This window comes from Rhizobium sp. NFR07 (assembly GCF_900111905.1).
GTDB lineage: Bacteria > Pseudomonadota > Alphaproteobacteria > Rhizobiales > Rhizobiaceae > Neorhizobium.
Map to the genome: position 1 here is coordinate 1 of NZ_FOKM01000011.1, position 56,321 is coordinate 56,321.

52 protein-coding genes, 1 pseudogene and 1 other annotated feature (1 of these 54 running past the window's edge) are annotated in these 56,321 nt (G+C 61.3%); of the genes and pseudogenes, 22 read left to right on the forward strand and 31 right to left on the reverse strand.

All coding sequences use genetic code 11. The features are described from left to right. The 7 genes and pseudogenes from BM216_RS21410 to BM216_RS21440 all read right to left on the reverse strand — a co-directional run. Positions 1 to 240, reverse strand: a pseudogene (locus BM216_RS21410) (transposase); the annotation flags it as partial. An 80-nt stretch (positions 241 to 320) separates the two neighbouring features. Then, complete coding sequence (gene rsmA, locus BM216_RS21415) at positions 321 to 1,166, reverse strand: 16S rRNA (adenine(1518)-N(6)/adenine(1519)-N(6))-dimethyltransferase RsmA (RefSeq protein WP_093001258.1); 846 nt, start codon at positions 1,164 to 1,166, stop codon at positions 321 to 323. Continuing rightward, positions 1,166 to 2,194, reverse strand: coding sequence for a 4-hydroxythreonine-4-phosphate dehydrogenase PdxA (pdxA, locus tag BM216_RS21420; RefSeq protein WP_093001259.1), 1,029 nt, complete (start codon positions 2,192 to 2,194; stop codon positions 1,166 to 1,168). Before pdxA ends, rsmA begins: the two co-directional genes overlap by 1 nt. Before the next feature lie 23 nt (positions 2,195 to 2,217). After that, a complete protein-coding gene (locus BM216_RS21425; RefSeq protein WP_093001260.1) occupies positions 2,218 to 3,159 on the reverse strand; it encodes a SurA N-terminal domain-containing protein in 942 nt (313 codons plus the stop codon). A gap of 165 nt (positions 3,160 to 3,324) precedes the next feature. Then, complete coding sequence (locus BM216_RS21430) at positions 3,325 to 5,661, reverse strand: LPS-assembly protein LptD (RefSeq protein WP_093001261.1); 2,337 nt, start codon at positions 5,659 to 5,661, stop codon at positions 3,325 to 3,327. After that, positions 5,661 to 6,749: an LPS export ABC transporter permease LptG gene (gene lptG / locus BM216_RS21435; RefSeq protein ID WP_093001262.1), complete on the reverse strand. Its 1,089-nt coding sequence runs from the start codon at positions 6,747 to 6,749 to the stop codon at positions 5,661 to 5,663. The genes BM216_RS21430 and lptG overlap by 1 nt, the downstream gene beginning before the upstream one ends. Then, a complete protein-coding gene (locus BM216_RS21440) occupies positions 6,746 to 7,921 on the reverse strand; it encodes an LptF/LptG family permease (protein ID WP_093001263.1) in 1,176 nt (391 codons plus the stop codon). Before BM216_RS21440 ends, lptG begins: the two co-directional genes overlap by 4 nt. Before the next feature lie 259 nt (positions 7,922 to 8,180). Between BM216_RS21440 and BM216_RS21445 the strand changes: the two genes are divergently transcribed. Continuing rightward, positions 8,181 to 9,674, forward strand: coding sequence for a leucyl aminopeptidase (locus BM216_RS21445; protein ID WP_093001264.1), 1,494 nt, complete (start codon positions 8,181 to 8,183; stop codon positions 9,672 to 9,674). Continuing rightward, positions 9,674 to 10,123, forward strand: a complete 450-nt coding sequence (locus BM216_RS21450) for a DNA polymerase III subunit chi (RefSeq protein WP_093001265.1) — start codon at positions 9,674 to 9,676, stop codon at positions 10,121 to 10,123. Before BM216_RS21445 ends, BM216_RS21450 begins: the two co-directional genes overlap by 1 nt. Positions 10,124 to 10,142: 19 nt before the next feature. Here the strand turns inward: BM216_RS21450 and BM216_RS21455 are convergent, their stop codons facing one another. The 4 genes from BM216_RS21455 to BM216_RS21470 all read right to left on the reverse strand — a co-directional run bounded on the left by BM216_RS21455 (position 10,143) and on the right by BM216_RS21470 (position 15,988). Then, positions 10,143 to 12,185, reverse strand: a complete 2,043-nt coding sequence (locus tag BM216_RS21455; RefSeq protein ID WP_093001266.1) for a prolyl oligopeptidase family serine peptidase — start codon at positions 12,183 to 12,185, stop codon at positions 10,143 to 10,145. A 181-nt stretch (positions 12,186 to 12,366) separates the two neighbouring features. Then, positions 12,367 to 14,250: an ABC-F family ATP-binding cassette domain-containing protein gene (locus tag BM216_RS21460; protein ID WP_093001447.1), complete on the reverse strand. Its 1,884-nt coding sequence runs from the start codon at positions 14,248 to 14,250 to the stop codon at positions 12,367 to 12,369. Positions 14,251 to 14,329: 79 nt separating this feature from the next. After that, the gene (locus BM216_RS21465; protein ID WP_177230863.1) at positions 14,330 to 15,352 is read right to left on the reverse strand and encodes a GGDEF domain-containing protein; all 1,023 of its coding nucleotides are present in this window, start codon (positions 15,350 to 15,352) and stop codon (positions 14,330 to 14,332) included. 144 nt (positions 15,353 to 15,496) lie between these two features. Then, the gene (locus BM216_RS21470; protein WP_093001268.1) at positions 15,497 to 15,988 is read right to left on the reverse strand and encodes a DinB family protein; all 492 of its coding nucleotides are present in this window, start codon (positions 15,986 to 15,988) and stop codon (positions 15,497 to 15,499) included. A 148-nt stretch (positions 15,989 to 16,136) separates the two neighbouring features. Between BM216_RS21470 and BM216_RS21475 the strand changes: the two genes are divergently transcribed. The 3 genes from BM216_RS21475 (at position 16,137) to BM216_RS21485 (ending at position 17,770) form a co-directional block, all read left to right on the forward strand. Then, on the forward strand, positions 16,137 to 16,829 hold the full coding sequence (locus tag BM216_RS21475) for a glutathione S-transferase family protein (protein ID WP_093001269.1): 693 nt from the start codon (positions 16,137 to 16,139) through the stop codon (positions 16,827 to 16,829). 81 nt (positions 16,830 to 16,910) lie between these two features. Further along, on the forward strand, positions 16,911 to 17,333 hold the full coding sequence (ndk, locus tag BM216_RS21480) for a nucleoside-diphosphate kinase (RefSeq protein ID WP_018898730.1): 423 nt from the start codon (positions 16,911 to 16,913) through the stop codon (positions 17,331 to 17,333). 185 nt (positions 17,334 to 17,518) lie between these two features. Next, positions 17,519 to 17,770 carry a hypothetical protein gene (locus BM216_RS21485; RefSeq protein ID WP_143102818.1) on the forward strand — a complete coding sequence of 84 codons (252 nt, stop codon included), beginning with the start codon at positions 17,519 to 17,521 and terminating at the stop codon, positions 17,768 to 17,770. A 16-nt stretch (positions 17,771 to 17,786) separates the two neighbouring features. Here BM216_RS21485 and BM216_RS21490 read toward each other — a convergent pair whose 3' ends face one another. Continuing rightward, the gene (locus BM216_RS21490) at positions 17,787 to 18,290 is read right to left on the reverse strand and encodes a hypothetical protein (RefSeq protein ID WP_093001448.1); all 504 of its coding nucleotides are present in this window, start codon (positions 18,288 to 18,290) and stop codon (positions 17,787 to 17,789) included. Next, positions 18,290 to 18,835, reverse strand: coding sequence for a CGNR zinc finger domain-containing protein (locus BM216_RS21495; RefSeq protein ID WP_093001271.1), 546 nt, complete (start codon positions 18,833 to 18,835; stop codon positions 18,290 to 18,292). The genes BM216_RS21490 and BM216_RS21495 overlap by 1 nt, the downstream gene beginning before the upstream one ends. A 61-nt stretch (positions 18,836 to 18,896) precedes the next feature. Here BM216_RS21495 and BM216_RS21500 point away from each other — a divergent pair, with 61 nt between their 5' ends. Beyond that, a complete protein-coding gene (locus BM216_RS21500; RefSeq protein WP_093001272.1) occupies positions 18,897 to 19,793 on the forward strand; it encodes a branched-chain amino acid ABC transporter permease in 897 nt (298 codons plus the stop codon). Positions 19,794 to 19,799: 6 nt separating this feature from the next. Here the strand turns inward: BM216_RS21500 and BM216_RS21505 are convergent, their stop codons facing one another. The 4 genes from BM216_RS21505 to uvrC form a co-directional block, all read right to left on the reverse strand. Continuing rightward, positions 19,800 to 20,264: a molybdenum cofactor biosynthesis protein MoaE gene (locus BM216_RS21505; protein ID WP_093001273.1), complete on the reverse strand. Its 465-nt coding sequence runs from the start codon at positions 20,262 to 20,264 to the stop codon at positions 19,800 to 19,802. 122 nt (positions 20,265 to 20,386) lie between these two features. Next, positions 20,387 to 20,644 carry a molybdopterin converting factor subunit 1 gene (moaD, locus tag BM216_RS21510; protein ID WP_093001274.1) on the reverse strand — a complete coding sequence of 86 codons (258 nt, stop codon included), beginning with the start codon at positions 20,642 to 20,644 and terminating at the stop codon, positions 20,387 to 20,389. After that, positions 20,641 to 21,228 (reverse strand): CDP-diacylglycerol--glycerol-3-phosphate 3-phosphatidyltransferase, encoded by a 588-nt coding sequence (gene pgsA / locus BM216_RS21515; protein ID WP_093001275.1) that lies wholly within the window; start codon positions 21,226 to 21,228, stop codon positions 20,641 to 20,643. Before pgsA ends, moaD begins: the two co-directional genes overlap by 4 nt. Positions 21,229 to 21,339: 111 nt before the next feature. Continuing rightward, entirely contained in the window at positions 21,340 to 23,403 is a 2,064-nt protein-coding gene (gene uvrC / locus BM216_RS21520) for an excinuclease ABC subunit UvrC (RefSeq protein ID WP_093001276.1), read from the reverse strand. 618 nt (positions 23,404 to 24,021) lie between these two features. Between uvrC and BM216_RS21525 the strand changes: the two genes are divergently transcribed. Then, a complete protein-coding gene (locus BM216_RS21525) occupies positions 24,022 to 24,663 on the forward strand; it encodes an outer membrane protein (RefSeq protein ID WP_093001277.1) in 642 nt (213 codons plus the stop codon). Positions 24,664 to 24,737: 74 nt separating this feature from the next. Here BM216_RS21525 and BM216_RS21530 read toward each other — a convergent pair whose 3' ends face one another. From BM216_RS21530 to BM216_RS21540, 3 genes are all read right to left on the reverse strand, one after another. Further along, positions 24,738 to 25,727, reverse strand: coding sequence for a Bug family tripartite tricarboxylate transporter substrate binding protein (locus BM216_RS21530; RefSeq protein WP_093001278.1), 990 nt, complete (start codon positions 25,725 to 25,727; stop codon positions 24,738 to 24,740). Between the two features lie 161 nt (positions 25,728 to 25,888). Further along, entirely contained in the window at positions 25,889 to 26,485 is a 597-nt protein-coding gene (locus tag BM216_RS21535; protein WP_093001279.1) for a glutathione S-transferase, read from the reverse strand. 19 nt (positions 26,486 to 26,504) lie between these two features. After that, complete coding sequence (locus BM216_RS21540; RefSeq protein ID WP_093001280.1) at positions 26,505 to 27,188, reverse strand: ribonuclease T2 family protein; 684 nt, start codon at positions 27,186 to 27,188, stop codon at positions 26,505 to 26,507. A gap of 134 nt (positions 27,189 to 27,322) precedes the next feature. Between BM216_RS21540 and BM216_RS21545 the strand changes: the two genes are divergently transcribed. After that, the gene (locus BM216_RS21545) at positions 27,323 to 28,288 is read left to right on the forward strand and encodes a lysylphosphatidylglycerol synthase domain-containing protein (RefSeq protein WP_093001281.1); all 966 of its coding nucleotides are present in this window, start codon (positions 27,323 to 27,325) and stop codon (positions 28,286 to 28,288) included. 6 nt (positions 28,289 to 28,294) lie between these two features. On the opposite strand, the gene BM216_RS21550 is transcribed toward BM216_RS21545, so the two are convergent. Further along, positions 28,295 to 29,143, reverse strand: coding sequence for a 23S rRNA (adenine(2030)-N(6))-methyltransferase RlmJ (locus BM216_RS21550; RefSeq protein WP_093001282.1), 849 nt, complete (start codon positions 29,141 to 29,143; stop codon positions 28,295 to 28,297). A gap of 83 nt (positions 29,144 to 29,226) precedes the next feature. Here BM216_RS21550 and BM216_RS21555 point away from each other — a divergent pair, with 83 nt between their 5' ends. The 3 genes from BM216_RS21555 (at position 29,227) to BM216_RS21565 (ending at position 33,274) form a co-directional block, all read left to right on the forward strand. After that, positions 29,227 to 31,401: a molybdopterin-containing oxidoreductase family protein gene (locus tag BM216_RS21555; protein ID WP_093001283.1), complete on the forward strand. Its 2,175-nt coding sequence runs from the start codon at positions 29,227 to 29,229 to the stop codon at positions 31,399 to 31,401. Then, the gene (locus BM216_RS21560) at positions 31,398 to 31,991 is read left to right on the forward strand and encodes an NUDIX domain-containing protein (protein ID WP_093001284.1); all 594 of its coding nucleotides are present in this window, start codon (positions 31,398 to 31,400) and stop codon (positions 31,989 to 31,991) included. The genes BM216_RS21555 and BM216_RS21560 overlap by 4 nt, the downstream gene beginning before the upstream one ends. A 113-nt stretch (positions 31,992 to 32,104) precedes the next feature. Further along, positions 32,105 to 33,274, forward strand: coding sequence for an alpha-D-ribose 1-methylphosphonate 5-triphosphate diphosphatase (locus BM216_RS21565; RefSeq protein WP_093001449.1), 1,170 nt, complete (start codon positions 32,105 to 32,107; stop codon positions 33,272 to 33,274). Positions 33,275 to 33,285: 11 nt separating this feature from the next. Here the strand turns inward: BM216_RS21565 and BM216_RS21570 are convergent, their stop codons facing one another. The 4 genes from BM216_RS21570 to purM form a co-directional block, all read right to left on the reverse strand. Further along, positions 33,286 to 33,804: an RES family NAD+ phosphorylase gene (locus BM216_RS21570; RefSeq protein ID WP_093001285.1), complete on the reverse strand. Its 519-nt coding sequence runs from the start codon at positions 33,802 to 33,804 to the stop codon at positions 33,286 to 33,288. Continuing rightward, positions 33,801 to 34,163, reverse strand: coding sequence for an antitoxin Xre/MbcA/ParS toxin-binding domain-containing protein (locus tag BM216_RS21575; RefSeq protein ID WP_093001286.1), 363 nt, complete (start codon positions 34,161 to 34,163; stop codon positions 33,801 to 33,803). Before BM216_RS21575 ends, BM216_RS21570 begins: the two co-directional genes overlap by 4 nt. Positions 34,164 to 34,241: 78 nt before the next feature. Next, a complete protein-coding gene (gene purN / locus BM216_RS21580) occupies positions 34,242 to 34,901 on the reverse strand; it encodes a phosphoribosylglycinamide formyltransferase (RefSeq protein ID WP_093001287.1) in 660 nt (219 codons plus the stop codon). Between the two features lie 29 nt (positions 34,902 to 34,930). Beyond that, on the reverse strand, positions 34,931 to 36,004 hold the full coding sequence (gene purM, locus BM216_RS21585; RefSeq protein ID WP_093001288.1) for a phosphoribosylformylglycinamidine cyclo-ligase: 1,074 nt from the start codon (positions 36,002 to 36,004) through the stop codon (positions 34,931 to 34,933). Positions 36,005 to 36,227: 223 nt separating this feature from the next. On the opposite strand from purM, the gene BM216_RS21590 reads away from it, so the two are divergent. The 5 genes from BM216_RS21590 (at position 36,228) to BM216_RS21610 (ending at position 42,605) form a co-directional block, all read left to right on the forward strand. After that, entirely contained in the window at positions 36,228 to 37,415 is a 1,188-nt protein-coding gene (locus BM216_RS21590; protein WP_093001289.1) for an AI-2E family transporter, read from the forward strand. Positions 37,416 to 37,421: 6 nt separating this feature from the next. Then, entirely contained in the window at positions 37,422 to 38,141 is a 720-nt protein-coding gene (gene hdaA, locus BM216_RS21595) for a DnaA regulatory inactivator HdaA (RefSeq protein ID WP_093001290.1), read from the forward strand. Between the two features lie 65 nt (positions 38,142 to 38,206). After that, positions 38,207 to 40,411 carry an RNA degradosome polyphosphate kinase gene (locus BM216_RS21600; protein WP_093001291.1) on the forward strand — a complete coding sequence of 735 codons (2,205 nt, stop codon included), beginning with the start codon at positions 38,207 to 38,209 and terminating at the stop codon, positions 40,409 to 40,411. Positions 40,412 to 40,430: 19 nt separating this feature from the next. Further along, positions 40,431 to 41,951, forward strand: a complete 1,521-nt coding sequence (gene ppx / locus BM216_RS21605; RefSeq protein ID WP_093001292.1) for an exopolyphosphatase — start codon at positions 40,431 to 40,433, stop codon at positions 41,949 to 41,951. A 63-nt stretch (positions 41,952 to 42,014) separates the two neighbouring features. Next, positions 42,015 to 42,605 (forward strand): SMI1/KNR4 family protein, encoded by a 591-nt coding sequence (locus tag BM216_RS21610; protein WP_093001293.1) that lies wholly within the window; start codon positions 42,015 to 42,017, stop codon positions 42,603 to 42,605. Between the two features lie 30 nt (positions 42,606 to 42,635). On the opposite strand, the gene BM216_RS21615 is transcribed toward BM216_RS21610, so the two are convergent. The 3 genes from BM216_RS21615 to BM216_RS21625 form a co-directional block, all read right to left on the reverse strand. Continuing rightward, positions 42,636 to 43,079 (reverse strand): SRPBCC family protein, encoded by a 444-nt coding sequence (locus BM216_RS21615; RefSeq protein ID WP_093001294.1) that lies wholly within the window; start codon positions 43,077 to 43,079, stop codon positions 42,636 to 42,638. A 168-nt stretch (positions 43,080 to 43,247) separates the two neighbouring features. Next, positions 43,248 to 44,618, reverse strand: coding sequence for an esterase-like activity of phytase family protein (locus BM216_RS21620; RefSeq protein ID WP_093001295.1), 1,371 nt, complete (start codon positions 44,616 to 44,618; stop codon positions 43,248 to 43,250). A 145-nt stretch (positions 44,619 to 44,763) separates the two neighbouring features. Next, entirely contained in the window at positions 44,764 to 45,678 is a 915-nt protein-coding gene (locus BM216_RS21625; protein ID WP_244530258.1) for an AraC family transcriptional regulator, read from the reverse strand. Here BM216_RS21625 and BM216_RS21630 point away from each other — a divergent pair. Beyond that, positions 45,665 to 46,072 carry a DUF2000 family protein gene (locus BM216_RS21630; RefSeq protein ID WP_093001297.1) on the forward strand — a complete coding sequence of 136 codons (408 nt, stop codon included), beginning with the start codon at positions 45,665 to 45,667 and terminating at the stop codon, positions 46,070 to 46,072. The two genes, BM216_RS21625 and BM216_RS21630, sit on opposite strands and share 14 nt — an antisense overlap. Positions 46,073 to 46,080: 8 nt before the next feature. Here BM216_RS21630 and BM216_RS21635 read toward each other — a convergent pair whose 3' ends face one another. The 3 genes from BM216_RS21635 to BM216_RS21645 all read right to left on the reverse strand — a co-directional run bounded on the left by BM216_RS21635 (position 46,081) and on the right by BM216_RS21645 (position 49,553). Next, a complete protein-coding gene (locus tag BM216_RS21635; RefSeq protein ID WP_093001298.1) occupies positions 46,081 to 47,085 on the reverse strand; it encodes a DUF2891 domain-containing protein in 1,005 nt (334 codons plus the stop codon). Between the two features lie 2 nt (positions 47,086 to 47,087). Next, entirely contained in the window at positions 47,088 to 48,233 is a 1,146-nt protein-coding gene (gene rnd / locus BM216_RS21640; RefSeq protein WP_093001299.1) for a ribonuclease D, read from the reverse strand. A gap of 81 nt (positions 48,234 to 48,314) precedes the next feature. Beyond that, a complete protein-coding gene (locus BM216_RS21645) occupies positions 48,315 to 49,553 on the reverse strand; it encodes an MFS transporter (RefSeq protein WP_093001300.1) in 1,239 nt (412 codons plus the stop codon). 201 nt (positions 49,554 to 49,754) lie between these two features. Here BM216_RS21645 and BM216_RS21650 point away from each other — a divergent pair, with 201 nt between their 5' ends. From BM216_RS21650 to BM216_RS21675, 5 genes are all read left to right on the forward strand, one after another. After that, positions 49,755 to 50,687 (forward strand): DUF3396 domain-containing protein, encoded by a 933-nt coding sequence (locus tag BM216_RS21650; protein ID WP_093001301.1) that lies wholly within the window; start codon positions 49,755 to 49,757, stop codon positions 50,685 to 50,687. Between the two features lie 173 nt (positions 50,688 to 50,860). Beyond that, the gene (aspS, locus tag BM216_RS21660; protein ID WP_093001303.1) at positions 50,861 to 52,651 is read left to right on the forward strand and encodes an aspartate--tRNA ligase; all 1,791 of its coding nucleotides are present in this window, start codon (positions 50,861 to 50,863) and stop codon (positions 52,649 to 52,651) included. A 195-nt stretch (positions 52,652 to 52,846) separates the two neighbouring features. Further along, positions 52,847 to 54,973, forward strand: coding sequence for a methyl-accepting chemotaxis protein (locus tag BM216_RS21665; RefSeq protein WP_244530259.1), 2,127 nt, complete (start codon positions 52,847 to 52,849; stop codon positions 54,971 to 54,973). Between the two features lie 168 nt (positions 54,974 to 55,141). Further along, on the forward strand, positions 55,142 to 55,462 hold the full coding sequence (locus BM216_RS21670; RefSeq protein ID WP_093001305.1) for a DUF1236 domain-containing protein: 321 nt from the start codon (positions 55,142 to 55,144) through the stop codon (positions 55,460 to 55,462). A 141-nt stretch (positions 55,463 to 55,603) separates the two neighbouring features. After that, positions 55,604 to 55,661, forward strand: a sequence feature (sul1 is cis-regulatory element that is thought to sense ions involved in sulfur or methionine metabolism; They are found in Alphaproteobacteria). A 67-nt stretch (positions 55,662 to 55,728) separates the two neighbouring features. Beyond that, positions 55,729 to 56,321, forward strand: the 5' end (the start) of a protein-coding gene (locus tag BM216_RS21675; RefSeq protein WP_210217059.1) for a SulP family inorganic anion transporter. It continues 892 nt past the right edge of the window; the window shows 593 of its 1,485 coding nt (coding positions 1-593); its start codon is at positions 55,729 to 55,731; its stop codon lies off the right edge, out of view.

Below are 56,321 nucleotides of genomic sequence, written 5' to 3' on the forward strand. Positions count from 1 at the left end.
CACTTCGCCGTGGAGAGCCACGCGCTCGCGGATCCATTCACTATGGGCCGAGAGCTTGCTGCCAGGCGGATGGCCTTGCCGGGCGGGGCTAAGAGAACCGGATGAACGGTGCAGGATCATCATGTTGTTGACGAACCGAGGCGAAACGCGGAAATGCCGCGCCGCTTCCCGGTTACTGTTGCCTTCATTCACAAACGCAACGACACGCTCACGCAACTCGATCGGATGCGGCTTGCCCATGGCGCTTCTCCTTCCATGGGCAAAGTGAATCACAGATCACACAAAACGGGAATCCCGAATCCGGTTAGCTGCGACACGCTTTAGAGGCAGTTCGCAAGCCGCACGAATTCCTCGACCGAAAGCGTCTCCGCCCGGCGCTGCGGATCGATCTCGGCCTTGTTCAACAGCAACTCGCCGCCGACGGACTTCAGGCTCTGGCGCAACATCTTGCGGCGCTGGCCGAAAGCGGCGTGGGTGATGCGCTCCAGCTTCCCGACATCGCAGGGCAGGGGATTGGCGCGTGGCGTCAGGTGGACGACGGTGGACGTCACCTTCGGCGGCGGCGTGAAGGCCTGCGGCGGCACGTCGAACACCATATGCGCGTCCGTACGCCAGCCACAGAGCACACCGAGACGGCCGTAGTGATTGTCTTCCTCGTCGGCGACGATGCGCAGCCCGACTTCCTTCTGGAACATCAGCGTCAGGCTTTCCCAGAAGGGTGGCCACTGGCCATCTTCCGGCAGCAGCCAGTTGAGCAGCAGTTGGGTGCCGACATTATAGGGAAGGTTAGCGATGATCTTCACCGGCCCTCCTTCCGCTTTTTCAGCGGCAAGGGTGGCGAAATCGATCTTCAGCGCATCGCCCTCGATGACTTCCAGCCGGCCGGGATAAAAGTCGGAGACTTCGGCGAGCACGGGCAGGGCCCTCGCATCGCGCTCGACGGCGACCACCTTTTTCGCGCCAAGCGCCAGGATCGCACGCGTCAGACCGCCGGGACCCGGGCCGACCTCGAACACGGTCACGCCCTGAAGGCTGCCGGCCGAGCGGGCGATCTTCTGGGTGAGGTTGAGGTCGAAGAGAAAATTCTGCCCGAGCGCCTTCCTGGCATCGAGACCGTGACGCTGAATAACTTCGCGAAGGGGTGGCAGACCGTCGAGCGTCGCCATCAGATGGTTTCGCCGACTGGCTGGTTGTTCTTGGCAAGTTCCGCGGCGAGTTTCAGCGCTTCCACAAGGCTCGTCTCGCGGGCGATCCCCTGGCCGGCAATGCCGAAGGCGGTGCCGTGGTCGGGCGACGTGCGAATGAAAGGGAGGCCGAGCGTGACATTGACGGACGTGTCGAAACCGAGTGCCTTGGCCGGGATCAGAGCCTGGTCGTGGTACATGCAGATCGCGACGTCATACCGGGCGCGGGCCTCGTCATGGAACATCGTGTCGGCGGGCAGGGGGCCGAACACATGCAGTCCCTCCTTGCGCAGTTTGAAGACAGCTGGATGGATGATGTCCTGATCTTCACGCCCGATCGCGCCGTCTTCGCCCGCATGCGGGTTGAGACCGGCAACCGCGATACGCGGTTGCTCCATGCCGAAGCGGGTCTTCAGGTCATGGTGGGCGATGCGGCAGGTCTTGAGAATGAGCTCCTCTGTCAGCGCGCCTGGTATGTCCTTGACCGGGATGTGGATGGTCACCGGAACGGCGCGGAGCTTCGGCCCAGCGAGCATCATCACCGGCAGGAAGGTTTCGCCCTTCGCCTTGGCTGCGAGATCCGCAAGGAATTCCGTATGGCCGGGGAACTTGAAGCCCGCCTGGTAAAGCACGGATTTCGAAATCGGATTGGTGACGACGGCGGAGGCGCGGCCGGCAAAGCAGAGTTCGACCGCAGTCTCGATCGCGGCAATCGTACCCTGGGCGGTTGCCACATGCGGTTCGCCGGGGGCGACTTCGGCGCCGGCGGAAATCGGCAGAACCGGCACCGCGTCGGCGAAGATCGATACCGCAGTTTCGGGCGATGCCTCGCGAACGGGAACGTTCAGATCGAGAAGTGCCGCGCGTGCCTTAAGGACCGCTGGGTCACCGATATAGAGGAAGGGCGGCAGCCCGATCTCGGCGCGGGCCGCCCAGGCGGCCAGCGTGATATCCGGGCCGATGCCGGCGGGATCGCCCTGAGTCAATGCGAGCGGACGATCGAATGCCATGCAAACTCCGGATAGGCTTATTGTCAGCGCAGGTCGATCTGCGCCTTGGCGCGCAGCTCGTCTAGATACTTCTTGCTGTTGGGATCTTCGCCGCTCTTTTCCGCCTTGCCGAGATCCTCGGCACGGAAGACAGCCTCGGCAGCCAAGTCGTCGGAGACCTGACGCTGATCGCAGACGGCGAGGAATTCGACACCGCGCTCGGTCACCAAAGCCCCCGTCGTGCCGTTCTTGGCCTTTTCGATCAGCGGCTTCCAGTTATCCGGCAGGTTCGGCGCCATCACACGGCCGAGATCACGCACGGAGACGTCCATCATGGTCGCAGCAAACTGCTTGGCCTGATCGCAGCCGGGGAACTTCGAGCGGGAGGCTTCCGCCTCAGCCTTGCGCTTGTTGATAATCGCATTGCGCTTGGCGGCCGGAACGACGAAAATGATCTGCTTGAGGAAATATTCCGTCGTGACGGGCTTCTCCTTGCGCTCCATCATGCGGGTGACCAGTTCCTGGCCGGACATGCGGGCGCCGCCGCTGCCATAGCGGGCATTGAGCAGGCGCGGCCAGCTCATCTGAACGGCGATGTAGTTCTTGAAATGCTCCGCGGTGACACCGGCCTGACCAAGCATCTGGGTCAGCTGGTCGGTGCTGATCTTGTTGCTGGCCGCAAAACGGGCAAACGAGCGGTCGACATCCTCGGTGCTGACCGACATCTTGACGCGGGCGATCTCCTGGCGCTTCAGCACCTCGTCGATCAGCTGCTCGCGGGCAATCTTGGTGTCGGATTTCTGTCGCTGCAGACGCAGGAAGGCTGCGCGCCGGGCAACGTCAGCAGTGGTGATCGGCGTGCGGTTGACGACGGCGGCCACGCCGCTCGTCGATTGGGCCGAGCCGACCGCAGGATTGACGACGATCGAAGCCGCCAGGGCGGTGAAGGCGATCGCCAGCCTGCGCGTTCCGGTCACTCCAAACATCGTCTTACTCCCTATGCGCTGCGTCTCTTTGTGCGGCCTCAGGGCCGCCTTTTACTATATGCGAGCCCGCTTGCGCAATCGGTGCGGCAAAACGATGACCGATGGCCCCGCGAGGGCCATCAATTCCCCGTCATTGATCGCGGGTTGTTGCTGATAGCAGACCTATCACTGATAGCGGAAAGTCTGCTCGTCGTCGTAGTCGTTGGTCGAGCCGATATTCACGTCGCCGAGTGTCCTGAAGCTCAACCGGGCGCCGATGCTCCAATCGTTGGCATCGGTGCTCGAATCCGTCTTCTCGGTATAGGCGAGTGTGAAGATCGTGCACTCGTCGGCATAGCTGATGCCGAGACCACGGCGGGTGACTTCGTTATCGTCGAGATCCCAGGTTGCCTTGCCTGCCAGCGACCAGTTCTCATTGATGCGGAAGCTCATCGACTTTTCGAGGATGTTCGTCGAGCTCGGCGAACCGTATTCCGGCTGCGCCGCGACCTTCGTATAGACGAGCTTTCCGCTGACGCGTGGCGTCTTGTAGTCGAAGGCCACGTCAGTGCGGCGCACGTCGAACGTGTCCTTGTCGAACCGGCTATTGGTCGACAGGCTGAAGCCCTGCGGCAGGTCGATCGCAGCCATGGCAACGAAGTCCGACACGTCGTTCTCGAGACCGGAATTGGCGCCGGCATTGACGAGATCGGCGCTCGCGAACGAGTTCTCCCCGGCAATCTGGTAAGACTGGCCGAAGATGCCGCGCAGGCCGACACCATTGGAGAACGAGCCCGTATAGCGGATGCCTACATTGGCGCGCGTACCACCTTCGATACGGTCGTAGCCGGAGAACTTGTCGCGCTCGAACAGGCTGGTCGCGTCGAAGACGAAGCTCTGTGCGTCCTCGTTCGGCAGGCCGCCGGCCATCTGCTCGTCCGGACGCGCGTAGATCTGCGCGATAGGCTCGATGATATGGCTGCTGCTGCCGGCTGTGATCAGGAGCGGATAGCGGGCCTCAAGGCCGGCCGTCGCCATGTAGCGACCGCTCGGATCATCCTCCAGATCGCCGTCATAGAAGCCGGGCGTTCCGGATGAGGTGCTGCGCAGTCCGTCGCCGCGAAGGGCGAGCAACGGGGTCAACTGCAGGCCGCCTTCCGTGGTCAGCGTGCGCTTCCATTCCGCCTCGGCGGTGAAGCGGCTGTAGCTGCCTTCTAGGCCTGGGAAGCGATCGCTCGACCCGGCGAAATAGTCGTCGTCTTCGCGGCGCGAGAGGTTTGTCAGGTTCGCGTTGAACGACAACTGGCCGCCGAAGATCGGCTCCGGTGCGTAATAGCTGTAGTCGAGAACCGGATAGACGATCGGCTGCTGCCGCTCCAGAATGCTGCTCTCGGCGTCGTCCTGGATGTCGAAATAATAGCCACGCAGATCGAAGTAGTTCCGCGTGCCAAGACCGGTCAGGTAGACCTCGTTGGTGAACGTTTCGGAGTCGACATCCTGCAGGCTGTAGGTTCGCGAGAAGTTGTTATCGCTCTGGGCCATGACGTTCCAGCCGAACGTCCAGCGCGGATTGATCTCGAACTTGCCTTCGGAGGCCGCCATCACACGGGTATCGGCTTCGCGGTCCGCGGTGTTCGGATCGAACGAACTCGAATTCTGCTGGCTGATTCCGGCAAAGCGGAACGTGTGCTCGCCGTTGTCGAACCTGTTGCGCACCTCGCCTTCGACGAGTAGCCCCTGGTTGCTGTAGTAGGTCGGGGTGATCGTCGCATCCATGCTCGGCGAGAAGACATGGTAATATGGGACGCTGATGCCGAAGCCGAGATTGTCGCTGGCGCTGAACCGCGGGAACAGCAGGCCGGACTTCCGCTCGACCGTTTCGTCGGGCACCGTGATCGGGAAGGGCAGCTTGCCCAGCGACATGCCGAACAGCTCGAACTGAGCGTTCTCGAGGCGAATCGTATGGGCCTGGCCGTTGCGGATGACGCGCTGGGCCTTGACCTGCCACAACGGCGCCTTGCCCGGTGTCTGCGCGCAGGGCAGACATGCCGTATAGACGGTGTTGTTCAGAACCATCAGGTCGCCGGGCTGCCTTTCGGCGCTCTCTGCGGCCAGACGCGTGTTGTCGGTGGTCTCGACGCGAAGCGCGTTGAGGAAGCCTTCGCCGAAATCATCCGTGACGTCGAGTTCTTCGGCATAGACGCGCGTGCCGCCGGGCTCGATCAGCTCGATATTGCCGACGGCCATGACGCGGCCGCTCTTCTGGTCGTATTCGACCCGCTGGGCGACCATGCGGTAGCGATTGTAATAGATCTGCACGCCACCGCGAGCGGTGACCTGCTGGGCGTCCTGATTATAGACGAGTTCATTGGCGCGCAGGAGCATCTTCGCGTCGTCCGACTGGACGGGCGCGAGTCCCTGGGCCTGAGCGACATCCGTCGTCACGCCGCATACAAACGCAGACACACCTGTCAGCAGGGCGGCGGCAAGCCGTCTGATATTTCTGCGGTTACTGACCGCCACTAGCCGTCCTCCTGATGAAGCAGAATCGTTGCGCCCAACGCCGTCGCGACAATGACTGGTATCCAGACCGCCACGAAGGGAGGAATCGCCCCGCTGCTCCCAAACGCCTTCACAAGCACACTCACGACATAAAGCACGAAGCCTGAAACTATTCCACCCAGAATCATCGACCTGGACTGGGCGAAGCGACTGAATTTTAACGAGACTGTTGCAGCAATGAGAGTCATTGCCACCAGCAGTATCGGAAGCGACAGCAGCGAGTGGAATTGTGTTTCGAGCGCCTTGGTTGAGATGCCGAACGAGCGGCTGATCTCGATTTTCCGGGAAAGATCAAAGAACGCAACGGTTTCCGGCTGTTCAAGGGTTTCCTGGATGTATTCCTGTTTCAGGTTGGTACGGACCTGAGCCGTGGGCTGGCGCACCGGGATTTCGCCCGGCCGATTCTCCAGGACGTCGTTAAGAAGCCAGTAACCATTTTCGAGTTTTGCCTCGCGCGCATCCTGGCGCATGGTCACGTTTCCATCCTTGTCGAAGTGGAAAAGCACCACGTCGATAAGCTCGGTTCCGTTGGCTCGATAGCTCTTGGCGCCGATGATAATGTCCTCGTCGCCGCTGATCTGACGGATCCAGGGCACAAACTTGCTGGCCTTGGCGCGATTGCTTGCCTGGCGCCAGCTGGCCTCCATCGAAATCGATTCGCGCTGTCCCCAGGCAGCTAGCGGATTGATCACCAGCAGGGCCAGCAGACCGAGCAGGAATGCGCCGATGACGAAGGGCGAGACGAACTGCCAGACCGAAATGCCCGCGGCACGGGTGACCACGAGTTCATAACGCCGGTTGAGTGCGATCAGCACGGTCATGCCGATGAACAGGCTGAGCGTCGGGATGGTCTGCTGCAGGATCGATGGCAAACGCAGGGCAGTCATGCCGAAAGCGCCGAAAACGCTGAATTCCGCAAGGCCGGACAGACGGCGGGTCGTCTCGCTGAAGTCGGCGAGAAATATGATCGCACTGACGCCGAGCAGGAACCAGAAGGCCGTCACCATGTAGCGGCGGAAAAAGTAGCGCCAGAGGGTTGAGAAGATCATGCGGCGCCTCCGCTGGATCCCGTCGACGGCGCGAAGCGGCGCTGCAGCAGACGGTTCAGCCGGCCGACACCGTTGGTGAACGCGCGCGGCATGTGCAGCTGGCGATTGGTCGCCAGCATGTAGATTGCGACCGCCGAGGTAGCGACCGGCACGACATAGACGACCGGGACATAGGCGGCGCTGCGTTCCGTCAGGTTGGTGACGGAGAAGCCGGCCCAGCGCAGCGCGAAGGCCAAAACGAGCGCATAGATCATCGGGTGAACGCGGGCCGACCGGTGGGAGCGGGTGTTGCCCGCCACGACGAGCGACACCAGTGCGAAGGCGATCGGGAAAAGCCAGTCGGACAAGCGACGATGCAGTTCCGACCGGAATGCGCCGGGCGACTTCGCATAAACCGGATCGGCCGGGTCCGGGTTCAGCAGGAAGCCGAGGCTGCGATCGGCGGAATAGAGTGGCAGGCCGCCTTCCGACTTCGTCATCGCAGAAAGATCAAAGGCATAGGACGCGAACTTGACGATCGAGATGCGGCCGTCGGGGGATTTGCGATGCACTTCGCCGTCACGCATCGTGAGCGAGGTTCCGCCAGGATCGACCGAGCCTTCCTTGGCATAATAGATGAGGTCGAAATTCGGGTCGCGATAATCGACGACGAACAGGCCCTTGAGCAGCCGACCGGAATGGCGCTCGGAGATCTGCACGTAGAGGCCGTCCTCGATGCTGCGGAACGTCTTTTCCTCGATTACCGAAGAGAGAAGGTCGGCATAGGCGGCGGCGACCATCTGGCGCGCGCCAAGCCGCGATTCGGGCTCGAGAAAATTGGTAACGGCGAAGGAGAACAGGCTGAGCACGATCGATAGCGCGATGACCGGCCGGTAGATGATGCTGCGACCGGCGCCCGCCGCATCGATGACCGGCAGCTCCGAATCGTTGTTCATCGCCGTCAGCGTCTGGGTAATGCCGATGACAAGCGCGAAGGGCAGCACGACGGGTATGATCGTCGGCAGGATGTAACTCGCAAGCAGCATGAACGAGCCCATCGACTGGCCGGTATCCGTGACCAGGTTGATGCGCCCGAGCACCTGGATGGTCCAGATGATGGTGAGCACGGGAACGAGCGTCACCAGAAACATCTGGAAAATCCGGCGCAATATGTAAGTTTCGAGAAGCTTCATTCCCGTCCGACACTTTGCAGCCCAGCCATCCGCGATGGCAGTCGCGCCTATCTAAGCGATCGGGGCGACGTTTTCGACAGATGTCATGTCACAAATATGTTGGCTAGAGGCGTTTTATTTTTTGTTGTGACATTTCAAAAGGTGTCTTGCGACAAGACACGTGGTTGCCGGGCCGGCTAGCAAGGCGTCGGGCTTGCCTTCCTGGCTGAAACCGTGATGATCGCCTGCCTGTTTCTGAAGAAATTCGCTTGGAGTACCGATGTCTGTAGAACTCGCCATTTCCTTTGCCAAATCCGCGCCGCTCAAAAGCGCGCTTGCCATCCAGCTCAAGCTTGCCGGCGACCAGCCGGCTTCGGGTCTCGCAGAGGCGGATCCGCAAGGCATCGGCGCGCGCGCGGCCGGAATTTCCAAATTCACCGGCAAGGCGATGACGACGCTGGACGTGTTGGCGCCGCACGGTTCGGCTGCCGACCGCCTGCTGGTCATCGGTCTCGGCGAGCCCGATGCGCTGGTCGCCTATGACTGGCTGCGGGCGGGCGGAACGGCTGCCGCGGGGCTGAAGTCGATGAACAAGGCCGTCATCTTCCTCGATGTGCCTGGCCTCGATGTTACGCCGCAGCAGGCTGCAGATTTCGCCCTCGGCATGCTGCTCAGGGCCTACAGCTTCGATACCTACAAGTCGGCCAAGAAGAACGACAATGACGACAAGGAACCGAAGGCGGTCAGCGTCACCATCGTCACCGCGGATCATGCCGCGGCCAAGAAGGCCTTTGCCGGTGCCGGTGCGATCGCCGGTGGCGTGAACCTTGCCCGCGACCTCGTCAACCTGCCACCGAACGTGCTCGGCCCCGTCGAGTTCGCCGACAAGGCGAGAGAACTCGAAGCGCTCGGGATCGAGGTCGAGGTTCTGACCGAGAAGGAAATGAAGAAGCTCGGCATGGGTGCGCTTCTCGGCGTCGCCCAGGGTTCCGTTCGCCCGCCGCGGCTGGCGGTCATGCATTGGAAGGGCGGCAAGGCCAAGGACAAGCCGATCGCTTTCGTCGGCAAGGGCGTCGTCTTCGACACCGGCGGCATTTCCATCAAACCGGGCGCCGGCATGGAGGACATGAAGGGCGACATGGGCGGCGCTGCCGCCGTCACCGGCCTCATGCACACGCTGGCTTCCCGCAAGGCCAAGGTCAATGCGATCGGCGTTATCGGCCTGGTCGAGAACATGCCGGACGGCAATGCCCAGCGTCCGGGCGACATCGTCACGTCAATGTCCGGCCAGACGATCGAGATCATCAATACCGACGCCGAAGGGCGTCTGGTGCTGGGCGACGCGCTCTTCTACACCAAGGAGCGCTTCAAGCCGCTGTTCATGATCGACCTCGCGACGCTGACGGGCGCGGTTGTCGTGGCGCTCGGTAATATCCATGCAGGCCTGTTCTCCAACGACGACGCGCTTGCCGGAAGGCTGACCGAGGCTGGCGACGTCACCTCGGAGAGGCTGTGGCGCATGCCGCTCGCCAAGGAATACGACAAGATCATCGACTCGCGCTTCGCCGACATGAAGAACAGCGGCGGCCGCCAGGCCGGCTCGATTACCGCGGCGCAGTTCCTCAAGCGCTTCGTCGGCGAGACGCCATGGGCGCATCTCGACATCGCCGCGACCGCGCTCAACTCGCCGCAGAACGAGATCAACCAGTCCTGGGCATCCGGTTATGGCGTTCGCCTGCTGGACGAGCTCGTCCGGGCGAACTACGAGAGCTGATGACCGAAGTTCTCTTCTACCACCTGACCGAATCGAAGCTCGAGGATGCGCTGCCGGCGCTCCTCGAAAAGAGCGTCGAGCGCGGCTGGAAAGTGGTTGTCCAGACCAGTGACGAGGCCCGCCGCGATCTGCTCGACGGTCATCTCTGGACCTTTCGCGAGGATAGTTTCCTGCCGCACGGCACCGATGGTGCACCTATGGCGGAAGCTCAGCCGGTCCTGCTGACCACGGCCGGAGAGAACGTCAACGACGCCACAGTCCGCTTCATCGTCGACGGCGCCGCACCGCCGCCGCTCGACCCTTACGAACGGGTGGTCTTCATGTTCGACGGCTATGACCAGCAGCAGCTGGAAGGGGCGCGCTCGGAATGGAAGAAGCTCAAAGGCGAAGGCCACACGCTGACCTATTGGCAGCAGTCGCCGGAAGGTCGCTGGGTGAAGAAGGCCTGAGCCGCCTTCACCCAAGATCTTAATCCCGCATGATCGTCTGGCGCAGGAAGCTGTAGCCCATGGCGTGGCGGGCGGCCATTTCGGCGGTGTCGCCGGCGCCGCCGTGGCCGCCTGTCCCATATTCACGGAAATAAGGTGTGTGGCCGGCGTCGATCAGCCGCTTGGCGAAACGGCGGGCATGCGAGGGGTGCACGCGGTCGTCGTTTGTCGAGCTGTCGACATAGATAGGCGGGTAGGTGATCTCGCTGTCGGGTTTCACCTGATGTAGCGGCGAATAGGTCAGCATGTAATTCAGATCTTCGGTGAGGTCCGGATTGCCGTATTCGTCCATCCAGGCCTTGCCGGCAGGGAAGAGGTGAAAGCGCGACATGTCGATGACGGGCACTGACGTCCAGACGGCGCCGAAATCATTGGGGTAGCGCGTTGCCATGACGGCTGTGAGAAGGCCGCCATTGCTGCCGCCATTGCAGGCGATACATTCCGGTTTCGTGTAGCCGCGCGCGACGAGATCGCGGGCGACCGCAACGAAATCCTCGAATGCCTTGTGGCGGCCCTTGCCCTTGGCGACGGTGTGCCAGTCGGGACCGAGTTCGCCGCCGCCGCGGATATAGGCCTGGACGAAGCCGCCGCCCTGACCGAGCCACAAGCCGTATGCGCCGGAATAGACAGGCGACAGCGGCACCCCAAAGCCGCCATAGGCATACATCAGCACCGGCAGCTCGCCCTCGGTCCAGGTCTTCGGCAGGACGATATGGTAGGGCACTTTCGTGCCGTCTTCCGACGTGGCTTCGAGCAGTTCCGAATGCATTCCTTCGGCATCGAAATAGGCCGGCGAAGTGCCGATCGGCACCAGTTCATGCGTATCGCCGTGGTCGGTCAGATCGAGGCGGTAGGCGGTCGCGGGGAGCAGAAAACCCTGGCCGACGACGGTCAGGACTTCCTCGCCGAGCGTCAGGTCCGCGTCGAACAGGCGGAAGCTGACCGTCTGCAGGTCTTCGGGCAGAGGCATTTCCACTGGCGCCGGGTCCGGCTTGGTCAGGTCGACGAGGTAAAGCTTCGGCACCATCCGGTCGCTGACGATGAATACGGCCCAGCTCTTCAGCAGCGTGAACTGCGACACCGACTGGCCGGGGTTGGGAGAGAACAGCACACGGGCGTTGGTCAGCGGTTCGGCGCCGAAAGGGTGGAAATCCTGCAGGATGAGCGTGCCGACCGGATAGCGCTCGTCGCTCTTGGCGCGCCAGATGGCATGCGTATGGTTGAGATCGCTGTCGGCTTCCCTCGGCAGGTCCAGCCGGCGGAGGCTGCCATCCGCACCTTTGACATGCAGGCTGCTCTTGCCGATCTCGTGGCCGGAGGTGAAAATCTCGATCTTGCCGTCGTCCGGCTTGCCGCCCCAGTAGAGCGGGTCGATGATGCTCGCAGTGCCGTAGATATCGCTTTTGTCGGCCTCGTAGAGGATCGGCGCGTTCTTCGGATCGACGCCGCGCTTGAGGATGCGGCCGACGCGTGGCCAGCCGGAACGGGTGGCGGAAAACTCGTCGACGGAGCCGAAATAGGCAAGTTCGTCGGGGCCGAGCCATGTGGCATGGGCGCGTGCCGGCGGTGTGTCGAAACCGCCCTCGACGATGGTTTTCGTCTCGGTGTCGAATTCCAGCATGCGCAACTGGTCGGAGCCGCCGTCGGAAAGGATCAGAATGACGCGGGTCGGCTCATAGGGCGATGTGATGGCGCCGTTATAGATCCAGCGCTTGCCTTCCTGCCGACAGAATTCATCGAAATCAAAGACCGTTTCCCAGGCCGCATCGTGCCGTGGCGCCTGATCGGCGGCAAACCGACGCCAGAGACCGAGGGGATTGTCCTTCGAACGGTGGAAGTCGAACAGCCACTTGCCGCGACGGGTCGGGATGATCAGCCGGTCCTCGCGCTCTATCATTGCCTTGAGCGCATCGCGATCCTTCTCGAATTCCGGTGTCCTGAACTGCCGGTCCGACCTGTCGTTCTGCTCGGTCACGAAGGCGATCGTGTTGGGATCGTTGTCGGTTTCGAGAAACAGGTTCATCGCGGTCTCCTCATGTCTTGGCTGCTTCTACCTAGGCATGGGAGAGGATGGTGGCAACCGACCCGATGGCGATTATGTCCTTTGTCATGCTTCGGCCCGTCCCGAGCATCCGCAACGTCTCATTTGCTGCAACCTGGATAGATCCTTGGGACATGCCCGAGGATGACGATGGCGCTTGAGGCTATCCCGCCATCGCCTCTTCGTATTCCGCCGAGAGCAACAGCCATTCCTCTTCGGCGGCCGAAAGTTTTCCGGCGGCCTCGCCCCGTTCCTTGGCTTTCTGTGCCGCCTTGGCGGGTGCCTTTTCATAAAGCACCGGGTCTGCAAGCTCTTTATCAAGACCCTGAATCAGCTTCTCAAGCTTGCCGGTCAAGGATTCGATTTCGTTGATCTTTTTCTTCAGCGGGGCGAGCGATGCGCGCTTTTCGGCATTTGCCTTGCGCTGATCGGCCTTCGATGCCGTTTCGTCGGTCGCTTGTGCCTTGTCGTCCTTCTTGCGGCCCGATGCGATGATCAGGTCGCGATATTCTTCGAGGTCGCCATCGAAGGGTTTCACCGTGCCGTCACTGACCAGCCAGAGACGGTCGACGGTCGCCTCGATCAGGTGGCGGTCGTGCGAGATCAGGATGACGGCGCCGTCATAGTCGTTCAGCGCCTCGATCAGAGCCCGGCGGCTGTCTATGTCGAGATGGTTGGTCGGCTCGTCGAGGATCAGCAGATTCGGGGCATGGAATGCGGCGAGCCCCATCAGCAGGCGGGCCTTCTCGCCACCGGACAAGTCCTTGGCGGCGGTCGCCATCTTTTCGGTCGCCAGACCCATCTGCGCGACGCGGGCCCGTACCTTCGCTTCCGGCGCATCCGGCATGAGCCGGCGGACGTGGTCGACGGGGGATTCGTTCGGGATCAGGTCGTCCAGCTGGTGCTGGGCGAAGAAGCCGATCGAGAGAGACGACGCGAGCTTCATCTCGCCGCCATCAAGCCCGAGCCGGCCGGAGATCAGCTTGGCGAAGGTCGACTTGCCGTTGCCGTTGGAGCCGAGGAGCGCGATGCGATCGTCATTGTCGATGCGCAGGGTGATGTTCTTCAAGATCTGCTGGCCGGGCGTATACCCGACGCCGCCCTTGTTGATCGCCACGATCGGGGAGGCGGGCTGCTTTTCCGGTGTCGGGAAGGTGATCGGCTGGACGTGATCTTCCACCACGGCCGAAACGGTGCCCATGCGCTCCAGCGCCTTGATACGGCTCTGCGCCTGGCGGGCCTTGGAGGCCTTGTAGCGGAAGCGGTCGATATAGCTCTGGATATGTTTGCGGGCGGCGTCGCTCTTCGCCTTCGCCTTCATCTGCAATTCGTCCGCCTCAGCCTTCTGCCGTTCGAACTGGTCGTAGCCGCCGCGATAGAAGGTGAGCTTCTTCTGGTCGAGATGGACGATCGAATTGACCGCGTTGTTCAGCATGTCGCGGTCGTGGCTGATGACGATGACGGTATGCGGATAGCGCCGCACATAGTCTTCCAGCCACATCGTGCCTTCGAGATCGAGATAGTTGGTCGGCTCGTCGAGCAGCAGCAGGTCGGGCTCGGCGAAAAGAACCGCCGCGAGCGCCACGCGCATGCGCCAGCCGCCGGAAAAGGACGAGGCGGGACGTAGCTGAGCTTCGGCATTGAAGCCGAGGCCGGCAAGGATGCTGGCCGCGCGCGCCTCGGCCGAATGGGCGTCGATATCGACGAGGCGCATCTGGATTTCGGCGATGCGGTTCGGATCGGTCGCCGTCTCGGCTTCGGCCAGAAGTGCCGTGCGCTCCTTGTCGGCTGCCATGACGATGGTGATCAGCGAATCTTCCGTGCCCGGCGCTTCCTGAGCCACCTGGCCGATGCGCGCCTGCTTCGGGATCGATACCGAGCCGCTTTCAGCCGCGAGGTCGCCGGTGATCACCCGGAACAGCGTTGACTTGCCGGCGCCGTTGCGGCCGACAAGGCCAGCCTTCGTGCCCGCCGGAAGCGTCACGCTGGCATGGTCGAGGAGGAGACGTCCGGCAATGCGGGCGGAAAGGTCGGTAATCGTGATCATGGCGGCGGTTTTGGCCGAAACGCAACGCCAAGGCAAGAGATCGCGTCTTCAGACAGATGCTAAAGACGCGCTTCTTTCGCTATGATTTCAACGGCTGCCCGTGGATGACGACGCGTGTGCGTGGATTGGCCTTGGCAGTATCCGAAGCGGCGACCGCTTGCAGCCGCAACTGGTGGGGTGAAAACGCATCCGCCTTCATCGCCGCACCGATCATCAGGCTGATGCTATTGGAGCCGTCCGAGGCGGCGAAAACCAGGTTGTCGGCGATGGCGCCCGCAAGCCGATCGGCGATCGGCTTGATGCTTTCACGGGTGACGTCCCGGAACAGAAAGGCGAATTCGCCCTTGCCGATGCGGGCGACGAAATCGTTCTTCTTGATCGTCTTGCGAAAGACGGCCGCTGCCTTCTTGACGATACGCTGGGCCGTCGCCTCGCCGAACTTGTCGGCGAGTTCGGCAATATCGGAGACGGCGACGAGCAGCAGCGCCGTGTCGTGGTGACCCTCGGTCGAATAGAGTCCTTCAAGTTCCTCCACGAAGGCGGCATGGTTCGGCAGGCCGGTCATCCGGTCGCGCAGCATAACGGCGCGGGTGGCGGACGTATCGCGTTCGGCTTCCAGAAGCTGGTTGGCACCGGTGAGGAGAGCTGCTTCCAGCTCCGTTTCGGCCACCACCGCGTCGGACAGGGAGACGCTCAGATATTCGATTTCGGCGAGGATATCGCGCGGGCCGGCGCCAGTATCTTCCCGCAGGCTGCGCGAGATCGCCTGCAGCACCTTGCTGAAGCCCTTCTTCTGCTCGGCCACCGTCGCCATCTTGTCGCGCAGTCCGGCCAGAAGGCGGATGTCGTGGTCACGGGATTTCGGCAGCGCCGAGGCGACGAAGCTTGGCAATTGGTAGCGGATGCCGATCTCGTCCAGCAGCCCCTGTCGCGGCGCGACGGGCAGGGCCGCAATCTCGCGGGACAGGGAGACATCGACGCCGGCAAGCGCCTCGTAGAAGAGTTCGTAATTGCGCGGCAGCCCGGCAATCTCGAGCCGGGCCATGTGCTGGCTTACCGCCTGCAATGTCTTGTCCTGCTGCTTGCGTACTGGCGTCGTCATTCTCATCCCCTGCGTGTGGGTGTTTTGTCTGAGAGTGATTACGTCAGCACGTTAACATTCGCTGAAATGCAGGCGTTCAGAGGCCAAATGAAGCCTGATTCATGCTACGTAGGGTTAAAGCCCGGTTCAGATCCAGCGTTTGCCCTAGTCGCGCAGGAAACTGATCATGTCGAGCACGACGGATGGCTTGCCGAGCGATGTCAGAATGGTGTGCACCTGCCCGCGGTGATGCGTCTGGTGGTTGAAGACATGCGCGAGCATGCCGGCAAGCGGCTCGGTTACCGGCGTCGGTATTGTCACTGGCGTGTAGCTCACGATCCTGTCGAATGCTTGCGGGGTCAGCGATGCGGTCAGTTCGACGAAGCGCTGGTCCTCCGCGATGCGCGCCTCGCGCAGATCGGCAAGCTTTTCGAACAGGACGACATTCAGTTCTATCGGCGCCGTGCCGACGCCGGTGATCCGCCTCAGCCATATGCGATCGGCGACGAGAAGGTGGTTCAGCGTCCGGTGCGCCGAGCCGAAGAAGGCGCCGCGATCTTCTCTGTATTCATCCTCGGAAAGGCCTGCGCAGGCATCGTAGATGCGCAGATTGGCCCAGTTGTTGTAACCGGCGAGCATCTGGAAATGGCGTTGCATCGGCTTCTCCCTTGGTTGTCCCCTTCGATTACCGTCTACAGCAAGCCGCAATATGCAGGTGTGATGCAATCCATGAAATCTTCTGACTGGATTGCCGCCGCATTCGCCATCATCATACCCGACCGACCGGTTTATCAGGAGAGCTCCCATGACCACCCGTATCCTTTATTCGCTCTGTGGAGCGGACGAGAGCCGGCCTTTCTCGCCCCATTGCTGGAAAGTCGTGCTGGCATTAAAGCACAAGGGGCTGGAATTCGAGGAGAGGCCGACGCCATTTACCCAGATTCCGGATCTCGAGGGTGGTTTTTCCAAGACCGTGCCGATCCTGAGGGATGGCAACGAACTGATCCGCGACAGTTTCGACATCGCGCTCTATCTTGAGGAGCGTTATCCGAACCGGCCGACATTATTCGGCGGCGAGGGCGGCAAGGCGCTCTCCCGCTTTGTCGAGCGATTTTCGCAAAGCATCGTTCATCCCGCGGTCACGGGTATCGCGGTCGCTGATATCCACGACATGCTGGACGAGACGGACCAGATCTATTTCCGCACATCCCGCGAGAAGTTTCTGGGTAAAACGCTCGAGGACATGCGCTCGGGGCGAGAGGCCGCAGTCTCCGCATTTGCGGCAAAGCTGGAGCCGGTACGGCAGACGCTCGCGCATCAGGACTTCGTCGGGGGCGACGGACCGCTGTTTGCCGACTACATCCTGTTCGGCGCGCTGCAGTGGATGCGGATCACGACAGGAGCCAAGGTCTTTGCCCCAGATGACCCCGTCGGCCTGTGGTTCGAGCGCTGCCTCGACCTGCATGACGGCGTCGGTCGAAGTGTGACGGCGGCGTGAAATTGCCCAAACCCCCTTGTTTCCGGCGAAAGGGGCGGGTAGATACCGCCCACTTTCCCAATGGAACAAGGAATTCTGACAATGGCGATTGAACGCACCTTCTCGATGATCAAGCCGGACGCCACCAAGCGCAACCTGACCGGCGCCATCACCAAGGTATTCGAAGACAACGGCCTGCGCATCATCGCCTCCAAGCGCGTATGGATGTCCAAGCGCGAAGCCGAAGGCTTCTACGCCGTTCACAAGGAACGTCCTTTCTTCGGCGAACTGGTTGAAGGCATGACCTCCGGCCCGACCATCGTTCAGGTCCTGGAAGGCGAAAACGCCATCCTGAAGAACCGCGAAATCATGGGCGCCACCAACCCGGCAAACGCCGACGAGGGCACGATCCGCAAGCAGTTCGCCCTGTCGATCGGCGAAAACTCGGTTCACGGTTCGGATGCTCCGGAAACCGCCGTTCAGGAAATCGCCTACTGGTTCGCTGAAACCGAAATCGTTGGCTAATCGGCGGTTGCCATAAGCTGAGATTTGAGAGGCCGGTGCGAAAGCACCGGCCTTTTTCGTTGCGCCTGCAAGCGGTGAACCGGTGGGGCCATCTCAGATTGATGCAAAAAAATCTGATAGGGACTTGATGAAACGCACCTTGGTAAGTTCATTAGTTGCTAATTGATTCCAAGGAGATATTTAAAATGTTGAGTGGCATGACCGAGTTCGAGCGCAACGCCTTTGTGGAGAGGATCAGCGCCACGGCCATTGCCAATCAGGCCTTTTTGAAGTGTTCCATCAGCGGCAATCCGATCACGATCGACAACGTCATTTCCTATGTCGGCGATTTCATCGATCCGGCAAATCCGCATCTGCAGGACCTGATCGAGAAGATCGGCAACGCCATCGATGAGGTCTTTGCGGCAGCACCTCCGCATCTGCAGGTGAAGGGCTAGGCACTTCCTGTCGGCGTCACGTCGGGCAGGCTTCGGCCTTTCCGTAATCCGCAGCGCCTCCTGTGCCGAAGACCTCCGGGTTCGCCTCGTAGCCCGGCCCGATGACCAGCGGCTTTGTCGGCAGGACGGTCTGGTCCACGTCGGAGGTAATGCTGGTCTCAATCTCCTGCAGCACCTCGCCCGAGGTATCGAGAATGCGGATCGTCACGGCATAGGGATGGCCCTTGCGCACGCATTGAACATGCGGACTCTGGATCGCAATCCTCTCGTCCACGGCAAAGATTTTTTCCCCCGTCGTCAGTGTTTCGCCACCCTTCGGGTTCTCGAATTCCGCGACTGCAGTGCTGCCTTCCGGCAGAGGGCCAAGCTTGCGCAGGGTGACGAGGTACTTGGCTGTGGCAACGCGATAGTTGAAGACGAAGATCCGCCCGGTAAGTTCGACGAGCTTTCCGTCGGTTTCCCGCTGGCAGCCGGGAAGCAGGATTGAAACCAGAGTGATGGCGAACACGGCACGGATCATCATAGCGCCCGTTCCTTTCGCCGGTCTTGGAAGCGCTTGGCCTTCTCCCGGTTGCCGCAGACGGCCATGTCGCACCAGGCCCGGCTGCGGTTCTTGCTTCTGTCGACGAACAGCCAGCCGCAATGGCCGCAGATCTTGAGCCGTTCGATCGCGCTGGCATCGAGCAGGCGCAGCGCCGAGTGGGCGGTAGCCGCCTCCAGCGATGCAGCGTCCGACCGCCGCAGCAGAGCGGCGATCGCCTCAAGCAGATCGGCCAGCATTCCGCCATTCGCCCGACCAAGAACACGTGCACGAAAATAGCGGTCAATTGCCTCCCGAAGGTCAATGAAGCGAGATTGGTCGCTTGGCTTCGACGGCGCCAGATCGCCAAACAGCGCTCGCTCGGCCGAGAACGCTGACGCCGCAGCAGGAAAGGCTTCCAGTTGTACGGGATCGGCGAAACGATCCACGCTGCGCGACGGATCGAAGCGTAGGATCACGCTATTGGCGACATCGAGCGCCAGTGCGCCACCGGCGAAACGATGCTGTGTCCAGGCAAAGCTCATGGATCCAATATAACTGGTAAAATGTCTTTTGCCAGTTATATTGACGACGCCTGGAGGATGCATGGCTTATCTGCTGCAGCAACTCGCGAATACCGTACCGATCGCGTCACTCTATGCCGCGCTGGCGTTTGGTTATGCCATTGCATTCGCAGTCACCCGGCGGGCCGATATCACCTATGGCGCCATCTTTGTTTTCGCCGGACATCTTCATCTTCTTGGCGCCCATTTCGGTTGGGAGAGCCTGCGGCTCGTGCTGCCGGCCGCGATCTCGCTCGGAGCCATTCTGGCCTTGGGCGGCGGTCTTATGACCGGCGCCATCGTCAGCCGTTACGTCCTGCTGCGGCTCGTGCGCGCATCCGCGAATGCGCTGATCGTTGCAACGCTCGGTATCCTGCTCGTGTTGATGGAGGGCGCACGGCTGGCCTCCGGCAGTCGGGAGCTCTGGTTGTCGCCATTTCTCAACCAGCCCGTCTCTCTATCGCTAGGGCAGGGGGGTGGGGTGACGCTGACGGTGATCCAGCTTGCCAATGCGGCGATCATGCTGGCCGCAGTCGCGCTCGGTCATCTCATCTTGTCGCGGCATCGCGCCGGACGCATCTGGCGGGCAGTGGCCGATGATCCGTTCGCCGCCGAACTGCTCGGCGTGAATTCCCACCGGGTCTTCGTGCTTGCCTATTCGGCGGCGGCCTTCTACGCCTCGCTCTCCGGCGTGCTTGCCACCTCCTATTACGGCACGATGGATTTCGGCGCCGGCCTGCTCTTTGGCCTGAAAGTCGTTCTGATCGCGGCGGCAGGCGGCCATTCCCATCCCCTGCGTTCGGCGCTTGGCGCGGCAGTGGTGGGATTGGGCGAAACCTTGTGGAGCGGCTATGGCCCGATCCTCTGGCGCGATTTCGCCGTGGTCTCGACACTCGTCTTTGTGCTGGTTCTCAGCCGGCGGAAGCGGGTGCTGCCCTGAACCGCGCTAAGCCCACTTGTCGCGAGCGGTATCGTCGGTGCCCTTGGCCTCTATCCAGTCCCCCGCGGTGCCGTCCACCGCATGTTCCTTCTTCCAGAAGGGAGCCGAGGTTTTGAGGAAATCCATGATGAAGTTGGCGCCGTCGAAGGCGGCCTGCCGGTGCGGTGCGGTGGCGATCACCAGCACGATGTTCTGGCCCGGTTCGATCTTGCCGTAACGGTGGATGGCGGTTGCACCAAGAAGCGAGAAACGCTCGATGGCGAGATCTGCGATGCGGCGCATCTCTGTCTCGGCCATGCCCGGATAATGCTCCAGCTCCAAAGCCGAAAGCTTGCCCTGTTCGCCGCGGCACAGGCCGACGAAGGACACGATCGCGCCGATATCGGTGCGGCCGGCAGTCAGCGCATCGAGCTCGCTCTGCAGGTCGAAGTCATGCGCCTGAACGCGGATGATGGGAGTGATTTCGGTCATCTATACTCTCCGAATAAGGGCCGGATTTACCGGACCGTATCCCGGCCCTTCGCTCTGCTCAGGGCGTTCGTCACTGAAATCGATTCACTGGATCGATTTCTCCGGCTTTACCGGATCGTTCCTCACCCACCCGTCATCGGCGGGAAAATGCCGATTTCGCGCGCCCCGGCGATCTTCTCGGAATGCTCGACATGCTCCTGGTTGATCGCAACCCGGATCACGTCGGGATATTGAAGCGCGTTCTCGTATTCCTCGCCCAGGCCCTTGAGGTGGGAAAGCAGATCGCGAACGGTAACAACGTCGGCGGGAAGCTCGATTTCCTCTTCCGGCTTGCCGATGCGCTCGCGCACCCAGGCGAAATAAACGAGATTAGTCTTCATTCTTCATCCACCAGATGCTTCACGCCGGCGCGAAAATAGTCGTAGCCGGTGTAGAAGGTCAGGATTGCCGCGATCCACAGAAGCGCAATGCCCATTTCCGTGGTGTAGGGCACGATCTTGTCGCCCGCGGGACCGGCCAGAAGAAACGCAATCGACACCATCTGGATCGTCGTTTTCCACTTGGCGACGCGCGTGACCGGAACCGAAACCTTGAGCGCCGCAAGATATTCGCGCAGGCCAGAGACGAGGATCTCACGGCAGAGAATGGTGATTGCGGCCCATAACGACCAGCCTGCGATTGTCTGGTCGGCAGCCAGCAGCAGAAGCACCGCTGCAACCAGCAGCTTGTCGGCGATCGGATCGAGCATGCGGCCGATATTCGACGTCTGGTTCCAGATGCGGGCGAGGTATCCGTCGAGATAATCGGTTATCGAGGCGACCACGAAGATCCAGAATCCGGCCCAGCGGGCAAAGTCCGAGCTTTCGAGCTTCCCTTCGACAAAGAAGCAAAGCACGATGACCGGCACGGCAAAGATGCGCGCATAGGTCAGAAGGTTAGGGATATTGTATGCGCGGGAAGCCATGTCGGACCTGTGCTAACGGTTTGTCCCTAGTTGATGTTTCCAAGCCGAAGCGTCAACAGGGTTTCGCGGCTTTTTTACAGACGATTGCGTTAGTTAGTACGGGGCGCGCCGTCAATTCGCCCGCGTCTCATGAAAATGATTGTAGACCTGCTTCGCCACAGCCTCGGAAATACCTTCGACCGCCATCAGATCGTTGAGGCCCGCGCGTGAGACCGCCTTGGCGGTACCGAAGTGCTGCAGGAGCTTGCGCTTGCGGCCCGGACCGATGCCGGAGATCTCGTCCAGCGGGTTCTTGATCATCTCCTTCTTGCGCCGCGCCCGATGCGAGCCGATGGCGAACCGGTGCGCCTCATCGCGCATGCGCTGGATGAAATAGAGAACCGGATCGCGCGGCGGCAGCGAGAAATCGCTCTTTCCATCGGCGAAGAAGCGCTCGCGGCCGGCATCGCGATCGACGCCCTTGGCGACGCCGATGGCGGTGACCACGTCGCGTATGCCGAGTTCGTCGAGGATTGCGCGAACGGCCGTCATCTGCCCCTGTCCGCCGTCGATCAGGATCACGTCCGGCCATGCGGGGAAGGCAGCATCGTTGATATCGTCGCTGGCTGTCTCGGTGTCCGCCGCTGTTGCCGCTGCCGATATGCTGCGGTCGGGAATGCCTTCCTCCTTGATCAGCCGCGAAAAACGCCTCGTCATCACTTCCTTCATCATCCCGAAGTCGTCACCCGGAGTGATGTCGGTCGATTTGATGTTGAACTTGCGATACTGGCCCTTGACGAAACCTTCAGGCCCGGCGACGACCATGCCACCGACCGCATTCGTGCCCATGATATGCGAGTTGTCGTAAATCTCGATCCGCCGCGGCACATAGGGGAGGGTGAAGGTTTCCGCCAGGCCTTTCAGCAGGCGCGCCTGCGACGAGGTTTCCGCCAGCTTGCGGCCGTGCGCCTCGCGGGCATTGGCGAGAACATGATCGACGAGATCGCGCTTCTCGCCGCGCTGGGGCACCGATATAGTGACCTTTTGGCCGGCCTTTTCGGACAGTGCGAGCGACAGGAGTTCCTGTTCCTCGACGGTCTCCGACAGGAGGATCTGCTTCGGCACCGGCTTGTCGTCATAGAACTGCGCCAGAAACGCGTCGAGAATCTCGGCGCCGGACATCTGTGGATCGGCCTTAGGGAAATAGGCGCGGTTGCCCCAGTTCTGGCCGGTGCGGAAGAAAAAGACCTGGATGCAGGAGAGGCCACCCTCGTGATGGATGGCGAAAACATCCGCTTCCTCGACGCCAGCGGGGTTGATGCCCTGGTGGCTCTGGACGTGCGAAAGCGCCGCCAGACGATCACGATAGATCGCGGCGCGTTCGAAATCGAGATCTTCCGACGCCTCCTGCATCTGGCCGGCGATGGCCGATTTCACCTTCTGGCTCTTGCCGGACAGAAAGTCCTTCGCCTCCTGCACCAGATCCGCATAGCCGACATCGCTGATCTCATGGGTGCAGGGGCCGGAACAGCGCTTGATCTGGTAGAGAAGACAGGGGCGGGTGCGTGTCTCGAACACGCTGTCGGTGCAGGTACGCAGCAGGAAGGCGCGCTGCAGCGAGTTGATCGTGCGACCGACTGCCGCCGCCGAGGCGAAGGGGCCGAAATAGTCGCCCTTGCGGGCACGCGCGCCGCGGTGCTTGAAGATCGCCGGTGCCCGGTGGTCGCCGGTGATTGTGATGTAGGGAAAGGACTTGTCGTCGCGCAGCAGGACGTTGAAGCGCGGACGCAATCGCTTGATCAGGTTCGCTTCGAGCAGCAGGGCCTCGGTTTCCGTCCGCGTCGTGACGAATTCCATATGCGTGGTTTCGCGCACCATGCGGGTGAGGCGGTTCGAATGCAGTCGCCCCTGTGCATAATTGCCGACGCGCTTCTTCAGGCTGCGGGCCTTGCCGACATACATGACGTCGCCGGCCTCGTTGAACATGCGATAGACACCCGGTGCATTCGGCAGGTTCTTGACGAACTCGGCAATCAGGTCGGCGCCCTTCAGGCCGCTCTCGTTTTTAAGCGCTTCGTTCCAGTCGATCGACGCGGTTATGACGTCGGCAACCGTCTCCGGCGCCAGGACGTCATCCTCGTCGTCATCGGTCTCGTCATACAGAACGCCGCCGTCCGGCAGCTTTTTGTCATTCATGCCATGTCTCCGCCCGGGCGCTTGGGGCGCCGGGCCCGAATTGCCGATGCGGGCTGGCGGCAGATCGCTGCGTGTCGCCGGGCTCGAATCGATGCGGATTGCTTGTCGTCACAGATAGTGTCCGGATGCGTGCTTTGGAAGCGCCCCGCGCGGCCTGACACCTGAAGCAGTGCACGGGGAAATGAGGCAGCATTCGGATGGTCACGGCGACGTGACCCGCATAACGACGCGGCAAACAGGTGATTTGGGGCGTAAACAATTATCATCCGCGATATCTGCGTCTGCTCTAAACTTGCGCAGTAAATGGATTTTGGTCGGCGGCGAAGAGTCTTTCGCGCTGTGTTGGTGACATTGACTTGGTTATTCTGGTCGGGTAAGAAATAAGTAATAAATGTAAATGCGTTAATTTCTGAATTATTATTTTGTTATTGTTAACGGAATACATGTTGCGGCAAAGCAACGTCGAATTTTAGCCGTTCATCTGCCGCAATCAATTCACATTTCGGCTTTCTCAATTCCTCATTTGCCATCCAAATTCTCCTCAGCCAGCAGGGAACAAAGCTGTCACCAACGATGTTGATGTGACGCCTCCCGGCAGCAGTAAAAGGAGAAAAATGTATGCGTATCCTCGTCGCAACTCTGATGGCCTCGGCTGCCACCTTCACGGCCTTTTCCGCGGCGAACGCCGCTGACGCCGTCGAGCAGATCCCGCAGGCTCCGGTCGCGGTCGAAGAATCGGCTCCGGAAGTCGGCAACTGGCAGGGCTACTATCTTGGTGCCTACGGCGCCTATGACTGGGGTCGCTTCGGCGGCGGCGACCATGACGGCGACAAGGCCGGCGGTGGCGCTTATACCGGTTACAACTGGCAGAGCGGCAAGATGGTCTACGGTATCGAAGCCGACGTCGGTTATAACGGCGAAAAGGATTCGACCGGTCCTGATCTTGAAGGCAAGGCCGGCTGGAACGGCTCTGTTCGCGGTCGCGTCGGTTACGACCTGAACCCCTTCCTGATCTATGGTACGGCTGGTGTCGCCCTGCAGGACAACGAACTTAAGGACGCGACGTCCTCCGACAGCAACACGGCCGTCGGCTACACGGTCGGTGCCGGTGCGGAAGCCTTTGTCACCAACAACGTCACGGCTCGTATCGAATACCGCTACACCGATTTCGGTTCGAACAGCTACAACCTCGACTCCGGCCGCTTCTCGAAGGGCTATGACGATCACAGCGTCAAGGTCGGTATCGGCGTGAAGTTCTAATTTATAGCCTCATCAGGCTGGGGAAGCCCGCGGCGCTAGCGTCGCGGGCTTTTTTGTGTGTGGCGCCACGGCGCTCAGTCCATCTGGATATTGGCGCTCTTTACCACCGGCGCCCACTTGGCGAGTTCGTCGGTGACATGCTTGCCGAGGTCTTCCGGCGTCGATCCGACGATCGTGGCGCTGAAATCCTTCATGCGGGCGATGACGGCCGGGTCCTTGAGCGCCGTATTGGCTGCCTCGTTCAGCTTTGCAACGACCTCCGGCGGCGTGCCCGCGGGCGCAAACAGCGCGTTCCAAGTATAGGTCTCGTAGCCCGGCACGGTTTCGGCGACCGTCGGCACGTCCGGGAAGGACGGCGCGCGCGCCTTCGTCGTTACACCGAGCGCCTTTAGCGTGCCGGCCTTGATATGGCTGGACGAGGAGGGGAGGTTGTCGAACATGATCGAGATCTGGTTGCCGATCAGGTCGTTGAGGGCAGGGCCTGCACCCTTGTAGGGAACGTGCTGCATCTTGACGCCTGCCATGCTGTTGAACAGCTCGCCGGACAGATGCAGCGGCGTGCCATTGCCCGATGATGCATAGGAGTACTTGTCCGGCTCCTTCTTCAGGAGATCGATCAGCTCCGCGACGGTATTGACCCCGAGCTTCGGGTTGACGACCAGCACATTGGGCACGACGACGAGCAGCGAGACCGGCGCGAAATCCTTTTCCGGATCATAGGGTTTCTGCTTGAGGATCAGCGGGTTGAGAGCGTGGGTTGCGACGGTGCCCATCAGGATCGTGTAACCGTCCGCTTCGGCACGGGCGACCCGGTCGGCCCCCAGGTTGCCACCTGCGCCGGCCACGTTTTCGACCACGACCTGCTGGCCGAGGATGTCGCCCATCTTCTGCGCGATGACTCGCCCGACCACGTCGGTCGAGCCGCCGGCCGCAAACGGCACGACGAGCGTGATCGTCTGTTCGGGAAAATTCTGGGCTGAAGCGGTTTGGCCAAGGGTGGCGAGTGATAGCGCCGAGCCGGCAAGAACAAGCGCGGCACGCCGCGTCAACGCAGTAAACGTCATCTGATTTCCTCCATCACGGCCTCCCGCCGCTCGTCTCATAGTAGCGGAGGAATGGTCGAGAGCAAGCGATTGAGCCGCTCGCCGGGATGGGAGGAAAGTCTAAGTGTCCTGCAGGTTGTGATGCGCACGGCCGTTGCTTCACCGGCCGTGGGCGGACTGGATCAGGCGGTCGCCTTCATTTCTGCATAGTGGGAAAAGCGCTTGCCGAACGTATCGGGCCAGGAGGCAAGTTCGGGCCGGCCTTCGGCCCACTGGCCGTTGAAGCGCAGGTCGAGATAGCTGATCATTGCGGCCAGAGCGAAATGGCCGCCATGCAGCTTCTTGCCGGTCTTCGGCAGGTTCTTTTCCAGATAGTCCAGCGACTTGACGACCTTGGCCCACTGCTTGTCGATCCACGGCTGATGGACCTTCGCCTCGTCCCGTGAGCGGCGCTCGTAGACGATCGCCAGAAGGCAATCCATCACGCCGTCGCAGAGCGCTTCCAGCACTTCCGCCTCGGTGCGCTTTTCGTCCTTCTTCGGATAAAGCTTGCCGCCCGACTTGCGGTCGAGGAAATGCATGATCGCGACGCTGTCATAGATCGGCGCTTCGCCGTCACGAATCAGCACCGGAATCTTGCCGAGCGGGTTGTTGTCGACGAGTTCGGCCGGTGCCGCATTGGTATCGGTCTTCACCTCGGTGACGTCGATGCCGAGATGACGGGCCGCCATGCGCACCTTTGCCGAATAGGGCGAAGCAGGGGAGTAGAGAACTTTCATGTCATGTCCTTCCTGAAAATCAGCGTGCGGGAGGCAGGGTGACGCGGCTTGCCTTGCAGCTGTCGCGATCGACCTCGTCGCATTCGCGAAACTTGAGATCCTTGGTGTAGCAGATGCGGACCTCCTGGAACTGCCGGCCGCGGCAGCTGGTGGAGATCCCCTTGTGGCTCATGCCGGGATTAGCGGCGAGAAACTTCTCTTCCACCTCGTCGGGCGAAAGCGTCAACTCGCGGCGTCCCTCGGCGAATTCGGAGGGTATCTTGAGGCCGTCATAGGCGGCCCGCGTCTTGGCGAAATAGTCGCGCTGGTTAAGCCCGCTGCAGCTGCCGTGCTTCTTCCACTGGTGTCCGATCAGGCCCATGGATGGCATGATGTCGAACATCGGTTCCCCGACTGCTCGGGGAACCCGGTCCGGTTCCGAGACCGGGCAGAAGTCCGGATAGCCTTTTTCGTATTGCGGCCAGAGCCCGTGCACGATGAAGCGAAAACTCTTGTCGAGACCGCATTGCTGATCGTTGCGACCACCCTTCTGCGTGGAGCAGAAGCTCGGCGACCATGAGAGCGACAGGACGTAGAAATCGAACTGCCCGGCCTGATCCCGGTCGCGCTGCTGCGCTTCTGCGGGCAAGGCGCCAAGGAGCGCGAGTGACGTCATCGCAGCGGCAAAAAGAAATTTGCGGACGGAGGAAAGCGTCTTCGTCATGATCACGAATCTCGATGATTGGAACACGAAAGCGTTCGAAATGTTGAGGAGTTAATGATTTGAGGAATAGAATGGAAACTCGCTGATCACTGCATGCAGGGATCGGGATGAGGAGCGAAGAACGAAACGGTTGCATGACATTCAAGAAGTACCTGTGGCCCGTGGTAGGCGGCCTGACGATAGCGCTTTCAGCATGGCTTCTCTACAAGGAATTGCGTGGTCTGTCTCTCGACGATCTTTCGGTGAGCCTACTAGCCATATCTCCCGCTCACTGGCTAATGGCCGGGGCGTCGAGCCTGCTGGCCTATGCTGCGCTGGCCGGCTACGACCGGATTGCGCTGATGCATCTTGGGCGCAAGGTCGACTGGTTTTTCATTACGGTCTGCTCGTTCACCACCTACGCGCTGTCGCATAATGTCGGGGCGTCGGTCGTCTCCGGCGCGGTTGTTCGCTACCGGGCATATTCGACCAAAGGGCTGACACCGGCGGAGATCGGTGTCCTGATCGCGATCTGCTCGTTCACCTTCATTCTCGGGACTCTGCTTCTCGCCGGCTTCGTGCTTGCCTACGAGCCGGAGCTTCTCGTGCGCTTCGGCGATCTCGTGCCCGTCGATGCGTCCGCGGCGACCGGTTATCTCATCCTTGCGCTGGTGGGGCTTTACGTCGTGGCGAGCTTCTTGAAGCTTCGGCCGCTGAAGCTCGGCTCGTTCAATATCGTCTACCCGGCGCCGAGGGTGGTGCTGCCGCAGCTGATCATCGCCCCGATTGAACTGATCGGCGCTGCCGGCATCATCTATTTCGCGCTGCCGGAAGTTGGGAACCCGGGCTTCATGGTGGTGCTGGGGATATTCCTGATTTCGTTCTCGGCGGCGCTGCTGTCGCATGCGCCGGGTGGGCTCGGCGTGCTGGAACTCGTCTTCGTCATGGGCCTGCCGGACATGAACCAGGCGGATGTCATCGCCGCACTTCTGGTCTTCCGGCTTTTCTACCTGCTCATTCCGTTCGCGATAGCGTTGGTCGTGATTCTGCTTTTCGAACGGTCGCAATTCAGGCGAGAGAACCCGCCGGATATGCAGAGCGGCCACGAGGACGGTGTCTGAAAACGATTACTCGCCGGCAAGCCAGAAGGCGCGCTGCGAGGCGAACCTGTCCTGGGCGAGAACGGTCTTCAGGACCGGCAGCAGCGCATGCAACTCGTCCTTTAGCGTGAAGGGCGGATTGACGATGATCAGGCCGGTGCCGCTGAGTCCCGTGGTATCGCGATCGCTCTTCACCGAAAGCTCGGCGCAGAGCATTTTCGGAATTTCCAGCGCCTGAAGCTGCTCGTGGAAAGCCTTGATCGGCGCGCCTTTTTTGATCGGATACCACAGGCAGAACGTGCCACCCGAGAAGCGACGATGGGCGTTGGCAAGACCCTTCACCAGGCGATCGTATTCGCCGTCTTCCTCAAAGGGAGGATCGACCAGCACGATGCCGCGTTTTTCCTTCGGTGGCAGATGCGCGCCGAGCGCCAGCCAGCCGTCGAGCTCGGTGACGCGAACCTGATAATCGCCCTCGAACAGATTGTGCAGCCGGTTGAAATCTTCCGGGTGAAGTTCCATCGCCGAAAGCCGGTCCTGCGGCCGGAAAAGCATGCGGGCGAGCTTCGGCGAACCGGGATAGAGCTTGATGCCGCCCTTGGGGTTCAAACCCCTGATGGCCGTCAGATAAGGTTCCAGGATCTCCGCAACATTGGCCGGCAGTTCCGCCTCCATCAGGCGGCCGATGCCGTCGACCCATTCCCCGGTCTTCTGAGCTTCTTCGGAGGAGAGATCGTAAAGCCCGATGCCGGCATGGGTATCGAGCACGCGGAACGCCTTGTCCTTGTTCTGCGAATAGCGGACGAGCCGCGAGAGAACGGCGTGTTTAAGGACATCGGCAAAATTGCCCGCGTGGTAGATATGCCGGTAGTTCATCGCTGCTTCTGTCTTGCTTGAATAAAATTGATGCGCCGCAAATCTCACTTTTTGCGGGGCTGCGCTTGGCATATACAAAAGTCATGAACATTGCGACCCCGATCACCGCCCTCGCCAAATCTGGAGCCAAGCCCGGCCACAATTCCGTCGGCCACACCGTCTGTCCGCACGACTGTCCGAGCGCCTGCGCGCTGGATGTCGACCTGACCGAGGACGGCAGGATCGGCCGTGTCCGCGGCTCGTCCGACAATAGCTATACGGCGGGCGTCATCTGCGCGAAGGTCGCGCGTTATTCCGAACGTATCTACCATCCCGGCCGCCTTATGGTGCCGCAGCGCCGCATGGGCGCCAAGGGTGAGGGGAGCTGGCAGGAAGTCTCTTGGGAGGCGGCTCTCGATGAGATCGCCGATGCCTTCGTCAAGGCGGAAGCCAAGCATGGATCGGAAGCCGTCTGGCCCTATTTCTATGCCGGCACGATGGGGCAGGTACAGCGCGACTCGATCGAGCGGCTGCGCCATGCCAAGAAATATTCCGGCTTCATGGGCACGATCTGCACCAACATGGCCTGGACCGGCTATGTGATGGGCACGGGCGCCCTGCGCGGCCCCGATCCGCGCGAGATGGCCAAGTCCGATTGCGTCGTTATCTGGGGCACCAATGCGGTCGCCACCCAGGTCAATGTCATGACCCATGCGGTCAAGGCCCGCAAGGAACGTGGCGCGAAGATCGTCGTCATCGACATCTACGACAACCCGACGATGAAGCAAGCCGATATGAAGATCGTCCTGCGCCCCGGTACCGATGCGGCACTTGCCTGCGCCGTCATGCACATCGCCTTCCGCGACGGTTATGCCGATCGCGACTACATGGCGAAATATGCCGATGATCCGGCCGGTCTCGAAGTGCATCTGGCTTCCCGTACTCCGGAATGGGCGTCCGCCATCACCGGACTTTCGGTCGAGGAGATCGAGGCGTTCGCAAAACTCGTCGGCACGACGAAGAAGACCTTCTTCCGCCTCGGTTACGGCTTTTCCCGTCAGCGTAACGGTACGGCGGCGATGCATGCGGCGCTTTCCGTCGCGACCGTTCTCGGCTCCTGGCAATACGAAGGCGGCGGTGCCTTCCACAACAACGGCGAGATTTTCCGGCTGAACAAGGCCGAGTTGATGGGCACGGCCTATATGGATCCGGAGATCCGCATGCTCGACCAGTCTCAGATCGGCCGCGTGCTGTCCGGTGACGCCGAGGCGCTGCGCCATCGCGGGCCTGTGACGGCCATGCTCATCCAGAACACCAATCCTATGAACATCGCGCCGGAACAACGCCTGGTTCGCGAGGGTTTCCTGCGCGACGACCTGTTCGTCGCGGTCCACGAGCAGTTCATGACCGATACGGCCAAGGTCGCTGATATCGTCCTGCCGGCGACCATGTTCCTCGAACACGACGATCTCTACCGCGCCGGCGGCCAGCAGCACATCCTGCTCGGGCCGAAACTGGTGGAACCGCCATCGACCGTGCGCACCAATCTCTTCGTCATCGAGGAACTGGCCAAGCGTCTCGGCATCGATCATTTCGCAGGATTCGGCCATGACGAGCGAACCCATATCGACCGTATCCTGAGCGACAGCGGCTGGGGCAGCTACGACGATCTCAAGGCCAATAAGTGGATCGATGCGCAGCCGGATTTCGATACCGCCCATTACATCAAGGGCTTCGGTTATCCGGACGGCAAATTTCGTTTCACGCCTGACTGGGTGAACGGCCCGTCGCCGGATCGTACGCCGGCAAGCGTCGGCCCCCTCGGTCCCCATGCCGAACTTCCACGCTTCCCCGACCATGTGGCAGTGATCGAGACGGCGGATGCCGACCATCCCTTCCGTCTCGCTACCTCGCCATCGCGCAGCTTCCTCAATTCGAGCTTCGCCGAGACGAAGAGCTCGGTGCAGAAGGAAGGCCGCCCGGAAGTGATGATCGAGCCCTCCGATGCCGAACGTCTCGGCGTCGTTGACGGCGACATCGTCCGCCTCGGCAACCGCCGCGGCGAGATCCGCCTGCATGCGAAAGTGGTGCCGGGCGCGAAGCCCGGCGTCCTGATCGCCGAGGGTCTCTGGCCGAACGATGCGCATCTCGACGGGGAGGGGATCAACGTCTTGACCGGCGCCGATCCGGTGGCGCCCTTCGGCGGTGCCGCCGTCCACGACAACAAGGTATGGCTCCGCAAGGAAGCTTCATTTGACGCCTCCAGGGATGCCGCATGACCGACAGCAATGACCGGGTGAAGATCGTCAGCGAGAAGACGCTGTCGGAGGGCTGGACGCGGCTGTCGGAATACGAACTCGACTACACCGATCGCAAGGGCGCGACGCACCGGGTGAAGCGCGAGATCTTTCACCGCACACCGGCTGCGTGTATTCTTCTGCACGACCCGAAGCGGGACGTCGTGGTGCTGGTGACGCAGTTTCGACTGCCTGCCCATCTGATCGGCGAGCCATCCTTCATGATCGAGGTCCCTGCAGGGCTTCTCGACGGCGACCATCCCGAAGAGGCGATCCGCCGCGAGGCGGCCGAGGAGACGGGCTACCGCATCAAGGATGCGCATTTCTTGTTCAAGGCGATGATGTCGCCCGGTTCGGTGACGGAGATCGTGCATTTCTTCCATGCCTCGATCGACCTTTCCGACCGCGTGAACGAGGGCGGTGGCCTGGCCGAGGAGCATGAGGATATCGTGGTCTTGGAAGCGCCTTTGGACGATGCGATCGCGATGATCGACAGCGGCGAAATCATCGACGCCAAGACCATCATGTTGCTGCAATGGGCCGCGAACAATCGCGCCAGCCTTGGCAGCTGAAGGGCGCGGCGCGGCATCACTGTGAAGGCATGCACAGCGGCTTTCACATGATTGTCACGAAACCCGCCTATCGGCAGCCGTTCGGAATTGAGACAAGCACCAAGGAGAAGATCATGTGGCTCGGCAATTTTAACCTCGTTCTGCCGGACCAGGTGATCGAAAGCGGGTCCGTCAGGATCGAGGACGGCGTTATCGCCGAGATCCGTGACGAGCCGGTCGCCGCTGCCGTGATCGACGGCGAGGGGCGGTTGCTGATGCCCGGCTTCGTCGACCTGCATGGCGACATGATCGAGCGTGAGATCGCGCCACGGCCGAATGCCGACATGCCGATCGACTTCGGCATCCACGAACTCGACAAGAAGCTTGCTGCCCACGGCGTGACCACCGCCTACGCTGCCGTGTCATTCGCGACCGAAAGCGTCTACGGCCATGTGCGCTCGCTGGAGACGACCTCGGCGGTGATCGAGGGCATCAACCGCCTGCGCGACAGCCTGCTGATCGATCACCGCGTCCATGCCCGCTACGAGATCACCAATGTCGGCGCGTCGGGGACGCTGGAACGGTTGCTGGAAGCCGGCGAGATCGACATGGTCTCGCTGACCGACCATACGCCGGGGCAGGGCCAGTATAACAATATCGAAGCCTATGTGCTCAGCATGTCCGAGCGCCGCTCGATCTCTGTCGAGACGGCGCAGGAAATGATCGCCAAGCGCATCGAAATGCGCAAGAACCCGGATATCGAGACGCGGCTAAAAGAGATCGTCGCGCTGTCGCAAAAGCACGGCCTCTCGCTCGCCTCCCATGACGATGACAGCATCGAGAAGGTTATCGAGATGCAGGAACTCGGCGTCACGATCAGCGAGTTTCCGGTGACGATGGCGGCGGCCGATGAGGCCGTCCGCCGCGGTCTCACGACGCTGATGGGTGCACCGAACGCGCTGCGCGGAGGATCGATGTCGGGCAATCTGAGTGCACTCGATGCCGCCCGCGCCGGCCTGCTGACGACGATCGCCGCCGACTATCACCCGGCCGCCTTTGTGCCGGCACTATTCAAGTTGGCAGAGGTCGTGCCCGGCGGCCTGCCGGCGGCGGTCGCAATGGCGACGTCGAACGCTGCGCGCTCGGCCGGCATGATGGATCGCGGCGCGATCGGGATCGGCCAGCGCGCCGACCTCGTCGTCATCGAACCCGGTGATGTCCATCGCATCCGCGCCACCTTCCGCGACGGCCGTTTCGTCTACAGCGACGGCACGCTGCATCCGCTTCGGGCCATGGCTGCTTAAGGCCGGGGTTCTCAGTCCTCCCAGGACTTCTGGTTTTTCGGCAGCCTGCCCATCGGGTCGATGACGTCCACCTTGTGCGGCAGGTCTGCCGCCCAATTCCAGAGGACCAGATTGCGGATCGAAGGCTCGGCCCTATGCGCGAACGAGGGTACGAGCACACCGGCCCACGACTTGCCGAGCATGTCATGGATCGACCAGGAGGCCGGACGCTTGCCTTCTGATAGCGCGCTTGCCCAGGCCGCTCCCATCGTCTCCTGAGATATGCCAAGTTTTTGCCGCGCGGCCTCTTCGGTGAGATCGGCGATGTCGTCGCAGTCAACCTCGTAGGAACAGATCATCAATGGATGGATCTTGTGGCCGAAGCCTTGGCTGGCCTCGATGATCGCTCCTTCGATCGAAGTCGAGAGATAGAGAGCGGGCACATCCTTGGGATTGAAGCGGGCACCGCGGATCGCCGCGCCGGCGCCCGAGAGCGGGCTGATAGCCCAGCGCGGATCATGGGCGCGATAACAGACGCCCTGAAATCTCAAGCGAAGCCGCCGAGCGCCAGATGATCGAGATAGTCCCGCAGCGCAGCGGCTTTCCCGCTCTTGACCAGGCTTTCGGCCGTTCGGCCGCCGAATGCCGGCAGAGGCTCGGCCCGATACCAGGCAAGGGCCTGCCTTTCGCTGCCGGCCCAGTCGGTAACGCGATGAATGATTTCTGCCATCTCGCCGATACGCGCGACGACCGCAGGCGCCTGCGCCCGCTCCTTGCGCTGCAGGCTGTTGGCCGACAGCCCCGCCGTTTCGGCGAGCTCGCGCTTGGACATGCCGAACCGAACCGATACTGCCTCGATATCGATCGAGGGCGTTTCCTTGAGGTCGCGTGCTATGGCATGCTTATTCATAGTGTCGGCCTTTTTGTACGCTATCTGCGTACAAAGATATGCTTCATGAGCGATTTTGTCGAGTCTCTGGCTTCGCGGTCAGAGCGCGGGCGAGATAAGCCCGACGTCGTCCTTTGCAGGAATGCCTTCCAGGATAGCCTTGCCGCCATCCATTTTCACCTTGCCCTCGGCCAGCAGCTTCAGTGCCAGCGGATAGAGCTTGTGTTCGACGGTCAGCACGCGCGCGGCGAGCGTATCGGCGGTGTCGCCTGCGATGACGGGTACTACCGCCTGGGCGACGATCGGACCCTCATCCATGCCTTCGGTGACGAAATGCACGCTGCAGCCGGCGATTTTCATGCCGGCGTCGATGGCGCGCTGATGCGTATGCAGGCCCGGGAAGAGCGGCAGGAGAGAAGGGTGGATGTTGAGCATCCGGCCCTCGTAGCGATTGATGAATTCACCCGAGATGAGACGCATGTAGCCGGCGAGGCAGATAATATCGGGCTTGATCTCGTCGAGGGCTGCGAGAATGGCAGCCTCATGCTCGGCCTTATCTGCATAGGCCTTGCGTTCGAAGACGAAGGTTCTGATCCCCCGCGCTTCGGCCTTGGCGATGCCGCCCGCGGTCGGCTTGTCGGAAATGACCGCGACGATCTCCGCGGGGAAATCCGCACTTTCGCATTCATCTGCCAGCGACAACATGTTGGAGCCGCCGCCGGAGATGAAGACCACGACGCGTTTCTTGACCGAATTCATGGTCTTAATCCTCACGAGGCCCGAAAATTTCAGAGGCCGAGCGTGCCCTTGTAGATGACGCCGGCGCCGCCTTCTGGGCGGTCGACCATGCGGCCGAGCTGCACGACGGTCTCGCCTTGGGCAGTCAGGACGTCGGTCAACGTCTGGGCATTTTCCGCCGAGACGACGACGATCATGCCGACGCCGCAGTTGAACGTGCGCAGCATTTCCTTCGCCTCGACGCCGCCGGTCGCAGCCAGCCAGGAGAAGACGGCCGGGACGGGAATGTTTCCGAGTTCGATTTCTGCGGAAAGCGTCTTCGGCAGAACGCGGGGAATGTTTTCCGGAAAACCGCCGCCGGTGATGTGGGCGAGTGCCTTCAGCGCATGCGTCTCGCGGATCGCCTTGAGGAGCGGCTTCACATAGATGCGGGTCGGGGTCAGCAGTGCTTCGCCGAGTTTCTTGTCTTCTGCGAACGGCGCGGCGGCATCCCAGGAAAGGCCGGAGATCGACACGATCTTGCGGACCAGCGAGAAGCCGTTGGAATGAACGCCGGAAGAGGTGAGGCCGAGAATGACATCGCCCGAAGCAATGTCGCCGGCCGGCAGCAGCTGGCCGCGTTCGGCAGCGCCGACGGCAAAGCCCGCGAGGTCATAGTCGCCATCAGAATACATGCCCGGCATTTCAGCCGTCTCGCCGCCGATCAGCGCGCAGCCGGATTCGACGCAGCCTGCCGCAATGCCCTTGACGATGGCCGCACCCTGGTCGGGGTCGAGCTTGCCGGTGGCGTAATAGTCGAGGAAGAGAAGTGGCTCTGCGCCCTGCACGACGAGGTCGTTGACGCACATGGCAACGAGGTCGATGCCGACGGTGTCATGGAAATCCGCGTCGATCGCGATCTTCAGCTTGGTGCCGACGCCGTCATTGGCGGCAACCAGGATCGGATCGTTGAAACCGGCTGCCTTCAGGTCGAACAGGCCGCCGAAGCCGCCGATTTCGCCGTCTGCACCGGGACGACGGGTCGAACGCACCGCCGGCTTGATCTTCTCGACCATCAGGTTGCCCGCATCGATATCGACGCCTGCATCGCTATAGGTGAGACCGTTCTTGCCCGCCTCGCTCATCATCCATCTCCAGTCCGGATCCAATGGGGAACTATAAGCTGCCGCCAATTGCATGACCTGCCCGGATATGCAAGCGTTGAGGCCGGATTTGCAGGTATTTCACAGGTCTTACGGCAAACGCAGACGTGAACTTGACCTCGCCCGCCAAGCCGCTCATATGCCCCATGCGCGGCAAGCCAGGAAGCACCGGCCGAGAAGCCGGCGGAGAGAAGAAGGAGCAGACATGCCATATCACGTCAGTGGGGCCAGCCTGAGGCGCCACCTCCTGTTCTGGATCGGCGTCCTTATTGGCTTCATCCTGTTTCTCTGGTTCTTCTCGTCCATCCTGCTGCCCTTCGTGGCCGGCATGGCGCTTGCCTATTTTCTCGATCCGGTCGCCGACTGGCTGGAGCGCCGGGGCCTCAGCCGCACCATGGCGACGATCGTTATCCTCGTCTGCTTCGTCACCGTTTTCGCGCTGGCCCTGATGCTGGTCATCCCGATCATCATCAGCCAGTTCACTCAGTTCGCCGCAGCGCTGCCGGGCTACATCACCGAGCTGCAGCAGATCATCTCGAGCCCGCAGACGTCGTTCTTGCCGCCCTGGATCTCGTCGCAGATCGAGACCGTGAAGGAGAACTTCTCCCAGGTTCTGAGCCAGGGTGCCGGCTTCATCGGTTCGCTGCTCGGGCAGATCTGGAATTCGGGCAAGGCGATCGTCGACGTCATGTCGCTGCTGGTCGTTACCCCGGTCGTCGCATTCTATATCCTGCTCGACTGGGACCGCATGGTCTCCAAGGTCGACAGCTGGGTGCCGCGCGATCAGGTCCAGGTCGTGCGTGAACTGGCGCGCGAGATGGACCGCTCGGTGGCTGGCTTCATCCGCGGGCAGGGCTCGCTCTGCCTCATCCTCGGTATCTATTATGCCGTCGGCTTGTCGCTGGTCGGGCTGAACTTCGGCCTGCTGATCGGCTTCGTTGCCGGCATGATCTCCTTCATCCCCTATATCGGCTCGCTCATCGGCCTGGTGATGGCGATCGGCGTCGCTCTTGTGCAGTTCTGGCCTGATTTCCCCTGGATCATCGCGGTTGCTGCTGTGTTCTTCTCGGGTCAGTTTATCGAGGGCAATATCCTGCAGCCGAAGCTGGTCGGCCAGAGCGTCGGCCTGCATCCAGTCTGGCTGATGTTCGCCTTGTTTGCCTTCGGCGCCCTGTTCGGCTTTGTCGGTCTTCTGATTGCGGTGCCGGCCGCAGCCATGGTGGGCGTGCTTGTCCGCTTCGCCCTGTCGCGGTATCTTGACAGCGACATCTACTACGGCCGATCCGTCGATCTTCCGTGGGAGGAGGCTGAGCCGCATGCCGTGGGGACCACAGGCAGCGCGCAGCAGCAGATCGAGGCCCCCAAGAGCGCGCCTGAGAACGAGCGCCCCTAAGAGCGAATGACCGATACGAACGAACGCCCGCGGCGCAAGGGCGAGCAATTGCCGCTGCATTTTACCCATGACGCTGCCCGCGGCCGCGATGACCTCATGGTGTCCGCCAGGCTGGCCGCCGCCGTCTCCGTCGTCGACGAATGGCCGAACTGGCCGTCGCCGGTCGTCATCCTGGCGGGGCCAATCGGCTCCGGCAAATCCCATCTTGCCCACATCTGGGGCGAGCGGGCAGGCGCCGCTGAAATTCATCCCGTCGCCGGCTCGAACGTTTCCGCCATTGCCGCTTCCGGTCCTGTTCTGTTCGAGGATGCCGATCGCCGCGGTTTCGACGAGACCGAGCTCTTCCACGTCATCAATGCAGTGCGCCAGCATGGCCACACGCTGCTGATGACGTCGCGCCTCTGGCCGGCCTCCTGGCAGGTCGCGCTGCCGGATCTCAAGTCGCGGCTGAAGGCCGCGACGGTGGTGGAAATCGGCGAGCCTGACGAAGAGCTTCTGGCACAAGTGATCGTAAAACTGTTTGCCGATCGACAGCTTAATATCGATGACAAGATTGTCGGCTATATCGTCAACCGGATGGAACGGTCGCTGGAGACGGCGCAGAACGTTGTTGAGCAGCTCGACAGGCTGGCGCTCGCCCGCGGCGTGCGTATCAATCGCAATCTGGCTGCCGAGGTTCTGGAAGGCCTTGGGCAGGTCGACGGCAGTGCCGGCGAGGGAGATTGACTGTCACAGTTCCGTCGTCAAAAAGTTATACGGCCGCAAGGCATAGAGGATAAGAGGACGGAACCATGGACCAGATCGCCGAACCGCAGGAAAACAAGCCGGAAATCAAGGGAGTGGAGGCGGTCCCGAGCTTCAAGGAACAGCTCGCGAGCCCCGAGCGTTTCATCAACCGCGAATTTTCCTGGCTGCAGTTCAATCGGCGTGTTCTGGAAGAGACCCTGAATACAGCGCACCCGCTGCTGGAGCGCGTTCGGTTCCTGTCCATTTCCGCTGCCAACCTCGATGAATTCTTCATGGTGCGCGTCGCCGGTCTCGAAGGCCAGGTCCGCCAGAACATTGTCGTGCGCAGCCCCGACGGCAAAACGCCGGCCGAGCAGCTCGATTCCATTCTACAGGAAATCGACAACCTGCAGATGGAGCAGCAGGCTTCGCTTGCGGTCCTGCAGCAGTATTTGGCCCAGGAAGACATCCTGATCGTCCGCCCCGGTGCTCTGTCGGCCGACGATCGCGCCTGGCTGGCGACCGATTTCGAAGAAGACCTCTTCCCTGTTCTGACACCTCTTGCCATCGACCCGGCGCACCCGTTCCCCTTCATCCCGAACCTTGGTTTCACCATGGGCCTGCAGCTGCACAGCCTGCACGGCAAGGAGCCGATGACCGGCCTGCTGCGCCTGCCGACGACGCTCGACCGTTTCGTGCGCCTGCCGGACGACGGCACGACGATCCGCTACATCACGCTTGAAGACGTGGTCGGCATGTTCACGGATCGGCTGTTCCCTGGTTATGAGGTGAGGGGCGCCGGCACATTCCGCATCATTCGCGACAGCGATTTGGAAGTGGAAGAAGAAGCCGAAGACCTGGTCCGTTTCTTCGAGACTGCGCTGAAGCGCCGCCGCCGCGGCAAGGTCATCCGTATCGAGACCGACTCGGAAATGCCCGCATCGCTGCGCCAGTTCGTGGTGCAGGAGCTCGGCGTGCCGGAAAACCGCGTCGCGGTTCTGCCCGGTCTGCTCGCGCTCAACACTATGTCGGAAATCACCAAGGCGCCGCGCGAAGACTTGCGCTTTGAAAGCTACAATGCGCGATTTCCCGAACGCGTCCGCGAACACGCTGGAGACTGCCTCGCTGCCATCCGCGAAAAGGACATGGTGGTCCACCATCCTTATGAGAGCTTCGACGTTGTTGTGCAGTTTCTTCTGCAGGCGGCGCGCGATCCCGACGTCCTCGCCATCAAGCAGACCCTCTACAGAACCTCCAACGACAGCCCCATCGTCCGAGCCCTGATCGATGCCGCCGAAGCCGGCAAGTCGGTCACCGCGCTGGTCGAGCTCAAGGCGCGGTTCGATGAAGAGGCAAATATCCGCTGGGCTCGCGACCTGGAGCGTGCCGGCGTACAGGTCGTGTTCGGCTTCATCGAACTGAAGACCCACGCAAAGATGTCCATGGTCGTGCGCCGCGAAGACGGCAAACTGCGTACCTATTGCCACCTCGGCACGGGCAACTACCACCCGATCACCGCGAAGATCTACACCGATCTGTCCTTCTTCACCTGCAATCCGAAGATCGCCCATGACATGGCGAATATCTTCAACTTTATCACCGGCTACGGCGAGCCGAAGGAAAGCATGAAGCTTGCCGTCTCGCCCTATACGCTGCGTCCGCGCATCCTCCGCCATATCGAGGAAGAGATCGCGCATGCAAAGGCAGGCCGTCCTGCCGCGATCTGGATGAAGATGAACTCGCTGGTCGACCCGGAGATCATCGACGCGCTCTATCGCGCCAGCCATGCCGGCGTGGAAGTCGATCTGGTCATTCGCGGCATCTGCTGCCTGCGCCCGCAGGTGGCGGGTCTTTCCGACAATATCCGGGTCAAGTCGATCGTCGGCCGCTTCCTGGAACACAGCCGCATCTTTTGCTTCGGCAACGGCCAGGGCCTGCCGTCTGACAAGGCGCTGGTCTATATCGGTTCGGCCGACATGATGCCGCGCAACCTCGATCGCCGTGTCGAGACGCTCGTGCCGCTGCTCAACCCGACCGTGCATGAGCAGGTTCTGTCACAGATTATGCTGGGCAACCTGATTGACAACCAGCAGAGCTACGAGATACTGCCCGACGGGACGTCAAGGCGCATGGAGGTGCGGCAGGGTGAGGAACCATTCAACGCCCAGCATTATTTCATGACCAACCCGAGCCTTTCCGGCCGGGGCGAAGCCTTGAAGTCGAGTGCACCGAAACTGATTGCAGGCGTGATGTCAGGCCGCAAGAAGTAGTCAGGCAAGATTAGGCAGTATGGTACGATCTGAAGCCCAGGGGCGGCTGCCCGGCATTGCCCCTGTTTCCGTCATCGACATCGGATCGAATTCCGTTCGAGTCGTCATCTATGAAGGTCTCACCCGCGCCCCGACGGTCCTTTTCAACGAAAAGGTTCTCTGCGGTCTGGGCAAGGGGCTGGGCTCGAACGGCCGTATGGATGACGAAGGCGTCGAGCGCGCACTTGATGCGCTCAAGCGTTTCAAGGCACTCTCCGATCAAGCGCGTGCCACGCATATCTACGTTCTGGCGACGGCCGCCGCCCGCGAGGCGAGCAACGGTCCCGATTTTATCCGCAAGGCGGAGCAAATTCTCGGCCAGGAAATCCAGGTTTTGTCCGGCGAGCAGGAAGCGCATTATTCGGCGCTTGGCGTCATCAGCGGCTTCCATCAGGTGGACGGCATTGCAGGCGATCTCGGCGGCGGCTCGCTGGAACTGATCGATATTGACGGGCATAAATTCGGTCGCGGCATTACCCTGCCGCTCGGCGGCCTGAGGCTGTCGGAATCCTCCGGCAACTCGCTGACCAAGGCACGTACCTTCGCACGCAAGCAGGTCAATACCGCCCGTTTCCTGGAAAAGGGTGAGGGGCGCACCTTTTATGCCGTTGGCGGCACCTGGCGAAACATCGCCAAGCTGCACATGGAAATCACCAAATATCCGCTGCACATGATGCAGGAATACGAGCTTCCTCTCGACGAGATGCAGAAGTTCCTCGAAGAAGTTATCGCTGCCAAGGATTCCAAGGATGGTGCCTGGCAGGCCGTGTCCAAGAGCCGCCGCGCGCTTCTTCCCTATGGCGCGATCGCCATGCAGGAAGTGCTGACGGTGATGAAGCCGGCCCGCATCACCTTCTCCGCCCAGGGTGTACGCGAAGGTTATCTCTATTCGCTGCTTCCCGATGAGGAACGGACATCGGATCCGTTGCTCGTCGCTGCCGATCAGCTGGCAATCCTTCGCGCCCGCTCGCCCGAGCATGCGCGCGAGCTGGCGGACTGGACCGGCCGCATGGTGCCCTTCTTCGGCATTACCGAAACTGAAGAAGAAAGCCGCTACCGGCAGGCCGCATGCCTCGTTGCCGATATCAGCTGGCGCGCCCATCCGGACTATCGCGGCGCCCAGGCGCTGAACGTGATCGCCCACTCGTCCTTCGTCGGCATCACCCATCCGGGCCGTTCCTATCTGGCGCTGGCAAATTACTATCGCTTCGAAGGCCTTGCGGATAACGGTGCCACTGATCCGCTTGCCAAGATAACCACGCAGCGGCTTCTGGACCTGGCCAAGCTACTTGGCGGGCTCCTGCGTGTCGTCTACCTTTTCTCGGCGTCAATGCCTGGCCTCGTCAATCACCTCACTTTCAGGCAGTCGATGTCGCCCGATCTCGACCTCGAATTCGTCGTGCCCAATGCCTATCGCAATTTTGCAGGCGAAAGGCTCGACGGCCGCCTGCAGCAACTGGCGAAACTCACCGGCAAGCGCTTGGCTTTCACGTTCGAATAGGAATCCCGCCATTGCAACTAGCTCCGGGCCTCGGGCCCGGACCGGGAAAATGAAGGCAAGTGTATGAGCAGCGACAACGTCATTCCCTTTCGACGGCCAGATGCGCTCTCTAAATTTGCCGCTTCCAGTTTCGTCACTAGGCGTTACGGTACAGCGGATGCCGCCCGGCTGTCCGCTTTCGAAAAGCGCTACGGCATTCATTTTTCAGACGGCTATCGAAATTTTCTGATGCGGGAAAATGGCCTGGATTACAGTCTTGCGCCAGAGGCGGACAAGGCCACCATTGACGATGACAGGCGCGACCGGTTCGTCCTGTCCGACATCAATACCCTGTTCGGCATCGGCAACGGGCACACCTATTACGATCTGGAAAAGCTCGCGCCCAAGATGGATTTCCATGATTACGACTTCACGCCATTCGCCCATGTGATTGGCCTGGGCGGAGACTTCTGCACCTTAGTGGAGATTTCTGGAGGCCGTTACGACGGCCATATCATGTATACGGATGGCGAGCTTTTCAGCGGCTTCAGGGGAGCCGGCGTTGCGTACAAGTCCACCGACGAGGCAGTCGATTACCTCGTCGAGGCCGGCTATTACTCCGTGATCGCAAGTGATGTTTGCGACCTGATAACGAAATACGCGCGGTTCGTATGAACCGGCGTCCTTGCCGCCGGCTTTGCAGCGTCATTCTTCGATATTCGGCTCGACCAGTCTCGCGAGGTTGCGCAGCGAGTCCTGCCAGCCGAGATAGCAGGCCTCGGCCGGAATGAGATCCGGCACGCCGGCCTGGGTGATTTCCATATCCGTTCCGACCGATACCGATTTCAGGATCACCGTGACTTCCATTTCGCCCGGCAGGTTCTGATCATCGAAGCGATCGGTATAGCGAATGCGTTCGCCGGGCGTGAATTCGAGAAACTCGCCGCCGAAGGAATGGCTCTCGGTCGTCGTGAAATTGCGGAAGGACATCCGGAACCGGCCGCCGACCGATGGGTCAAAATCATGGACGGTGCAGGCAAAGCCGTTCGGCGGAAGCCATTTGGCGAGTGCATCGGCCTCGATGAAGGCGCGGTAGACCTTCTGCGGACTGGTGGCAAGAACGCGGTGCAGTTTGATCGTGCTTGGCATGTCGACTTCCTCCGGTTGTCCTCTGGATGTCTCAAGGACGGACGGGCTTTGCGCGTTCCGACAAGTGTCGATCTTTTTTGTAGCGGAAATTCGAGGCGATTTCGGCAAGACGAAAAAAAACGCGGCCGGCAGGTGCCGACCGCGTCTCTTCAGATTGCGCAGGGTTGCTTACTTGGCGGACAGGAACTCGCCCGCTTCGATCAGGCTGAATTCGTTGTCGTCTGCCTTGTCGACGGCACGGCCGGCCGAGAAGGGCAGGTTGTTGTCGTTGCCGATGATCAGGTGCGTCGCGTCGATCTGGTCGACATTTTCGATCGTCACGAACGGCATGTCATAGACGCCATCCTTGGAGCCGGCCTTCTTTTTGTTGTCCGGGTCCTTGATGTTGAGAAGATCGATATAGCCGATCTTGCGCACAGCCTTGCCGACATTGGCGTCGTTGAATTCGATCTTGTAGACGCGCTTCAGTTCAGCCGGAGCCTCGAAGCAATCCGGCTTCGGCTGCTTCGGATCGGCGCATGCCTTGTCTTTGGAGCCCGCGCCGTTGTCACGCTCGATCACGAGAGCGGTCGTCTCGTCCATCATGTTGAAGTCGCCGATTGCAACGCCCTTGTCTGCGAATGGATAGAGCCACGAACGGCCGGTCCACTTCTCGGCGGCGATATCGAACTCGATGACGCGGATCGCGGTCTTGCCATCTACCTGTTCGACCTGGCCGTCGACATAGAGCGGGCCTTCGAGCAGGCCGTAGAGCCTGGTGCCGTCCTTTGACATTGCCATGCCTTCAAAGCCGCCGGAGCGCTTCAGGTTGAAGACCGGCATCTTGGCGGTCGGATTTGCCGGAACCGACAGTGTCGGGTTGTCGGGCGAGGTGACCGGCTTGCCGTCAACCGTGGTTGCAAAAACATCGGTCAGCTGGCCGAGCGCATCTACCTTGATCAGGTAAGGGCCGAATTCCTCGCCGAGCCAGAAGCCGTCACCGGCAGGCTGGATGGATTCGATGTCGAAATCGGCACCCGTCAGATAGCGTTTCTCGGTGCCTTCCATGGTGATCGGGAAGGGGGCGATCTTGTTTGGGTCCGACAGGAAGATGTTCTTCACGACCTCGACCTTGTTGGTCGCCCAGTCGAACTTCACCTGGTGCAGGAACAGCATGGCGTCGGACGAATTGGCCTTGGAGCCGAAGCCGTTGTCGGACAGCGTCCAGAACGTGCCGTCGGCCATCGCCTTGATGCCGGAAAAGCCCTGGATCGGCTGGCCGTCGAGCGGCAGCTTCACGTCGGTGATGCGTGCCCCGTCCTTGCCGTCGACTTTGCCGAGCTTTTCGGTGCGCTTGCGGTCCGGGGTGGTGAACTTGCCGGAGGTCTTCAGAAAGTCTGGTGCATCAGCCGGGGCAGGGGTGACGGTGTTGGCCGGAAGGATGGCCTGGCCGGCGAGCTTTGCCGGGAATTCCTTGTCGTCCGCCAGAGCCTGGCCGGAGAACACAGAGGCAGCAATGATCGCTACGAGTGCGACGGAAGAAAAAAAGGTTCTGGTCATGAAACACCTATCGATCTGGCGTGAAACACGCGCTGTCGATAGGTGCCCTGCATGACGGGCAGGTGATGGAATGGCGACGGCTGAATGAAGAATCGAAGACAGAAATGTAACAGGGCCGGTCTCGTCGCGAACCGGTTTGCGAAAATCAACGAGAGCATTGATGAAACGCCATCCAGCGGCCCGGCGTCATGCCGAAAGCGCGGCGGAAATGGCGGGTGAAGTGCGCCTGATCGGCAAAGCCCGAACCGATCGCCGCATCCGCCAGCGAGCTGCCTTCCGCAATGAGCCGCTTGGCCCGGTCAAGGCGGCGCATGATCAGATAGCGATGCGGGCTGGTGCCGAGCAGCCGGCGGAACTGTCGCGCAAGGTCATAGCGATCGAGCCCGGTCGCCGCCTCCAGCGTGTCCGAGTCGACCGCTTCGTCGCAATGGCTTTCGAGGACGTCGCGGGCGCGCATGACGGCGGTTCGGGCAGTTGCCTTAATCGTTTTGCGGGGGATGCCGGCCTGCCGGGACAGGCCAGCGGAAATACGCATCACGGTGTCGTCCATCAGGAGATCGCCGGGTTCATGATCGAGGTCACCGAGAACCTCGGCCAGAGCCTGCCAGAGATCCTTATCCGTCGTGACCGGGTTTGCAACGAAGGGCAATGTGCAGCGATGGCCGTCGACCGCGCCGATCAATTCCGGCGGCAGGTAGATCATCCGGTAGATCAGCCCGTCTTCCGTTCCCGCCGCACCGTCATGCACCTCGTCCGGATGCAGGACGATGACGTTGCCGGGATTGCTGAATCGCTCGGCGCCGCGATAGCGAAACGTCTGGACGCCGTGAAGTGTCAGCCCCAGCGCATAAGTGTCGTGCCGATGCGGCGAAAAGCCGTTGCCGTGAAAGCGTGCTTCGATCCGCTCGACGCCGCGACGTGGCAGCGCGATGCGCATCCCGTCCGCGAACTGGCCGGGCTGCGCCTTGCACGAACGTTCAAGACCGTCAGTGCCCGGCAACGCTAATTGCTCGGCTCTTTCGATCCCACGAACGGAGTTTTCCTGCATGTTCGATACCAAGATCGCGATCCTTGTTCGCGACGACCTCGCCACCTGGCAGAAGCTGAACGTCACAGCCTTCCTGACAAGCGGCATCGTGGCACAATCGCCGGCGATCATCGGCGAAGCATATCGGGATGCGGCTGGCCATGTCTATAATCCCATGACCATCCAGCCCATTGTCGTGCACGCAGCCGACCAGGAGACGCTGCGGGCGGTCCACAGGCGAGCGCTCGACCGCGGTGTCGTCACCTCGGCCTATATCGAGGAGATGTTCTCGACCGGCCATGATGCCGCCAACCGGGATGTGTTCTTACAATTCGGCCCCGACGACGCTCGCCTCGTCGGTATTGCCTTGCGGGCGGACAAGAAGCTGGTCGACAAGATCACGAAGGGCGCCAGAATGCATCCGTGACGAGCTGATCAGGCCTCAAGCGCCAGCGTCGCGAAACTGGCCAGCCAGTGCTCGCCCATATAGTCGCCGGCAACATGGGCGAGGCCGCTCGCCAGGTGCTCTTCGGCGACATCTACCATGATCGCGTGTCGCGGATCGCTCTGCGGCAGTGCCGCGGCCAGCGAGCGCCAGCACCAGGCGCGCGACAGGTTCAGCCCGTCGAGATGGGCAATCTTCCCGTCGGTACGATCGGAAACGGAGGCCGGGGCGAAAAGCGTCTCGGGCTTCTGCTGTGTGATCTCCGGCAGGAACGCATCGAACCAGCGCAGGAAATCCGTTTCCGGCATCAGTCGCCGCATGCATTCCGCCCCAATCAATGCGGAAGAGAGGAAATCGTCGCCGGACGGCTCGCCCCAGGCAGGGCACGCTTCGTCCTTGCCGTACCAGCGTTGTGCCGTGTCCTGCAGCAGCTGTATGAGGTGCTGGTCACCCGCTGTCTCGGCATAGTCCGCAGCCAGGCGCAGGGCGAAGGCCGTATTGAAATGCGTGCCGACGCGGACGGGGTAGGTGGCGATCGGCAGGAAGTCGCGGAAACGCTGGACAAAGATTTCGGTCAGCGGGCGAAGCGCTTCGGCCCAGCGGCCGCCTTCCAGTCCCTCCAGTTCCGCGGCGAGCTTCAAGAGCCAGCCCCATCCATAGGGGCGCTCGAAACCGCGCATCATCGGTGCGCTCATGGTGGCGCATTCGCCTGCCACCTTGTCGGGCACCAGCATCACATCAAAGAGCGAGCGGATCCCGGCGGCCGCCGGAATATCCGGAAACCTGCGCAGCATATGGGCAAGCATCCAGTAGCCGTGAACGCAGGAATGCCAGTCGAAACTGCCGTAAAAGACCGGGTAGAGCCCACTCGGTGTCTTCGCATCCTCCGGTCCCGCAAGCACGTTGCCCGGCTTGTTGGGATATTCCCGCCTAACATGCCCGAGCGCGATGATCGCAAACCTCTGGGCAATGTCTGAGGTGAGGGAAGGGCGCATGACTAAAGCTCGACCGCCTCGACCTTCTTGTTGACGAAGCGCAGGGCAACGCCACCTTCGATCAGTTTGAGGGCGGTGTCGCCGAACAGCTCGCGGCGCCAGCCGGAAAGGGCGGCGACCTCGGCATTCTCGCCTTCCGCGGCGATCTTTTCGAGATCGTCGGTATTGGCGATCACCTTGGCGGCAACACCCTGCTTGTCGGAGATGAGCTTCAGGAGCACCTTGAGCAGTTCGACGGCGGCAGCCGTGCCTTCCGGCACATGGCTGTGCTTCGGCGGATGCGGCATATCTGCCTTGGGCAGCGCGAGCGCCGCATTGACGGCTTCCACGATCGCAGCACCCGAGGAAGAGCGCTCCCAGCCCTTCGGGATGGTGCGCAGACGGCCAAGCGCTTCCGTATCCTTCGGCTGCTGCTGGGCGATTTCGTAGATGGCATCGTCCTTCAGCACGCGCGAACGCGGCACGTTGCGGCTGCGAGCCTCCCGTTCACGCCAGGCGGCGACGAATTTGAGGATCGCCAGTTCCGTCGGCTTGCGCAGGCGGGCCTTTAGACGCTGCCAGGCATCGTCCGGATGCAGATCATAGGTGCCTGGGTTTTCCAGGATCGCCATTTCCTCGGTCAACCAAAGGGCGCGGCCTTCGCGCTCCAGCTCGGTCTTCAGATGCTGGTAGACGTCGCGCAAATGGGTAACGTCGGCCAGCGCGTATTCGAGCTGCTTTTCGGACAGGGGACGGCGGCTCCAGTCGGTGAAGCGCGACGACTTGTCGATATGGACGTTCTTGATGCGGCTGACGAGCTGGTCGTAGGAGACGCTGTCCCCGAAGCCGCAGACCATGGCGGCGACCTGCGTGTCGAAGATCGGATGCGGCACGAGATTGCCAAGATGGTGGATGATCTCGATATCCTGCCTTGCGGCATGGAAGACCTTCACCACTGCGGGGTTCGCCATCAGCTCGAAGAAGGGCTTCAGGTCCAGCCCTTTTGCCAGCGGATCGACCAGCACTTCGACCGTCGGGCTGGCCATCTGGATGAGGCAGAGTTCCGGCCAGAAAGTCGTCTCACGGAGGAATTCCGTATCGATGGTGATGAAGTCTGACTGAGCCAGTTCGGCGCAGGCTTTCTCGAGGGCTGCGGTTGTGTCGATCATTGGTCCGTTCGCGGTAGGTGATCAGCCTTCCTTTCGCTTTAGGCCCGTTGAGTCAATAGCGCGACGGGGATTCCGCACGGCTTACTCCCGGCCATCCTTCTTCGGCGGTTCGGCAAGACGGTTGAAATAGGCGGAGGTGCGCAGCAGCGCCCGGAAACGCGAATGACGCTCGGACGGCGGCACCGGCGGCCTGACCCCCATGCGTCTGAGCGTGAAGATGAAGAACCCGATGAAAATGAACGATGTATACGCGAAGAAGGCGCGCGGTCCGTAGTGCTCGAGCAGGGTCGCGGCAAGCAGTGGCCCGATCGTTGCGCCCACCGACCAGAAGAACAGCAGTCCCGCCGCAATCAGCGCATATTGGCCAGGGCCGGCATGATCGTTTCCATGGGCCGAGCAGAGCGAATAGAGCGGCATGGAAAACGCGCCGAAGAGGAAGACCGCAATGATATTGGCCGTCTCGCTGGTTCCAGCGCCAAAGGAGAGATAGGCCCCGGTGAGGATCGAGCCGGCCGTTGCCCACAGGATGACGCGCCGCCGGTCGAGCTTGTCGGAATAAAGACCGAGCGGATATTGCAGCACTACACCGCCGATGATGCCGGCGCTCATGAAGGTGGCGATCGAGGTGATGCTCATGCCGAGTTCGGCGGCATAGATCGGCCCGATATTGCGGAAGGCGGCCATGGACAGGCCGACCGCCACGACGCCGACGACGGCGAGCGGCGAGATGCGCCAGACAGCCTTGAGATCGAAGGCGATCGCCTCCGGTGCCGTAGGGCTCGACTTGTCGGCGAGCGAAATCGGCACGAGCGACAGGATGAGCGCGAAGACGATGATGTTGAAGATCACCGGCCCGTCGATGCCGAAGGTCGGGATCATATATTGCGCTATTGTCACGGAGCCGAGATCGACGAAGCGATAGACCGACAGCGTGCGCGCCCGGTTCTCGTTGGTGACCTTGGCATTGATCCAGCTTTCCACCGTCGCGAACAGGCAGGCGACGGCAAGCCCGATCACGAAGCGCATTCCGAGCCAGAAGGCGGCATCGACGAACATCGACATGGCAAGCGAGGCGGCCGCGGTAATCGCCGCCATCGCTGCGAAGACACGGATATGCCCGATCGAGCGCAGAAGCCGGCCGACATAGATGCAGCCGATCGCAAAGCCGATGCTGTAGCCCGCGCCGATCATGCCGATCACCGAGGGCAAAAATCCCTCCGCCGTGCCACGCAGCGCGATATAGGTGCCCTGCAGGCCGTTGCCGCCGATCAGGATGCCGGCGGTGACGAGAAGGGGCACGAGTGGCTTGATATGGTTCATGGCTGCCAGGGGGAATCGCTGCGCGTGATGTCGACCAATCTCTAGCTCAGCAGGTTGCAGGACGACAGGGTTAAAACCGCAAAAATGCGATTGCGGGGACGATCTTGCGCCACGTCGAATGAATGGCGGACAGACTTGCCGCAGACGAGAACCGCCATAGGTCACGGTGGGTATTCGGATCTATTGCGACGGGACATGTGAATGACGGAAATGATATTATGGGAGGGGACGCCGTCTGCTGTTCCCGCTTTCCGCATCCTTGCCATCATCGACGGCGACATACATGCCGGACAAACCCGGGACCTCCTTGGCCGTATCTACCAGCGGTTCGAGGGACGCTATGGCAAGGGCGGCGGCGAAGTCTCCTATAATTTTCCCGGCCATCGCGGCAAAATCCGGAAAGCCAATCTGAAACTGCTGGAGGAAGGCCGGGAGTTCTTCCTGCGCGACGAGACGGAATATGGTCAGGGCATTAGGCGCTATGGATATGCGATCGAGGAATTCGGTCATCCGGGTGTCCCTTTCTTCGGCGTCGAACAGCGCAGCTATTTTCATTTCCTCGACATCGCGCTTCCCGAGGACACGGCCTCCATCGTCGAGTTTGCGGATTTCGTCACGGCCGAGCTTCTGAACGCACCGGTCATAACCGGGGTTATGGGCATGGGCTTTTTCCTGCCCTACCATAAAGACAGCCTGAAGTTCCTGCTCGGTGGCAAAGTCGAGCGCTACAAGGCCGCGCTCGAAATCACGCCGGACATGGTCTATGACGGCATACGCACCGAAGGTTCTTCCTATCGCTGGAAGACCGGTGAATTGCCGGGCATTGCCGATATCGGCTGGCGTACTCTCATCGGTGCCGGATTCTGGCCTCGGCTGCCTGATATCGCGCAGTTGCGGTCCGGATCGGATATCGCTGTGGAGAAGTCGGAACGTGTATTATGCGTGACGGCCGGCGAACGCCCGATCTGGGGCGATGTCGAGGCGGGCGACAACATCGACGCCTATCGCTCGGTTGCCAGCTATTTGGCCCCCATCCGCCTGCCGGAAGGCTGCCTGCAGGCGTTCGGCTTCGGCGGCGGAATGATGTCCGGGCATGAAGCCAAGGTCCATGCCTATATTCATCGGTTCGATTAACCCGTGAAGCCGTCCTGCAGTCTTTCGGTGCGCTTCCTGCCCTGATAGCCCGTCAAAGCCTTGACAAATCGGACCACCCATGCGCTTTTCGCGCCGATTTTCCATGATATCGGCAGGGCTGCTTCGTGCGCCCGACAAAGGCCGTTCAAAAGCATCAGTCCAGGATAAAAGACATGCATCGTTACCGCAGCCACACCTGTGCAGCCCTCCGCAAGTCGGATGTCGGCTCCAATGTTCGCATCTCCGGCTGGGTCCATCGCGTGCGAGATCATGGCGGCGTCCTTTTCGTCGATCTGCGCGACCATTACGGCATGACCCAGGTCGTTTGCGACCCGGACAGCCCGGCCTTCAAGACGGCCGAAGTCGTTCGTGGCGAGTGGGTCATCCGCATCGATGGCGTGGTCAAGGCGCGTTCGGAAGACACCGTCAACAAGACCATGTCGACGGGTGAAATCGAACTCTACGCCAAGGAAATCGAAGTTCTTTCTGCTGCCAAGGAATTGCCGCTGCCGGTCTTCGGCGAGCCGGAATATCCGGAAGATGTGCGCCTGAAGTATCGCTTCCTCGACCTGCGCCGCGAGACGCTGCACAAGAACATCGTCAAGCGCACCCAGATCATCGCCGCCATGCGCCGCGAAATGACCGCCGGCGGTTTCACCGAATATTCGACGCCGATCCTGACGGCTTCTTCGCCGGAAGGTGCGCGCGACTTCCTCGTGCCGTCGCGTATCCATCCCGGCAAGTTCTTCGCGTTGCCGCAGGCGCCGCAGCAGTACAAGCAGCTGATGATGGTTGCCGGTTTCGACCGCTACTTCCAGATCGCGCCATGCTTCCGCGATGAAGACCCGCGTGCCGACCGCCTGCCGGGCGAATTCTACCAGCTCGACCTCGAAATGAGCTTCGTCACCCAGGAAGAAGTCTGGGAGACGATGGAACCGGTCATGCGCGGCATCTTCGAAGAGTTCGCCGAAGGCAAGCCGGTCACCAGGGAATTCCCGCGCATCCCGTACGATGTCGCGATCCGCAAGTATGGTTCCGACAAGCCGGATCTGCGCAACCCGATCGAGATGGAAGCCGTTACCGAGCATTTTGCTGGCTCCGGCTTCAAGGTATTCGCCAGCATGATCGCCTCAAACCCGAAGGTTGAAGTCTGGGCGATCCCGGCCAAGACCGGCGGCAGCCGCGCATTCTGCGACCGCATGAACGCCTGGGCGCAGCAGCAGGGCCAGCCTGGCCTCGGCTACATCTTCTGGAAGGAAGAAGAAGGCAAGGTTGCCGGCTCCGGTCCGCTTGCCAAGAACATCGGCGAAGAACGCACCGAAGCACTGCGCGTCCAGCTCGGCCTCGAAGCAGGAGATGCCTGCTTCTTCGTCGCCGGCGAACCGGAAAAGTTCTACAAGTTTGCAGGCGAAGCGCGTAACCGCGCTGCCGACGAGCTGGGTCTCGCCAACAAGGACCAGTTCGCGCTGTGCTGGATCGTCGACTTCCCGTTCTTCGAATATAACGAAGAAGACAAGAAGATCGATTTCGCTCACAACCCGTTCTCGATGCCGCAGGGCGGTCTCGACGCGCTGGAAAACCAGGATCCGCTGACGATCAAGGCATACCAGTACGACATGGTCTGCAACGGCTTCGAAATCGCTTCGGGCTCGATCCGTAACCAGCTGCCGGAAGTCATGGTCAAGGCCTTCGAAATGGTCGGCCTTTCCCAGCAGGACGTGGAAGATCGCTTCGGCGGCCTCTACCGTGCCTTCCAGTACGGTGCGCCCCCGCATGGCGGCATGGCAGCCGGCGTCGACCGCGTCGTCATGTTGCTGACCGGTGCAAAGAACCTGCGCGAAATCACGCTGTTCCCGATGAACCAGCAGGCACAGGACCTTCTGATGGGCGCCCCGTCGGAAGCCACCCCGACGCAGCTGCGCGAGCTGGCGATCCGCCCGATCCCGCCCGTTAAGAAGGACTGATTTCCGGTCCTTTTCCAAGCATAGTTCCGGAACATTTCGACGGCGACCTTCGGGTCGCCGTTTTGCATGGCTGTGCAATGCAGCGTTGTAATATATGTCACGAAACTGTCACCGAAATTTCGCGTTCGGTTTGATCCTTATTTAAGTCTTTGCGGGCACTTATCCGGAAACTCTCAACTGCCCAGGACCGCTCTATTGGCCTTCTTTTCGAATCTTCGGATCTCTCACCGCGTTCTTCTCCTTGCAATCCTGGCTTTTGCCGGGATCATCACGATCGCCGCGATTTTCCTCGCCCAGCGGCAGGTGGAGGCAGGTTACCGGACGACAGCGGAGCGATTGACCCAAAGCCAGATCGAAGTCGCCCAGATGTCGGCCGGAGTGCGCGACACGCTGCTCTGGGAACAGTATTTTCTCCTGCACAAGGACATGGCCGCGACCGAAAAATTTCAGGCCGCAATCACCGGCGTGCGCGCGGGCCTCGAAGGCCTGAAGGCGTCCGCCGGCACCGAACTTGTCGGTCAGCTCGATCAGTTGGGCAGTGGCCTGGTGACCTACGAGGCGGCCTTCGCGACGCTGGTCGCCGACAACCAGAACCTCGGTCTGGACCAGAACAACGGCCTCGAAGGCGCGATGCGCTCGGCGGTCCACTCGATCGAGGAACGGCTCCAGTCGGTCGAGCAGATCGACATCCGCGCCAGCATGTTGATGATGCGTCGGCACGAGAAGGATTTCATTCTCCGCCGCGACCCTTCCTATCTGGAAAAGCATTCGGCGGAAGCCGAAGTCTTCACCGCGCTGGTCAAGCAGGCCTTTCGCCCCGGCGCGCAGCGCAGCCGCGTCATGGATGCGCTGGAAGTCTATCGCACGGCCTTCAAGCTTTATGCCGAGGGCAGCCTCAAGGAGGCGACATCGGAACAGTCCGTTTCCACAGCCTATCAGGCGTTGGAGCCGCAGGTCGCGGCTGTCAGCACCGCCTATGAGACGCAGCGCGCCGCCACATTGGCCGAGAATGCGCGCGTCGCCGAACGCAACCTGATGATCGCAGCAGGTCTGGTCGCCGCAGCAATGGCGGCGCTCGCGGCGGGCGTCTGGCTGATCGGCCGCTCGATCACCCGCCCGGTCGTCGCCATGACCGGTGCGATGCGCGAACTGGCCGATGGCCGGACTGACATCGACATTCCCTCGCTGAACTGTCGCAACGAATTCGGCGCGATGGCCGGTGCGCTCGATACCTTCCGCCAGGCTGCGATCGCCAACCGGCGTCTCGAGGAGGAAGCGGCCGAAGCGCGCGCCAATGCCGAGGGCGAACGCCTGCGCCTGCAGCGTGAGGCCGAGGCTGATGCCCGCGAACGCCTGATGCAGGCGACCGAAGGTATCGCCGAGGGCCTGCGCCGCCTCGCCGCCGGCGACCTCGCCTTCGAACTGACCGAACCTTTCGCCCCTGATTTCGAAGCGCTGCGCAGCGACCTCAACCAGACGGTCGCGCGGCTGGCCGATGTCATGGCGTCGATCGCCCAGGCCAGCAATTCGATCCAGGGCGGCAGCCACGAGATCGCCGGCAGCGCCGACGATCTCTCCCGCCGCACCGAGCAGCAGGCCGCTTCGCTGGAAGAGACGGCTGCAGCGCTCGAAGAAATCACGGCCAATGTCGCCAACTCCTCGAAACGCTCGCAGGAAGCCCATCATCTGGCCAGTGATGCCAACAGTGCTGCGGTCCATACCCGCGCGCTCGTCGGCAATGCATTGGAGGCCATGCGCCGCATCGAGGGATCGTCTGAAAAGATTTCCGGCATTATCGGCGTGATCGACGAGATTGCCTTCCAGACCAACCTGCTTGCCCTGAATGCCGGTGTTGAAGCGGCACGGGCAGGGGAGGCGGGCCGTGGCTTCGCCGTTGTCGCGCAGGAAGTGCGGGCACTCGCCGGCCGCTCCGCCGATGCGGCGCGCGAGATCAAGCAGCTCATCCACGTTTCCGGCCAGGAAGTGAAGGATGGCGTACGCTCGGTGCGCGAGACCGGCGATGCGCTCAGCGGGATCGGAACACGGGTCGAGGCGATCAACGGCCAGGTCGAGGCGATCGCACTCTCGGCCCGCGAGCAGTCGGTTGGGCTCGCCGAGATCAACAGCGCGGTCAACCTGCTGGATCAGGGCACGCAGCAGAATGCCGCCATGGTAGAGGAGAACAACGCGGCGAGCGCACTCCTTATGGAGGAAGCCCAGCGCCTGCGCGAACTCGTCGGCATGTTCAAGATAGAGGCCGAAGGTGCAAGCACATCTGCGCGGTCCAACGGCAATCCGTCGCGGCATGTGCGGGCCGCTTGATGAGGCCCAAGTAATCGCAGGGCCGATGTTGTGCGGGACTGCGTTCCGCACACCGGTGTATTGCACGAATTTCGCCACAGTCTCTGCCACAATTAAGGCGTGTAAAGAGACGGAACCATCTTTCCGCGACCGTGTTGTTACTGCCAGAAGAAGAAAGGGAGATACAACATGCGTAAGACTCTGCTGGCCGCTTCAGCGGCTTTGATGGCCTTTTCCGGCGTGGCGTTCGCCCAAACCACCGTGATCACCCAGGAGCCGGTTACCACCAGTTCGACGGTTGTGATGCCAGGTGAAGTCCGTACCTATGTCATGGAACAGCCGGTTGAATCCGTACCCTATGAAGGTGACGTGCTTGTCGGCCGTGTACTGCCCGACACAGTTGAGGTCCGCCCCGTTCAGGGATATGACCAGTACGGCTATACGGTCATTAACGAGCGCCGCGTGATCGTCGATCCGCAGACCCACACTGTGATCCAGGTTCTCGAGTGATCGAATTCGGCATTGGATAAAAATAAGAATGAGGCCGGGACCACCTCGTGGTTCCGGCTTTCTCTATTGATCGACACCGAGCCGCCGAGCGCCTCCTGAGTGTTGCAGCAGGCGGATTTCCCCGCTATAGGCGATTTACCACAAGGACTCGGGTGAAACTCCCGGGTGGCTCTTCCGGCCGCCGATCCGCCGGACAACACAAAGCATCAGCCGCATTCACACACTGGATACGTCCTCCGGCGATGCGCGAATTTGTGCGATTTTCCATGACCAGTTTTGCAAATTACCGCCGCGAGTGGTTTTCCAACATCCGTGGCGATGTGCTGTCGGGCATCGTCGTTGCCCTTGCCCTTATTCCCGAGGCCGTAGGCTTTTCAATCATCGCCGGTGTCGATCCAAAAGTGGGGCTATTCGCCTCGGTCGCCATTGCCTGCACCACGGCGATTACCGGCGGTCGGCCCGCGATGATCTCTGCCGCCACGGCCGCGACCGCCGTCCTGATGGGGCCGCTCGTGCGCGACCACGGCATTGAATATCTCTTTGCGGCGACGCTTCTAATGGGCTTGTTGCAGATCATCGCCGGCATGCTGAAGCTCGGGCGACTGATGCGCTTCGTGTCGAAATCGGTGATGACCGGCTTCGTCAACTCGCTGGCGATCCTGATCTTCATGGCGCAACTGCCGCAGCTCACCAACGTGCCCAATGTCACCTATGTTCTGATCGCGGTGGCGCTCGCCGTTATCTATCTCTTTCCGCGCATCACCAGGGCGGTGCCGTCACCGCTCGTAGCGATCATCGTCATCACGATCATCACCCTCAGCCTCGGCATTCATGTGCCGACGGTGGCCGATCTCGGCGA

Excerpts from the sequence above, each read along its gene's own strand:
- BM216_RS21460 (WP_093001447.1), bottom strand. The coding sequence starts at position 14,250 with ATGATCACGATTACCGACCTTTCCGCCCGCATTGCCGGACGTCTCCTC.
- ndk (WP_018898730.1), top strand. The coding sequence starts at position 16,911 with ATGGCGATTGAACGCACCTTCTCGATGATCAAGCCGGACGCCACCAAG.
- BM216_RS21530 (WP_093001278.1), bottom strand. The coding sequence starts at position 25,727 with ATGACGTTTACTGCGTTGACGCGGCGTGCCGCGCTTGTTCTTGCCGGC.
- rnd (WP_093001299.1), bottom strand. The coding sequence starts at position 48,233 with ATGATCGACACAACCGCAGCCCTCGAGAAAGCCTGCGCCGAACTGGCT.
- BM216_RS21485 (WP_143102818.1), top strand. The coding sequence starts at position 17,519 with ATGTTGAGTGGCATGACCGAGTTCGAGCGCAACGCCTTTGTGGAGAGG.
- BM216_RS21525 (WP_093001277.1), top strand. The coding sequence starts at position 24,022 with ATGCGTATCCTCGTCGCAACTCTGATGGCCTCGGCTGCCACCTTCACG.
- hdaA (WP_093001290.1), top strand. The coding sequence starts at position 37,422 with ATGACCGATACGAACGAACGCCCGCGGCGCAAGGGCGAGCAATTGCCG.
- pdxA (WP_093001259.1), bottom strand. The coding sequence starts at position 2,194 with ATGGCATTCGATCGTCCGCTCGCATTGACTCAGGGCGATCCCGCCGGC.
- BM216_RS21560 (WP_093001284.1), top strand. The coding sequence starts at position 31,398 with ATGACCGACAGCAATGACCGGGTGAAGATCGTCAGCGAGAAGACGCTG.
- BM216_RS21545 (WP_093001281.1), top strand. The coding sequence starts at position 27,323 with ATGACATTCAAGAAGTACCTGTGGCCCGTGGTAGGCGGCCTGACGATA.
- BM216_RS21550 (WP_093001282.1), bottom strand. The coding sequence starts at position 29,143 with ATGAACTACCGGCATATCTACCACGCGGGCAATTTTGCCGATGTCCTT.
- BM216_RS21555 (WP_093001283.1), top strand. The coding sequence starts at position 29,227 with ATGAACATTGCGACCCCGATCACCGCCCTCGCCAAATCTGGAGCCAAG.
- BM216_RS21440 (WP_093001263.1), bottom strand. The coding sequence starts at position 7,921 with ATGAAGCTTCTCGAAACTTACATATTGCGCCGGATTTTCCAGATGTTT.
- BM216_RS21455 (WP_093001266.1), bottom strand. The coding sequence starts at position 12,185 with ATGAACCTGTTTCTCGAAACCGACAACGATCCCAACACGATCGCCTTC.
- rsmA (WP_093001258.1), bottom strand. The coding sequence starts at position 1,166 with ATGGCGACGCTCGACGGTCTGCCACCCCTTCGCGAAGTTATTCAGCGT.
- BM216_RS21670 (WP_093001305.1), top strand. The coding sequence starts at position 55,142 with ATGCGTAAGACTCTGCTGGCCGCTTCAGCGGCTTTGATGGCCTTTTCC.
- BM216_RS21630 (WP_093001297.1), top strand. The coding sequence starts at position 45,665 with ATGTTCGATACCAAGATCGCGATCCTTGTTCGCGACGACCTCGCCACC.
- purM (WP_093001288.1), bottom strand. The coding sequence starts at position 36,004 with ATGAGCGAGGCGGGCAAGAACGGTCTCACCTATAGCGATGCAGGCGTC.
- BM216_RS21565 (WP_093001449.1), top strand. The coding sequence starts at position 32,105 with ATGTGGCTCGGCAATTTTAACCTCGTTCTGCCGGACCAGGTGATCGAA.
- BM216_RS21620 (WP_093001295.1), bottom strand. The coding sequence starts at position 44,618 with ATGACCAGAACCTTTTTTTCTTCCGTCGCACTCGTAGCGATCATTGCT.
- pgsA (WP_093001275.1), bottom strand. The coding sequence starts at position 21,228 with ATGGCTTCCCGCGCATACAATATCCCTAACCTTCTGACCTATGCGCGC.
- BM216_RS21645 (WP_093001300.1), bottom strand. The coding sequence starts at position 49,553 with ATGAACCATATCAAGCCACTCGTGCCCCTTCTCGTCACCGCCGGCATC.
- BM216_RS21495 (WP_093001271.1), bottom strand. The coding sequence starts at position 18,835 with ATGAGCTTTGCCTGGACACAGCATCGTTTCGCCGGTGGCGCACTGGCG.
- BM216_RS21450 (WP_093001265.1), top strand. The coding sequence starts at position 9,674 with ATGACCGAAGTTCTCTTCTACCACCTGACCGAATCGAAGCTCGAGGAT.
- moaD (WP_093001274.1), bottom strand. The coding sequence starts at position 20,644 with ATGAAGACTAATCTCGTTTATTTCGCCTGGGTGCGCGAGCGCATCGGC.
- purN (WP_093001287.1), bottom strand. The coding sequence starts at position 34,901 with ATGAATTCGGTCAAGAAACGCGTCGTGGTCTTCATCTCCGGCGGCGGC.
- BM216_RS21650 (WP_093001301.1), top strand. The coding sequence starts at position 49,755 with ATGACGGAAATGATATTATGGGAGGGGACGCCGTCTGCTGTTCCCGCT.
- BM216_RS21505 (WP_093001273.1), bottom strand. The coding sequence starts at position 20,264 with ATGACCGAAATCACTCCCATCATCCGCGTTCAGGCGCATGACTTCGAC.
- BM216_RS21540 (WP_093001280.1), bottom strand. The coding sequence starts at position 27,188 with ATGACGAAGACGCTTTCCTCCGTCCGCAAATTTCTTTTTGCCGCTGCG.
- BM216_RS21615 (WP_093001294.1), bottom strand. The coding sequence starts at position 43,079 with ATGCCAAGCACGATCAAACTGCACCGCGTTCTTGCCACCAGTCCGCAG.
- BM216_RS21500 (WP_093001272.1), top strand. The coding sequence starts at position 18,897 with ATGGCTTATCTGCTGCAGCAACTCGCGAATACCGTACCGATCGCGTCA.
- BM216_RS21635 (WP_093001298.1), bottom strand. The coding sequence starts at position 47,085 with ATGCGCCCTTCCCTCACCTCAGACATTGCCCAGAGGTTTGCGATCATC.
- aspS (WP_093001303.1), top strand. The coding sequence starts at position 50,861 with ATGCATCGTTACCGCAGCCACACCTGTGCAGCCCTCCGCAAGTCGGAT.
- lptG (WP_093001262.1), bottom strand. The coding sequence starts at position 6,749 with ATGATCTTCTCAACCCTCTGGCGCTACTTTTTCCGCCGCTACATGGTG.
- BM216_RS21445 (WP_093001264.1), top strand. The coding sequence starts at position 8,181 with ATGTCTGTAGAACTCGCCATTTCCTTTGCCAAATCCGCGCCGCTCAAA.
- BM216_RS21465 (WP_177230863.1), bottom strand. The coding sequence starts at position 15,352 with ATGACGACGCCAGTACGCAAGCAGCAGGACAAGACATTGCAGGCGGTA.
- BM216_RS21490 (WP_093001448.1), bottom strand. The coding sequence starts at position 18,290 with ATGATCCGTGCCGTGTTCGCCATCACTCTGGTTTCAATCCTGCTTCCC.
- BM216_RS21535 (WP_093001279.1), bottom strand. The coding sequence starts at position 26,485 with ATGAAAGTTCTCTACTCCCCTGCTTCGCCCTATTCGGCAAAGGTGCGC.
- BM216_RS21600 (WP_093001291.1), top strand. The coding sequence starts at position 38,207 with ATGGACCAGATCGCCGAACCGCAGGAAAACAAGCCGGAAATCAAGGGA.
- BM216_RS21475 (WP_093001269.1), top strand. The coding sequence starts at position 16,137 with ATGACCACCCGTATCCTTTATTCGCTCTGTGGAGCGGACGAGAGCCGG.
- BM216_RS21575 (WP_093001286.1), bottom strand. The coding sequence starts at position 34,163 with ATGAATAAGCATGCCATAGCACGCGACCTCAAGGAAACGCCCTCGATC.
- BM216_RS21470 (WP_093001268.1), bottom strand. The coding sequence starts at position 15,988 with ATGCAACGCCATTTCCAGATGCTCGCCGGTTACAACAACTGGGCCAAT.
- BM216_RS21610 (WP_093001293.1), top strand. The coding sequence starts at position 42,015 with ATGAGCAGCGACAACGTCATTCCCTTTCGACGGCCAGATGCGCTCTCT.
- BM216_RS21590 (WP_093001289.1), top strand. The coding sequence starts at position 36,228 with ATGCCATATCACGTCAGTGGGGCCAGCCTGAGGCGCCACCTCCTGTTC.
- BM216_RS21425 (WP_093001260.1), bottom strand. The coding sequence starts at position 3,159 with ATGTTTGGAGTGACCGGAACGCGCAGGCTGGCGATCGCCTTCACCGCC.
- uvrC (WP_093001276.1), bottom strand. The coding sequence starts at position 23,403 with ATGAATGACAAAAAGCTGCCGGACGGCGGCGTTCTGTATGACGAGACC.
- ppx (WP_093001292.1), top strand. The coding sequence starts at position 40,431 with ATGGTACGATCTGAAGCCCAGGGGCGGCTGCCCGGCATTGCCCCTGTT.